61 protein-coding genes and 2 tRNA genes (2 of these 63 running past the window's edge) are annotated in these 54,399 nt (G+C 71.4%); 37 read left to right on the top strand and 26 right to left on the bottom strand.

Annotated elements, in window-relative coordinates:
* Both C7474_RS10055 and C7474_RS10050 read left to right on the top strand, forming a co-directional pair.
* Positions 1-522, top strand: the 3' portion of a protein-coding gene (locus tag C7474_RS10055; protein WP_121059629.1) for an isochorismatase family protein. Its footprint begins 63 nt before the window's first position; only the last 522 of its 585 coding nucleotides appear in the window; its start codon lies off the left edge, out of view; it ends in the stop codon at positions 520-522.
* Entirely contained in the window at positions 519-1,223 is a 705-nt protein-coding gene (locus C7474_RS10050) for a DUF2510 domain-containing protein (RefSeq protein WP_121059627.1), read from the top strand. Before C7474_RS10055 ends, C7474_RS10050 begins: the two co-directional genes overlap by 4 nt.
* Positions 1,224-1,348: 125 nt before the next feature.
* On the opposite strand, the gene C7474_RS10045 is transcribed toward C7474_RS10050, so the two are convergent.
* Positions 1,349-2,263 (bottom strand): zinc-ribbon domain-containing protein, encoded by a 915-nt coding sequence (locus C7474_RS10045; RefSeq protein WP_121059625.1) that lies wholly within the window; start codon positions 2,261-2,263, stop codon positions 1,349-1,351.
* Positions 2,264-2,352: 89 nt separating this feature from the next.
* Between C7474_RS10045 and dinB the strand changes: the two genes are divergently transcribed.
* Positions 2,353-3,549, top strand: a complete 1,197-nt coding sequence (dinB, locus tag C7474_RS10040) for a DNA polymerase IV (protein ID WP_121059623.1) — start codon at positions 2,353-2,355, stop codon at positions 3,547-3,549.
* A gap of 87 nt (positions 3,550-3,636) precedes the next feature.
* Here dinB and C7474_RS10035 read toward each other — a convergent pair whose 3' ends face one another.
* On the bottom strand, positions 3,637-3,891 hold the full coding sequence (locus tag C7474_RS10035; protein WP_199692424.1) for a Rossmann-fold NAD(P)-binding domain-containing protein: 255 nt from the start codon (positions 3,889-3,891) through the stop codon (positions 3,637-3,639).
* 77 nt (positions 3,892-3,968) lie between these two features.
* Here C7474_RS10035 and C7474_RS10030 point away from each other — a divergent pair, with 77 nt between their 5' ends.
* The 4 genes from C7474_RS10030 to C7474_RS10015 all read left to right on the top strand — a co-directional run bounded on the left by C7474_RS10030 (position 3,969) and on the right by C7474_RS10015 (position 5,867).
* Positions 3,969-4,406 (top strand): GNAT family N-acetyltransferase, encoded by a 438-nt coding sequence (locus C7474_RS10030; protein ID WP_121059621.1) that lies wholly within the window; start codon positions 3,969-3,971, stop codon positions 4,404-4,406.
* A 270-nt stretch (positions 4,407-4,676) separates the two neighbouring features.
* On the top strand, positions 4,677-4,862 hold the full coding sequence (locus tag C7474_RS10025) for a VOC family protein (RefSeq protein ID WP_121059619.1): 186 nt from the start codon (positions 4,677-4,679) through the stop codon (positions 4,860-4,862).
* On the top strand, positions 4,859-5,140 hold the full coding sequence (locus tag C7474_RS10020; RefSeq protein WP_121059617.1) for a winged helix-turn-helix transcriptional regulator: 282 nt from the start codon (positions 4,859-4,861) through the stop codon (positions 5,138-5,140). Before C7474_RS10025 ends, C7474_RS10020 begins: the two co-directional genes overlap by 4 nt.
* A 46-nt stretch (positions 5,141-5,186) precedes the next feature.
* Entirely contained in the window at positions 5,187-5,867 is a 681-nt protein-coding gene (locus C7474_RS10015) for an arginase family protein (RefSeq protein WP_241965204.1), read from the top strand.
* Positions 5,868-6,180: 313 nt separating this feature from the next.
* Here the strand turns inward: C7474_RS10015 and C7474_RS10010 are convergent, their stop codons facing one another.
* The 3 genes from C7474_RS10010 to C7474_RS10000 form a co-directional block, all read right to left on the bottom strand.
* The gene (locus tag C7474_RS10010; protein WP_121059615.1) at positions 6,181-6,960 is read right to left on the bottom strand and encodes a ScbR family autoregulator-binding transcription factor; all 780 of its coding nucleotides are present in this window, start codon (positions 6,958-6,960) and stop codon (positions 6,181-6,183) included.
* Positions 6,961-7,178: 218 nt separating this feature from the next.
* On the bottom strand, positions 7,179-7,463 hold the full coding sequence (locus tag C7474_RS10005; RefSeq protein ID WP_121059613.1) for a putative quinol monooxygenase: 285 nt from the start codon (positions 7,461-7,463) through the stop codon (positions 7,179-7,181).
* Positions 7,464-7,589: 126 nt separating this feature from the next.
* Complete coding sequence (locus C7474_RS10000) at positions 7,590-7,835, bottom strand: AIM24 family protein (RefSeq protein WP_241965203.1); 246 nt, start codon at positions 7,833-7,835, stop codon at positions 7,590-7,592.
* Between C7474_RS10000 and C7474_RS15160 the strand changes: the two genes are divergently transcribed.
* Positions 7,834-7,974, top strand: coding sequence for an NUDIX hydrolase (locus C7474_RS15160; RefSeq protein ID WP_199692470.1), 141 nt, complete (start codon positions 7,834-7,836; stop codon positions 7,972-7,974). The genes C7474_RS10000 and C7474_RS15160 overlap by 2 nt on opposite strands.
* A 91-nt stretch (positions 7,975-8,065) precedes the next feature.
* On the top strand, positions 8,066-8,617 hold the full coding sequence (locus tag C7474_RS09995) for a GNAT family N-acetyltransferase (protein ID WP_121059609.1): 552 nt from the start codon (positions 8,066-8,068) through the stop codon (positions 8,615-8,617).
* Between the two features lie 68 nt (positions 8,618-8,685).
* Here C7474_RS09995 and C7474_RS09990 read toward each other — a convergent pair.
* Positions 8,686-8,758 (bottom strand) — tRNA-Lys (locus tag C7474_RS09990).
* A 118-nt stretch (positions 8,759-8,876) separates the two neighbouring features.
* On the opposite strand from C7474_RS09990, the gene sigK reads away from it, so the two are divergent.
* Genes sigK through C7474_RS09975 form a run of 3 tightly spaced genes read left to right on the top strand, consistent with a single transcriptional unit; the run spans position 8,877 to position 10,986 of the window.
* Positions 8,877-9,464, top strand: coding sequence for an ECF RNA polymerase sigma factor SigK (sigK, locus tag C7474_RS09985; RefSeq protein ID WP_121059607.1), 588 nt, complete (start codon positions 8,877-8,879; stop codon positions 9,462-9,464).
* Positions 9,461-10,309: an anti-sigma factor gene (locus C7474_RS09980; protein ID WP_121059605.1), complete on the top strand. Its 849-nt coding sequence runs from the start codon at positions 9,461-9,463 to the stop codon at positions 10,307-10,309. The genes sigK and C7474_RS09980 overlap by 4 nt, the downstream gene beginning before the upstream one ends.
* Before the next feature lie 38 nt (positions 10,310-10,347).
* The gene (locus C7474_RS09975; RefSeq protein WP_121059603.1) at positions 10,348-10,986 is read left to right on the top strand and encodes a DNA-directed RNA polymerase subunit beta; all 639 of its coding nucleotides are present in this window, start codon (positions 10,348-10,350) and stop codon (positions 10,984-10,986) included.
* A gap of 33 nt (positions 10,987-11,019) precedes the next feature.
* On the opposite strand, the gene C7474_RS09970 is transcribed toward C7474_RS09975, so the two are convergent.
* Complete coding sequence (locus tag C7474_RS09970) at positions 11,020-11,250, bottom strand: DUF1272 domain-containing protein (protein ID WP_121059601.1); 231 nt, start codon at positions 11,248-11,250, stop codon at positions 11,020-11,022.
* 240 nt (positions 11,251-11,490) lie between these two features.
* Between C7474_RS09970 and C7474_RS09965 the strand changes: the two genes are divergently transcribed.
* The gene (locus C7474_RS09965) at positions 11,491-12,375 is read left to right on the top strand and encodes an aminodeoxychorismate lyase (RefSeq protein ID WP_121059599.1); all 885 of its coding nucleotides are present in this window, start codon (positions 11,491-11,493) and stop codon (positions 12,373-12,375) included.
* A gap of 118 nt (positions 12,376-12,493) precedes the next feature.
* Here the strand turns inward: C7474_RS09965 and C7474_RS09960 are convergent, their stop codons facing one another.
* From C7474_RS09960 to pstS, 5 genes are all read right to left on the bottom strand, one after another.
* On the bottom strand, positions 12,494-13,330 hold the full coding sequence (locus C7474_RS09960; protein WP_121059598.1) for a hypothetical protein: 837 nt from the start codon (positions 13,328-13,330) through the stop codon (positions 12,494-12,496).
* Positions 13,331-13,574: 244 nt separating this feature from the next.
* Complete coding sequence (pstB, locus tag C7474_RS09955; protein ID WP_121059596.1) at positions 13,575-14,354, bottom strand: phosphate ABC transporter ATP-binding protein PstB; 780 nt, start codon at positions 14,352-14,354, stop codon at positions 13,575-13,577.
* Between the two features lie 37 nt (positions 14,355-14,391).
* On the bottom strand, positions 14,392-15,486 hold the full coding sequence (pstA, locus tag C7474_RS09950) for a phosphate ABC transporter permease PstA (RefSeq protein WP_121059594.1): 1,095 nt from the start codon (positions 15,484-15,486) through the stop codon (positions 14,392-14,394).
* Positions 15,486-16,442, bottom strand: coding sequence for a phosphate ABC transporter permease subunit PstC (pstC, locus tag C7474_RS09945; protein ID WP_121059592.1), 957 nt, complete (start codon positions 16,440-16,442; stop codon positions 15,486-15,488). The genes pstA and pstC overlap by 1 nt, the downstream gene beginning before the upstream one ends.
* Before the next feature lie 106 nt (positions 16,443-16,548).
* Positions 16,549-17,646: a phosphate ABC transporter substrate-binding protein PstS gene (pstS, locus tag C7474_RS09940; protein WP_121059590.1), complete on the bottom strand. Its 1,098-nt coding sequence runs from the start codon at positions 17,644-17,646 to the stop codon at positions 16,549-16,551.
* 186 nt (positions 17,647-17,832) lie between these two features.
* On the opposite strand from pstS, the gene C7474_RS09935 reads away from it, so the two are divergent.
* From C7474_RS09935 to C7474_RS09925, 3 genes are read left to right on the top strand one after another with little or no spacing between them, the layout of a single operon-like run.
* Positions 17,833-18,453 carry a hypothetical protein gene (locus C7474_RS09935; protein WP_121059588.1) on the top strand — a complete coding sequence of 207 codons (621 nt, stop codon included), beginning with the start codon at positions 17,833-17,835 and terminating at the stop codon, positions 18,451-18,453.
* Between the two features lie 2 nt (positions 18,454-18,455).
* Positions 18,456-22,412 carry a Pls/PosA family non-ribosomal peptide synthetase gene (locus tag C7474_RS09930; RefSeq protein WP_422385792.1) on the top strand — a complete coding sequence of 1,319 codons (3,957 nt, stop codon included), beginning with the start codon at positions 18,456-18,458 and terminating at the stop codon, positions 22,410-22,412.
* Entirely contained in the window at positions 22,412-23,710 is a 1,299-nt protein-coding gene (locus tag C7474_RS09925) for a M1 family metallopeptidase (protein ID WP_121059586.1), read from the top strand. Before C7474_RS09930 ends, C7474_RS09925 begins: the two co-directional genes overlap by 1 nt.
* Here C7474_RS09925 and C7474_RS09920 read toward each other — a convergent pair.
* Genes C7474_RS09920 through C7474_RS09905 form a run of 4 tightly spaced genes read right to left on the bottom strand, consistent with a single transcriptional unit; the run spans position 23,655 to position 28,086 of the window.
* The gene (locus tag C7474_RS09920; protein WP_121059584.1) at positions 23,655-24,218 is read right to left on the bottom strand and encodes a 4'-phosphopantetheinyl transferase family protein; all 564 of its coding nucleotides are present in this window, start codon (positions 24,216-24,218) and stop codon (positions 23,655-23,657) included. The genes C7474_RS09925 and C7474_RS09920 overlap by 56 nt on opposite strands.
* Before the next feature lie 5 nt (positions 24,219-24,223).
* Positions 24,224-25,162: an NUDIX hydrolase gene (locus tag C7474_RS09915; RefSeq protein WP_121059582.1), complete on the bottom strand. Its 939-nt coding sequence runs from the start codon at positions 25,160-25,162 to the stop codon at positions 24,224-24,226.
* A complete protein-coding gene (locus tag C7474_RS09910; protein WP_121059580.1) occupies positions 25,159-27,327 on the bottom strand; it encodes an RNA degradosome polyphosphate kinase in 2,169 nt (722 codons plus the stop codon). The genes C7474_RS09915 and C7474_RS09910 overlap by 4 nt, the downstream gene beginning before the upstream one ends.
* Before the next feature lie 60 nt (positions 27,328-27,387).
* Positions 27,388-28,086, bottom strand: coding sequence for a response regulator transcription factor (locus C7474_RS09905; protein ID WP_121059578.1), 699 nt, complete (start codon positions 28,084-28,086; stop codon positions 27,388-27,390).
* Positions 28,087-28,212: 126 nt separating this feature from the next.
* On the opposite strand from C7474_RS09905, the gene C7474_RS09900 reads away from it, so the two are divergent.
* The 4 genes from C7474_RS09900 (at position 28,213) to C7474_RS09885 (ending at position 31,463) form a co-directional block, all read left to right on the top strand.
* On the top strand, positions 28,213-28,509 hold the full coding sequence (locus C7474_RS09900) for a hypothetical protein (protein WP_121059576.1): 297 nt from the start codon (positions 28,213-28,215) through the stop codon (positions 28,507-28,509).
* A gap of 143 nt (positions 28,510-28,652) precedes the next feature.
* Positions 28,653-29,258, top strand: coding sequence for a nitrobindin family protein (locus C7474_RS09895; RefSeq protein ID WP_121059574.1), 606 nt, complete (start codon positions 28,653-28,655; stop codon positions 29,256-29,258).
* Entirely contained in the window at positions 29,258-30,346 is a 1,089-nt protein-coding gene (gene ygfZ, locus C7474_RS09890) for a CAF17-like 4Fe-4S cluster assembly/insertion protein YgfZ (protein WP_121059572.1), read from the top strand. The genes C7474_RS09895 and ygfZ overlap by 1 nt, the downstream gene beginning before the upstream one ends.
* Before the next feature lie 16 nt (positions 30,347-30,362).
* Positions 30,363-31,463 carry an FUSC family protein gene (locus C7474_RS09885; protein ID WP_241965202.1) on the top strand — a complete coding sequence of 367 codons (1,101 nt, stop codon included), beginning with the start codon at positions 30,363-30,365 and terminating at the stop codon, positions 31,461-31,463.
* Positions 31,464-31,509: 46 nt separating this feature from the next.
* Here the strand turns inward: C7474_RS09885 and C7474_RS09880 are convergent, their stop codons facing one another.
* Positions 31,510-32,343, bottom strand: a complete 834-nt coding sequence (locus tag C7474_RS09880) for a class I SAM-dependent methyltransferase (protein WP_121059570.1) — start codon at positions 32,341-32,343, stop codon at positions 31,510-31,512.
* A gap of 40 nt (positions 32,344-32,383) precedes the next feature.
* Here C7474_RS09880 and C7474_RS09875 point away from each other — a divergent pair, with 40 nt between their 5' ends.
* The gene (locus C7474_RS09875; protein ID WP_121059568.1) at positions 32,384-33,133 is read left to right on the top strand and encodes a phosphoglyceromutase; all 750 of its coding nucleotides are present in this window, start codon (positions 32,384-32,386) and stop codon (positions 33,131-33,133) included.
* Between the two features lie 67 nt (positions 33,134-33,200).
* Here C7474_RS09875 and phoU read toward each other — a convergent pair whose 3' ends face one another.
* A complete protein-coding gene (gene phoU, locus C7474_RS09870) occupies positions 33,201-33,890 on the bottom strand; it encodes a phosphate signaling complex protein PhoU (RefSeq protein ID WP_121059566.1) in 690 nt (229 codons plus the stop codon).
* Between the two features lie 162 nt (positions 33,891-34,052).
* Here phoU and C7474_RS09865 point away from each other — a divergent pair, with 162 nt between their 5' ends.
* The gene (locus tag C7474_RS09865; RefSeq protein WP_241965201.1) at positions 34,053-35,297 is read left to right on the top strand and encodes a sensor histidine kinase; all 1,245 of its coding nucleotides are present in this window, start codon (positions 34,053-34,055) and stop codon (positions 35,295-35,297) included.
* On the top strand, positions 35,297-35,980 hold the full coding sequence (locus tag C7474_RS09860) for a response regulator transcription factor (RefSeq protein ID WP_121059564.1): 684 nt from the start codon (positions 35,297-35,299) through the stop codon (positions 35,978-35,980). The genes C7474_RS09865 and C7474_RS09860 overlap by 1 nt, the downstream gene beginning before the upstream one ends.
* Before the next feature lie 62 nt (positions 35,981-36,042).
* Here the strand turns inward: C7474_RS09860 and C7474_RS09855 are convergent, their stop codons facing one another.
* The gene (locus C7474_RS09855) at positions 36,043-36,504 is read right to left on the bottom strand and encodes a DNA modification methylase (protein WP_121059562.1); all 462 of its coding nucleotides are present in this window, start codon (positions 36,502-36,504) and stop codon (positions 36,043-36,045) included.
* Between the two features lie 143 nt (positions 36,505-36,647).
* Between C7474_RS09855 and C7474_RS09850 the strand changes: the two genes are divergently transcribed.
* The 5 genes from C7474_RS09850 to C7474_RS09830 are packed head-to-tail and all read left to right on the top strand — an operon-like array spanning position 36,648 to position 41,404.
* On the top strand, positions 36,648-37,130 hold the full coding sequence (locus C7474_RS09850; RefSeq protein WP_121059560.1) for a CarD family transcriptional regulator: 483 nt from the start codon (positions 36,648-36,650) through the stop codon (positions 37,128-37,130).
* 22 nt (positions 37,131-37,152) lie between these two features.
* Positions 37,153-38,325 (top strand): 2-C-methyl-D-erythritol 4-phosphate cytidylyltransferase, encoded by a 1,173-nt coding sequence (gene ispD / locus C7474_RS09845; protein ID WP_121059558.1) that lies wholly within the window; start codon positions 37,153-37,155, stop codon positions 38,323-38,325.
* A 28-nt stretch (positions 38,326-38,353) separates the two neighbouring features.
* A complete protein-coding gene (cysS, locus tag C7474_RS09840; RefSeq protein WP_121059556.1) occupies positions 38,354-39,763 on the top strand; it encodes a cysteine--tRNA ligase in 1,410 nt (469 codons plus the stop codon).
* Positions 39,756-40,742 carry a 23S rRNA (guanosine(2251)-2'-O)-methyltransferase RlmB gene (rlmB, locus tag C7474_RS09835; protein ID WP_121059554.1) on the top strand — a complete coding sequence of 329 codons (987 nt, stop codon included), beginning with the start codon at positions 39,756-39,758 and terminating at the stop codon, positions 40,740-40,742. The genes cysS and rlmB overlap by 8 nt, the downstream gene beginning before the upstream one ends.
* A 23-nt stretch (positions 40,743-40,765) precedes the next feature.
* Entirely contained in the window at positions 40,766-41,404 is a 639-nt protein-coding gene (locus C7474_RS09830; protein ID WP_121059552.1) for an NAD(P)-dependent oxidoreductase, read from the top strand.
* Between the two features lie 33 nt (positions 41,405-41,437).
* On the opposite strand, the gene C7474_RS09825 is transcribed toward C7474_RS09830, so the two are convergent.
* On the bottom strand, positions 41,438-42,757 hold the full coding sequence (locus C7474_RS09825) for a DUF4032 domain-containing protein (protein WP_121060670.1): 1,320 nt from the start codon (positions 42,755-42,757) through the stop codon (positions 41,438-41,440).
* Between the two features lie 91 nt (positions 42,758-42,848).
* Positions 42,849-43,952, bottom strand: coding sequence for an ABC transporter ATP-binding protein (locus tag C7474_RS09820; RefSeq protein WP_121059550.1), 1,104 nt, complete (start codon positions 43,950-43,952; stop codon positions 42,849-42,851).
* Positions 43,953-44,212: 260 nt separating this feature from the next.
* Between C7474_RS09820 and C7474_RS09815 the strand changes: the two genes are divergently transcribed.
* The 3 genes from C7474_RS09815 to C7474_RS09805 all read left to right on the top strand — a co-directional run bounded on the left by C7474_RS09815 (position 44,213) and on the right by C7474_RS09805 (position 46,239).
* On the top strand, positions 44,213-45,163 hold the full coding sequence (locus tag C7474_RS09815; protein WP_121059548.1) for a DsbA family protein: 951 nt from the start codon (positions 44,213-44,215) through the stop codon (positions 45,161-45,163).
* 54 nt (positions 45,164-45,217) lie between these two features.
* Positions 45,218-45,290, top strand: a tRNA-Thr gene (locus tag C7474_RS09810).
* A 28-nt stretch (positions 45,291-45,318) separates the two neighbouring features.
* Positions 45,319-46,239: a DMT family transporter gene (locus C7474_RS09805; RefSeq protein ID WP_121059546.1), complete on the top strand. Its 921-nt coding sequence runs from the start codon at positions 45,319-45,321 to the stop codon at positions 46,237-46,239.
* Positions 46,240-46,277: 38 nt separating this feature from the next.
* Here the strand turns inward: C7474_RS09805 and C7474_RS09800 are convergent, their stop codons facing one another.
* Together C7474_RS09800 and msrB are read right to left on the bottom strand one after the other, a co-directional pair.
* Complete coding sequence (locus C7474_RS09800; RefSeq protein WP_121059544.1) at positions 46,278-46,844, bottom strand: nitroreductase family protein; 567 nt, start codon at positions 46,842-46,844, stop codon at positions 46,278-46,280.
* Positions 46,841-47,248, bottom strand: a complete 408-nt coding sequence (gene msrB, locus C7474_RS09795; RefSeq protein ID WP_121059542.1) for a peptide-methionine (R)-S-oxide reductase MsrB — start codon at positions 47,246-47,248, stop codon at positions 46,841-46,843. Before msrB ends, C7474_RS09800 begins: the two co-directional genes overlap by 4 nt.
* An 86-nt stretch (positions 47,249-47,334) precedes the next feature.
* Between msrB and C7474_RS09790 the strand changes: the two genes are divergently transcribed.
* From C7474_RS09790 to groL, 5 genes are all read left to right on the top strand, one after another.
* Positions 47,335-48,333 (top strand): DUF2332 domain-containing protein, encoded by a 999-nt coding sequence (locus C7474_RS09790; RefSeq protein ID WP_121059540.1) that lies wholly within the window; start codon positions 47,335-47,337, stop codon positions 48,331-48,333.
* A 9-nt stretch (positions 48,334-48,342) separates the two neighbouring features.
* Positions 48,343-48,603, top strand: coding sequence for a DUF3263 domain-containing protein (locus C7474_RS09785; RefSeq protein WP_121059538.1), 261 nt, complete (start codon positions 48,343-48,345; stop codon positions 48,601-48,603).
* 25 nt (positions 48,604-48,628) lie between these two features.
* Positions 48,629-49,228, top strand: coding sequence for a LytR C-terminal domain-containing protein (locus tag C7474_RS09780; RefSeq protein WP_241965200.1), 600 nt, complete (start codon positions 48,629-48,631; stop codon positions 49,226-49,228).
* Positions 49,229-49,385: 157 nt separating this feature from the next.
* Positions 49,386-49,586, top strand: coding sequence for a cold-shock protein (locus tag C7474_RS09775; RefSeq protein ID WP_121059536.1), 201 nt, complete (start codon positions 49,386-49,388; stop codon positions 49,584-49,586).
* A gap of 148 nt (positions 49,587-49,734) precedes the next feature.
* A complete protein-coding gene (groL, locus tag C7474_RS09770; protein WP_121059534.1) occupies positions 49,735-51,354 on the top strand; it encodes a chaperonin GroEL in 1,620 nt (539 codons plus the stop codon).
* 71 nt (positions 51,355-51,425) lie between these two features.
* Here groL and C7474_RS09765 read toward each other — a convergent pair whose 3' ends face one another.
* From C7474_RS09765 to C7474_RS09755, 3 genes are all read right to left on the bottom strand, one after another.
* Positions 51,426-51,713, bottom strand: coding sequence for a WXG100 family type VII secretion target (locus C7474_RS09765; protein WP_121059531.1), 288 nt, complete (start codon positions 51,711-51,713; stop codon positions 51,426-51,428).
* 120 nt (positions 51,714-51,833) lie between these two features.
* Complete coding sequence (locus C7474_RS09760; RefSeq protein WP_121059529.1) at positions 51,834-53,516, bottom strand: sensor histidine kinase; 1,683 nt, start codon at positions 53,514-53,516, stop codon at positions 51,834-51,836.
* A 92-nt stretch (positions 53,517-53,608) separates the two neighbouring features.
* Positions 53,609-54,301: a response regulator transcription factor gene (locus C7474_RS09755; protein WP_121059527.1), complete on the bottom strand. Its 693-nt coding sequence runs from the start codon at positions 54,299-54,301 to the stop codon at positions 53,609-53,611.
* Positions 54,302-54,390: 89 nt separating this feature from the next.
* Between C7474_RS09755 and C7474_RS09750 the strand changes: the two genes are divergently transcribed.
* A protein-coding gene (locus C7474_RS09750; protein WP_121059525.1) for a CPBP family intramembrane glutamic endopeptidase crosses the window boundary here: on the top strand, positions 54,391-54,399 show its start. 987 nt of this gene lie beyond the right edge of the window; the window shows 9 of its 996 coding nt (coding positions 1-9); the start codon lies at positions 54,391-54,393; the stop codon falls past the right edge of the window.

Here is a 54,399-nt window from a genome sequence, read left to right as displayed (position 1 = left end):
GTGGACGGGGGCGACGCGGTCGCGTCCGCCATCAGTGCATATCTCCAGCGGAATGCGGCCGACTACGCGCTGATCATCGCGTCGCGCGACTGGCACGACGGCGACGGCGACAACGGCGGCCACTTCGCCACCGGCGAGCCCGACTTCGTCGACACCTGGCCCGTGCACTGCGTGGCGGGGACCCCCGGAGCCGACTACGACCCCGGGTTGGACACGAGCGCCGTGACCCACCACGTGCGCAAGGGCCAGGGCGCTCCCGCCTACTCGCTGTTCGAGGGTGTGACCGATGACGGCCGCACCGTGGCCGAGCTGCTGAGCGCACACGGGGTCGTCGACGTCGACATCACCGGTATCGCGACCGACTACTGCGTGCGGGCGTCGGCGCTCGACGCGCTGGAGCATGGTCGTCACGTGCGGATTCTGACCGATCTCGTCGCGGGCGTGGCGCCCGAGACGAGCGAGGCCGCCCTGGCCGAACTCGCCCACGCGGGCGCCGATCTCGAGGAGAGTAAGAGCAGATGAGCACGCCCACCCCCGCCGGCTGGTACCCCGACCCCGCCGACCCGTCGCGCACCCGCTGGTGGGACGGCGCACAGTGGACGGAGAACGTGTCGGGAGGGCAGCCGCCCGCGGCCCCCGCCGCGCCGGCCGCTCCCGCGTACGGCGCGTCGTCCGCTGCCGGGTACCCGGCCTACCCGTCTGCCCCCGCGTATGCGACGGCGGCGACGGGTCCGTCCGCGCCGGGGGTGTCGACCGACACGGTGTGGGCGTACCTCGCGATCCTCGTCTCCTTCCTTCCCGTGCTGAGCGTCTTCTTCATCGACTGGAACGGGATGCTGGTCGCCTCGATGGCTCCGGTCTACTCGGAGTCCGAGGTGATGAGTGCGATGGGCGGGTTCGTGGCCCAGTCGCTGCTGATCAGCGTGTTCGGCTACGCGATGCTCGCACTGTCGATCGTGTTCTCGTGGCTCGACTGGCGGGAGCTGAAGCGCCGCGGCGTGGCGCGGCCGTTCCACTGGGCGTACTCGTTCTTCGCCCTGCTGGTGTCGATCACGGTCTACATCATCGGGCGCACCGTCGTCGTCAAGCGCGAGACCGGCAAGGGTCTGACGGTGCTGTGGGTCTGGATCGCCAGCGTCGTCCTCGCGATCGTGATCACCGTCATCTGGAGCGTCAACTTCTTCAACCAGATGATGCTCTACATGCAGTACATGTCCTACTGACCCGCTCTCCCGGTCGTTGAGCGAGGAGCGCAGCGACGAGTCGAAACGCCCCGAGCCCGGCATCGGCGGTGGGTGCACGGGTTTCGATACGCCGGCTGCGCCGGCTACTCAACCACCGGCGGTACTCACATCGCGTACGCGTCCACGATCAGCGGACCTCGGATGTCGCGGAGCGCATCCAGCAGCCGCGCGACGGTGCGCTTGCTCGTCGTCGCCTCCGTGACGTCGTGGGGGCCCAGTGCCCGGAGCGGACTCGCGCGCAGACGGATCACTTCCCACCCCGCCTCCCGCAGCAGACGGTCCTTCCGCCGGTCCGACTCCTCACGCGGCCCCACGTGCTCGAGCCCGAATCGGCCGGTCGTGTCGTACTCGACCGCAACCCGGAGCTCGGGCAGCAGGATGTCGGGCCACACCTCGACGTGCTCGAAGAACGGCCGCGCCACCCGCACCGCGTTCATCCCCGGCGTGACGGCGAGGGAGGCGAAGACCGCGGCGCGGAGGCTGTCCTCGGCCGCGGACGCCGGTCTCGGCGCGCATTCGCTGTGGAACGCGGTGCCCGTGTCGAGGTGAGGCGTCTTCGCGCAGAGGCGACGGGACGCGCCGGATCGTTGCGCTCCGGCGTTGCCGCCGCTCGACGCGGATCTCGGAAGCGTCGGGTTCCGAGTGGTCGGCGAAGCGGCCGCATCCGCCGCATCCGCCGCCACAGCTGCACGCGGTCGTGCGACGATCCGTGGCGGCACGGCACCCGCGGCGCAGTCCGGGCACCACGCGGAGCGACGTCGTCGTCCACCGGGCCGGCTCCGCTGCTCGGTCGGTGTGGCCACGAAGAGGTGGCCGGCCTCGCACTGCCACAGCAGCAGCACGTCTGCCGCCGGCGGGATCTGCGAGAGGGCGATCCCCGCATTGAGTTCCGGGTGGTACTGGCGCACGAGCATCGGGAAGGCGCGCCAGGCGTCCCGGTAGGTCCCCACGTCGTAGGGGATGTCGCGATCGCGCGAGAACCGCCGCCGCGCCCACCAGTCTTCGATGCGTTCCGCCACGTGTCGAACGCTACGAGGAGCCTCCGACGTCGCGGATGTCCGAGGATGCTGCCACCATCTGTCGAACAGAGATTCGATGCGAGGCGGGGATGAGAAACGAAGCCACAGTGCTGCACGCCGACCTCGATGCATTCTACGCGTCGGTCGAGCAGCGCGATGCTCCGGAGCTGCGAGGGCGGCCGGTGATCGTCGGCGGGGGAGTCGTGCTCGCGGCGAGCTACGAGGCGAAAGCACGAGGCGTCCGTACGGCGATGGGCGGACGGCAGGCTCGTGAGGTGTGCCCGGATGCCGTCGTCGTCCCGCCCCGGATGGACGCGTACGTCGAGGCCAGCCGCGCCGTGTTCGGGATCTTCCGCGACACGACGCCGCTGGTGGAAGGTCTGTCGATCGACGAGGCCTTCCTCGAGGTGGGCGGGCTGCGGCGTCTGGTCGGCTCACCGGAACTCATCGCAGCGCGGCTGCGCGAGCGTGTGCGCACCGAAGTCGGGCTTCCGATCTCGGTGGGGGTGGCGCGCACGAAGTTCCTGGCGAAGGTCGCCAGCGCGGTGAGCAAGCCCGACGGGCTGCTGGTCGTCGACCCGGACGGCGAGGAGGACTTCCTGCTGCCGCTGCCGGTGGAGCGGCTGTGGGGGGTCGGCCCGGTCACGGCGGAGGAGTTGCACCGGCTCGGCATCCGTACGGTCGGTCAGCTTGCGGAGCTCGAGGCGTCTTCGGCGGAGCGCCTGCTCGGCAGGGCGGCGGGAGCGCACCTCCATGCCCTCGCGCGGCTGCGGGACCCTCGTCCCGTCGTCACGACGGCGCGGCGCGGATCGATCGGCTCGCAGCGGGCGCTCGGCTCGCGCCCGCGCTCGATGACCGAGCTCGATGTCATGCTCATACAGATCGTCGACCGGCTCGCCCGGCGATTGCGCGATCGGGGGCGCGGATGCCGCACTGTCGTGCTCCGGCTGCGGTTCGGCGACTTCTCGCGGGCGACGAGATCGCGATCGCTCCGCCTGCCGACCGACCGTACAGCGGTGCTGCTGGCGGCGGCGCGGGGGCTGCTGGTCGCCGCGCGGTCGGAGATCGAGTCGCGCGGCATCACGCTCATCGGCCTGTCGTTCGCCCAGCTGGCGCGAGGGGAGGAGGTGCCGGAGGAGCTGCCCATCGACTGGGGGGATGGGGCTCGGATCGACACGGTCTTCGACGCCGTCCGCGACCGATTCGGCGCCGACGCGCTCGCACGCGCGACGCATCTCGGGCGGGATCCGGGGTGGTCGGCTCCGCAGTTGCCGGAGCACGAATGACGGCGAGTGCGGGTGCCTCAGTAGCGCGCCGAGACCAGTGCGGCGATGTCGCGCGGCGTGCCGAGTCGGCCGGCGGATGCATCTCCCTCAGGGAATCGCGGGTGCCGGCGTCGACTCGACGTCGTGGGCATGGCACAGCACGAGCGCATCGAGCCGTCCACGGTCGGCGATCACCCGCCGAACCAGCTCGCCCGGTCCCTCCGGAGTCGACAGGTCGCAGGCGTAGTCGCATCCGTCGAGGTCGCTCGTGACCACATCCCACCCGTCAGCGGCCAACCGCGGGACGATCCCCGCAGCGATGCTGTCGGCGCGTGCCGCGCCCGTGATCAATGCAACGCTCATCCTGTCGAGGCCGCGGCAGTCCACAGATGTCGCCGTGGACCGCCGATCCGCGGCCGCCGCGGTGGTTGGATCGTCGCATGGGATCCGACCTCGTCTTCTCCGCCGACACCGCCGCGATGGATGTCGCGCGCGTGCACCGCTGGCTGTCGGAGGAGTCGTATTGGGCCCGGGGGCGCAGTCGCGAGGCGCAGGAGGCGGCGATGGCCGGATCGCGCAACTACGGCGTGTTCGACGAGGGCGACGGTCGGCAGCTCGCCTACGCGCGCGCGATCACCGACGCGGCGACGTTCGCCTGGATCGCGGATGTCTTCGTCGATCCCGGCGCGCGCGGCCGCGGGGTCGGCAAGCGCATCATGGCGGGCATCGTCGATGATCTCGAGCCGCTCGGCCTGAAACGGATCGCGCTGTTCACGGCGGACGCGCACGGCCTGTACGAGCAGTTCGGCTTCCAGCAGCTCACCGCCCCGGAGTCCTGGATGCTGCGGTGGGGCCGGGGCTACGGCCCTCAGGCGTGACGACCCAGGCGCGTCGTCGAACTGAGGTCGGGCCATGATCGTGCCGCGGTCGAGCAGGTGGGCGGTGGGGCGCCGCGGCTTCGGGGAGCGGGCTGATGTGCTCGACCCGAAGCCTGTCCCGGCGGCCGACCCGAACCGGCTGGCGGGCTGAGGTCCACGATATGCGGCGCAACGGGATTTCCGTCGAGGCTTGACTTCGACGCTCTCGAGACGCTAACCGACGCAGCGCCGCAGCCTTGACGTGGCACTTGCTTTTGCCGGCATCTGCCCATGAGTCTGTTCATCACCTGCCCAGTCCAGAGCGTCGAACGCGCCACCGCCTTCTACAGGGCGCTGGGGTGGTCGCTGAACGCGGAGATGTCGGATCAGAACGTGTCGTGCTTCGCCATCGACGACCCCGACGGGTACCACTACTCCCCGTTCTGGATGAAACCGGAACCCGACCCCGCCGCGTGAGTGCGCTGGCTTCGGCCCTCGAGGTGGTCGGGGCCCGGTGGTCGCTGCTGATCGTGGAGCGGTTGCTCGATGGGCCGCAGCGCTACGGTGACCTCCACCCCGACCTCGGTGTACCGACGAACATCCTCGCCACGCGGCTGCGCGAACTGGAGGCCGCAGGCGTGCTGGCACGCCTCCCGCTACATCACAACACGCGCGCCTACGCCCTGACCGTGCGGGGGCTGGCGCTGCGTGCAGCGATCGAGGCGCTGAGCCGACGGGCCGCGACCGACGGCTGACCCGCGCGCAGCGGGGAATGTCCGTGGCCGCTGACAGGCTGTCGCCGTGATCGCACCGCTGTCGGTTCCGAGCAACCTCGGTCGCCGCCCTCCGCAGCCGGGAGGGATGCCCGGCGCGGGGAAGGCGCCGGAAGCGCTGCGGCAAGCGGGACTCCACCGTCGGCTTCACGAGCGGCGCGCCGTCGACGCGGGCGTCGTGCTCGCAGGGCGGTACGTCGACGACGACGACGGGGTGCGGCCGTCCGGTCGTGTCCGCAACGAGACCGAGCTCGTCGGGCATGCACGACGGCTCGCCGACCGACGGCAGGATGTGCTCGAGTCGGGCCACGCCCCGTTGGTCATCGGAGGCGACTGCAGCGTTCTCATCGGGATCGGCGTGGCGCTGTCGCGGCGAGGACGTACGTCGGCAGAGATCCGTGCGGGTGCGACGGGCATTGCGGATGCCGCGCGGCGGGTGGCGGGCCCGGACTACTGGGTGCAGGTCGATGTCGATGTGTTGGATCCGCGCGTCATGCCGGCCGTCGACAGCCCGAGTCCGGGAGGGGGCGACCTCGAGCGCCTGATCACGCTGCTGCAGTGCCTGTCGCCGGGTGCCGTGGGTGCCTCCGTCACCGTCTTCGACCCCGATCTCGACCCCGACGGACGTCACGCAGCGACGGTCAGCGATCTCGTGGTGGACGGATTGGCCGCTCTCGGCACAGGTGCACGAGCCGGCAGCAGCAAGTGAGTCCCGGACGACTGCCCCCGATTCCGCGGGTCAGGAGGTGGGCGGTCAGCTCGACGTCGTGCCTCCGCGGAGAAAACCCTGTTGGGCGTGGTCGACGGTCCCTCCACCGGAAGCCATCGGGGAGGGACCGTCGTGTTCCGAGGACCCGCGCTCCGCGCCCCCGCGACGAGCGCCCGGAATCGGCGTTGCTCCGCGATCGCGCTGTAGGAACTCTGGCGGGCTCCCGGCGCGCGACGATCGAGCGGACGCTCCCCAAAACGTAGCAACTACTATGTAAAGCTGCAAGCTCCTGGACACCGCATCGCGGCGGCCATCAACTCGGGATTCCGGCGTCCATCCCGGTGGACGCGCCCGCGCGGACGAGTTCGGATGCCCGGGCGACCGCGGGATGTCCCGGATCTCCGGCCATGCCCCCCAGCAGCACCGGCCACAGGCGCTCGAGTCGCTCCAGCAGATCCGCACTGCCCGACAGGGCCGCCGAGACGAACTGTGTGCCGGTGAACGCCGAGATCACCAGCTCTGCGGCTGCTTCCAGGTTCAGGCCGGGACGAAGGTCGCCTTCGGTGTCGGCCCGGCGCAACAGTTCGTGCGCCATCTCGATCCAGTCCCGATAGGGAGCTGCGGCGCCGGGCAGGTCTTCCGCGGACTCCGTGCCCAGGCGCAGGCCGGCGCGCACGATCGGTTCGGTGAGGATCTGCGCGGCGAGCGCGCCGGACAGCCGGACAATGCTGACGAGACCGCCGTCGCCGGACTGCAGGAACGACGCGCCCAGCGCGTTCGACAGTTCGTGCTGACGGCGGAGGATCTCCTCCGCGATGCCGACCTTCGACTTGAAGTGGAAGTAGAGGGCGCCCTGCGTCAGGTTTGTCGAGCCCAGGATGTCGTTGAGCGTCGTCGCACGGTAGCCCTGTCGGCCGAACACCTCCGCAGCCGCGCTGAGCAGCTGCTCCTTGGTCTCGATCGCCCGCTGCTGCTGTTGGACCATTCGCTCTCCATCCCCGCCAGTTAGCGTACTGCCCGCGCGGAGAGGTCTGGTCGTGAGGGGTGTGCCGACGATTCTCTTCAGCCGCGGTTCGACCGGGTCACGGCTCATCTTCGTGTCATGGAGGATCGAGGGCGACGAGGGATGCAGGTGCTCCGCGCGATCGGGCGGGCGCTCTTCCGGGCGGTCGCCTTCATCGGCGCCGTCGGGAAGCCACCCGAGCAGATGAACGGAGACCTCGTTTTCCCGCCCACGGCGACCCGTTCCCGGCCGGAGGACTATCGGCCGTAGCAGCGTGATGAGATGTGCATCGCGCGGAGGTTCGGTGATCAGCTCGTGAGGCCGGTGACGGTGTAGCGGCGCTCGATCCCTGCGGTTTCGCGTCCCCACGCGCTCAGCGCGCCCCGCGACTGGTGAGCCCGGAACGACTCTTCGCTGTTGAAGCGCTCCTGGACCTCCCACATCAGGGAGTCCGGTCGGCGCGTCACCTCGAAGGACGCGCAGCCGGGTTCCGCGCGGGTGAGGGCCACGTGGTCGGGGAGGAGCCGCTCCACGAGCTCAGCCTCCTCTCTCGTGGAGCACACCAGCAGTCCCGTGAGGAAGACGTCGCCCATCCCACCACGCTAGCCCCCTGGCACGGCGGCGAAGAGCAGCGCGCGGAGGGCGCGTCTTCCGCGTTCAGGCCGCGGGGACGGTTCGGTGCCGCGGCTCGGGATCGGCGGTGAAATGCAGTGTGCCGATCAGCTGCTCTTGATGCCCTTGATAGACGTGAACTCGAGTTGCATCGAAGCGTCGAAGAGGGCGAGGTGTCCGGGGTGGATGAGCAGGGACTGCCCGGCGGGCAGGTCGTACTCGGTGATCTCGCCGGCGAGCTGCACCCAGGCGGTGCCGTTGCCGGTGAGCTTCTGTTCGGTTTCGCGCCGCCCGAACACTCGATCCGGCTGGTTCTTCACCGCCCACCACTGGATCGGTGAGCCAGAGATCATGGAGCCCCGCAAGTGCGCACGGATCGCGTGGTTCGTCCTTTCCGATCTGCCCGCCGACATCCCCGACTACGAACGAGTCGTCCTCGAGGGCATCGGCGCCGGACGGATAGACCTCATCACCAGCGTCGGCTTCGACTGACGCGGACTCCTAGCAGGGAGATTCTTACGCGCCGATTCTTGTCCGAGCGGGTGCGTCATGGCGCAAGCTCACGGGGTTGCGAGAATGGGCTGTGCTCGATCGCTTGGTTCTTCCCCAGTCCGTGGCCGCGGCGGCTGGTGATGTCGCCGTCCGGCGGGCGCGAAGTGATGACCTTCGAGCACTCATCCGGCTCTTGGCGGACGATCCGATCAGCGCCGGCCGCGGCGATGTCGCGAATGAAGAGGACGAGCCGGCATACGCAGCCGCGCTCGATCGAATCATCGGTGATCCCAGTAATGAGCTCATTGTCGCCGTCGACCCCGCCGGGGCGATCGTCGCAACATTGCAGCTGACGGTGATTCCCGGGATGTCCCGTCGTGGCACCACACGGCTACTGGTCGAGGCGGTACGAGTGGCGCGTGACCAGCGCTCCGCCGGCATCGGGGGAGCGCTGATGCGCTGGGTAGTCGAGCGGGCGGCGATCGAGCTGGGTGCTTCCCTCGTGCAACTCACCTCCGATGCTGCGCGAGCCGACGCGCACCGCTTCTACCGCCGCCTCGGGTTCGTCGACTCCCACGTGGGCTTCAAGTTCCAGGTCGCCGCATCCGACGCGTCGGATCGCAGCGCTCCGCACACCCTATGACGACGATGAGACACACGCGGCGACCGCGATCTCAGTGGTTTCCCGGGGATCGAGGCGGAATAGAAGGGTGGGCCCCGTGGGGCTCGAACCCACGACCCGCGGATTAAAAGTCCGATGCTCTACCGACTGAGCTAGAGGCCCTCACCGTCCAGCCTACTGGCTCGTCGGCCTCGGGCCGCTCCGGGTGAGAGCGGGTGGCATCCGCATCCGCTCTCGTCCGGTCGCGGGAATCCGCTCCCGATAGGGCATGCTTGACGGGATGGTCATCGACGGCATGGACGTACCCGACGACGGGTCGTCGATCGACGCCGTCGGCACCCTGCTCGCGCGCACCGCCGACGGGGACCAGGCCGCCTTCGCCGCCCTCTACGACCTGCTGTCGCCGCGCGTGTTCGGCCTGCTCGTGCGGGTCATCGTCAACCGCGCACAGGCCGAGGAAGTGCTCCAGGAGGTCTTCCTCGAGATCTGGCAATCCGCCGGGGCGTTCGCTCCGAACAAAGGTCAGGGACGATCCTGGATCCTGACGATCGCGCATCGTCGGGCCGTGGATCGGGTGCGGTCGTCGCAATCGGCGGCCGATCGCGACGTGGCGGCGGGGATGCGGGAGCTGAACACGCCGTCCGAGAGAGTGGACGAGAGGGTGGAGACGGCGATCGAAGCGGAGAAGGTGGTGCGGGCGCTGTCCGCGCTGCCTGAGCCGCAACAGGAAGCCCTCACCCTCTCGTATTACGGTGGCTACTCGCAGAGCGAGATCGCCGCTCTCGTGGGCGCTCCGCTCGGGACGATCAAGACACGGATGCGCGACGGACTGTCGCGTCTGCGCACGGAGATGGGGGTGACATCGTGAACCTCGACGAGTTCCTCGAACTCTCGGCGGGCCACGCGCTGCACGCGCTGTCGCCCTCCGATGAGCGTGCGTTCCTCGATGCGCTCGACGCGCACCCGGAGTGGGCGGCGATCGCGTCGGCGGATGCCGCCACGGCGGCGTCTCTGGCGGACGTCCCCGCCGAACTCGCCCCGCCGCGCGATCTGCGCGCACGCCTGCTCGCGCAGATCGCCGACCCGACGGAGGCCGAGGCGTCTGCGGCGCCCGACACTCCCGCAGCGGCTGCGGAAGACATCGCGGCGGCTGCGGTATCGCGCGACGACGCTCCCGCAGACGAGAACGACGCGCCCCCGCCGAGCGCGGAGCCGGCACCGTCGACCGAGATGATGCAGACGGTGCAGCGCCGCAACTGGACGCGTGCGATCTTCGGACTGGCCGCATCCATGGTGCTGCTGGTCGGCCTCGGCTGGGGGGTGGGCGCGCTCTCGAACCTGTGGCAGACGCCGGCCGACGTGCAGGCGCTGCACCGCATCGAGGAGGCTCCCGACGCGCAGAGCGCCTCCGCCGATCTCAGCGACGGCACGGTCGCGACGCTGCACTGGTCGGAGTCCGTCGGCTCGGTCGTGATGGTCATGGACGACCTCGCGGCGCTGCCGGCCGACCAGACCTACGAACTCTGGTTCGTCCGCGGCGACGCGCCGGTTTCCGCCGGCACCTTCGAGGCGTCCGGTGCGAGGACGACGACCGAGCTGAGCGGAGCGATGCAGCCCGGCGACGTGGTCGCCGTCACGGTGGAACCCGCCGGCGGATCGCCGAGCGGCGCACCCACGAGCGACCCGATCGTCGCCATCCCGACCACCACCTGACGCGTCCGTGCCCGGGTGTCGCGGGTAGCCTGGAGCGGATGAGCGACGACTCCCGCGAGTTCCACAAGCCGGTGCGCCGGCCCGGCGAGGTCTTCGACCGCGCCTACTCCGGAACCGACCCCGCCGAGGTGTCCCGCGCCGCGCACGCGACCGCGAACGCGCTCGTCTCCCGCGTGCGCGACGACCCCTCCGGCGGCGTCGTCGACCGGCTGATCGGGTTCACCGACGCGCACGGCATCGACACCATCGCCGAGCTCTGGTCGCGCTCGCCCGCGCGCTCGCTCCCGGGCGCGTTGTGGCGCATCTACCTGCTGCAGCTGATGGTGCACGACGACGCGCGCACCGCCGCCCTCCAGTACGAGCGGGGACGTCACGCGCTCGCCTCTCCCGACGACGTCGTGGCGGGCGCACCCACGCCGGCGGGACCCGATGAGCTCGTCGCGCTCTCCGACGCGATCCTGCGCGGAGTGTTCACGGGCGACTTCGGAGTCGCTCTCGACCGCGCCGCATCCTTCTGCCGGGTGGAGGCGGCCGGGGCGGCCGACCTCGCCGACGACGCGGATGCGGTCGACTCGGCGCGAGCGAGTGGATTCACCGCGCGTGCCCTGCGCCTGGCGACCTACGCCGAGGAGCTCACTGCCGCCGCGGTGCTGTGGCGCCGCGACGCCCTCACCTGACCGGAGCGCGTCGGGAGGGGTCGAAGGCCCCGATCACGACGTCGAGGCGAGCACGCGCCGAGTGCCGGCGGGATGCCGCCGCAACGCGTCGCCGGAACGCCCCGGACGCCGTTGCACGTCGCCGCCGCAGTTCGGGCATCCGTCCGCGCCGAAGCCCTTCGCGCAGGTCGCGCACCACGTGCACTCGAAGGAGCAGATGTAGGCCTCGGCGTGCGGGGGCAGATCGCGGTCGTAGCGTTCGCAATTCGGGCGAAGTTCGAGCAAGCTCGCACGCTACGCCCCGGCGCCGATCGGCGACATACGCGGGAGCGCCACGCGACGGCATCCGCCTGCCATCATCACGAGGCGAGACCGGGCGGGAAAGAAAGTGCCGGACCGCAGAAACGCCTCTCGGCGCAAGGCCGCTCGAAGCGGCAGAAGATGGAGCCCGGGGTTTGCTGCGGCCCGGCTGTAAGAGTCTAACCGAGCCCCGGCGGCGGGCATTCCCGACGTAGGCTCGATGCCATGGCCTGGCGCTTTGCCCTCATGATCGACCCCGCGGCATCCGACGACGCCCGCACCGACTTCGACGCGACGTTCACGGAGGTCGATCCCTCGGCGCCCGCGCTGACGGTGGGGGAGCTCAGCACCCAGCGCGGCGACGGCATCTTCGAGTCCATCGGCGTCGTGGACGGCCACGCGCAGGAGGTCACGGCCCACCTCGAACGCCTCGCGCACTCGGCGCGGCTGTGCGACCTGCCCGCTCCGCACCTGCCGCAATGGCGCGCGGCCGTGGGCCGTGCCGCCGCGCACGCCGGCGCGGGGGAGTCGGTCATCAAGCTCATCCTCAGTCGCGGTGTCGAGCACGGGCCCACCCCCACCGCGTGGGTGACCGTGGCCGACGCCGGCGACTTCACCGCGGCGCGCACCGACGGCATCCGCGTGGTCACGCTCGACCGCGGCTACCGCCTCGACACGCCCGCGCAGGCGCCGTGGCTGCTGCTGGGCGCAAAGACGCTGTCGTACGCCGTGAACATGGCCGCCATCCGCGAGGCCAAGCGGCGCGGCGCCGACGACGCCGTCTTCACGACGAGCGACGGCTACGTGCTCGAAGCACCCACCGCGTCGCTCATTCTCCGCCGCGGCGACCGCTTCACGACGCCCGCGCCGAACGCCGGCATCCTGCACGGGACGACCCAGCTGAGCCTGTTCGAGCATCTCGAGGCGCAGGGCCACGAGGTCGGCTACGACACGATCCCGGCATCCGACCTCGCCACCGCGGATGCCGCGTGGCTCGTCTCCAGCGTGCGCCTCGCCGCCCCCGTCACCGCCGTCGACGGCGCCCCGCTGCCCGTCGATCGGGATCTGACGGCGGCGATGAACGCGTACCTGCTGAGCCCGCGCGACTGACGCGCGGCGCGCGCGGACCTGCTCGGCGGCCGCTCGCAACTGCAAGGGATGGTGGGCGACACGCCGCTGCATCAGCCCGGGCAACGGCGTGTCGCGCGCACGGCCTTGCATGTCGCGCTCAGCGCGAAGCGGGTAGGCCATCGAGAGCTCGCAACGCGCCGAGGATCGCCGCCTCGACGAGGTCCCAGTCGTGCACGAACATCGCATAGTCGAAGCGCAGGGTGAACAGCCCCCACATGGCCGCGTGCGCGTCTCGCACGAGATCCTTGTGGCGATGGGGCGAATCGCCGTGACCGGCGACCCCGTCGGTCTCGACGAGGAGCCGGTCACCGATCAGCGCGTCGACGACGCCGACGCTCGCGACTCGGCGCTGCGTGCGCACGCGCAGGCGATGCCGTCGCAGGCGCCACCGCAGCAGCGACTCCAACCCGCTGTCGGCATCCGCTCGCGCATGCGCCAGCGCCTCCCGCATCCGGGCGTTCGAGCGCTGTCGCAGCCACCGCAGTCCCGCCCTGTCGATGCGTCCCGACCGCAGCGCCGACTCGAGGACGACGAAGAGTTCCTCCGCATCGAAGCATCGGAAGATCTGCGCGAGGATGCGGGGCACCGACGGCAGCGCGGCGGGCGATCCGGCGGGGCCGTCATCCCAGTGCTCGACGCACCGGCACGAACCACGGGAGTGATAGGTGCGCTGGCCGTCGCGCAGCCAGACGTGTGTGCGTGCGTCGTCGGAGAGCACCCACAGCCCGAGGTGTCGCGCGGCGGTGATGCACGCGGCCCGGCCGCCGTGGGCGGCGACGTCCTGAAGCGCGGCACACGTCCCCCGCGTCGTGTAGACACCGCGCCGCGCGCGGATCAGGATGCCGGCGGCCACGTCGATGCGCAGCTGCCGGCCCGAGCAGCCGGCGGCGGCCAGCGCGGCGGTCGTGAGGATCGAGCCCAGGGCGTCGCACATCGCTCCACGATGCAGGGCCGCGAGTCCGCGCGGAGACGCGCCTCGCCCGATCCGGGACAGTCACCCCCACCGGCGGCACGGGGGGGAACAGTTGGACGGGACCGAAGTGCAAGGCATCAGCCCGGACGCGCCGCCGCTCCGGGCCGCTCGGACGGCGTGTCCGGGCTGCGGCCTTGCAGTTGCGCAAACGCGGATGCCGCGAGCACAGCGCCCGCGGCATCCGCGTGTCAGAGCGACGGGGTGGTCACCCGAAGCGGCCGGAGACGTAGTCCTCGGTGGCCTGCACCGACGGCGTCGTGAAGATCGTCGTGGTGTCGTTGTACTCGATGAGCTTGCCGGGCTTGCCGGTGCCGGCGATGTTGAAGAACGCCGTCTTGTCCGACACGCGCGAGGCCTGCTGCATGTTGTGGGTCACGATGACGATCGTGTACTCGTTCTTGAGCTCGCCGATCAGCTCCTCGATCGCGTAGGTCGAGATCGGGTCGAGGGCCGAGCAGGGCTCGTCCATGAGCAGCACGTCGGGGGCGACGGCGATCGCACGCGCGATGCACAGACGCTGCTGCTGGCCGCCCGACAGACCCGAGCCGGGCTTGTCGAGACGGTCCTTGACCTCGTTCCACAGGTTCGCGCCCTGCAGCGACTTCTCGACGAGCGCGTCCGCGTCGCTCTTGGAGATGCGCTTGTTGTTGAGCTTGACGCCCGCCAGCACGTTCTCGCGGATCGACATCGTGGGGAACGGGTTGGGGCGCTGGAAGACCATGCCCACCTGGCGGCGCACGAGCACGGGGTCGACGCCCTGGCCGTACAGGTCGTCGCCGTCGAGCAGCACCTGACCCTCGACGCGGGCGCCGGGGATCACCTCGTGCATGCGGTTGAGGGTGCGCAGGAACGTGGACTTGCCGCAGCCGGACGGGCCGATGAACGCGGTGACGCTGCGCGGCTGGATGTCGAGGGCGACACCCTCGACGGCGAGGAAGTCGCCGTAGTAGACGTTGAGGTCGTTGACTTCGATGCTCTTGGACACGTGTCGATTTCTCTCTGGTTCTGTCTGGGGCGCCGGGTCAGCGGCCGAACTTGGGGGCGAACTTCTTCGCGATGAAACGGGCGACGAGGTTGAGCACCATGACGATGAGGATCAGTGTCAGGGCGCCCGCCCAGGCGCGGCCGAGGGCGGCGTCGATGTTGGTGCCCGGGTTCTGGAACTGCGTGTAGACGAAGACCGGGAGGGTCATCATCGGCTGGTTCGTCAGGTCGAGGTTCAGCGAGGTCGTGAACCCGGCGGTCAGCAGCAGCGGCGCGGTCTCGCCGATGACGCGGGAGATGGCGAGCATGATGCCCGTCGTGATGCCGGCGATCGCGGTGGGCAGCACGACCTTCGCGATCGTGAGCCACTTCGGCACGCCGAGGGCGTACGAGGCTTCGCGCAGCTCGTTGGGGACCAGGCGCAGCATCTCCTCGCTGGAGCGGACGACGACCGGGATCATGAGCACCGTGAGCGACAGCGCGCCCATGAGGCCCATGTACTTTCCGGGTCCGATGATCATCGAGAACAGCGCGACGATGAACAGACCGGCGACGATCGACGGGATGCCGGTCATGACGTCGACGAAGAAGGTGATCGCCTTCGCGAGCCGGCCGCGGCCGTACTCGACGAGGTAGATCGAGGTGAGCAGACCGATCGGCACCGAGATGACGGCGGCGAGCAGCGTGATCAGCAGCGTGCCGTAGATCGCGTGCAGCGCGCCGCCGCCCTCGCCGACGACGTTGCGCATCGTCCACGAGAAGAAGGACGCGTCGAAGCGGCCGATGCCGTTGAGGATCACGGTGTACATCAGCGAGATCAGCGGCAGCAGGGCGATCGTGAACGCGATCGACACCAGCACTGTCGCGAGGCGGTCGACGGCGCGGCGCCGGGACTCGACGACGGCGGAGAGCACGACGAGCCCGATGGAGAACAGGACGACGGCGATCAGCACCGCGGCGACGATGTTGAAGGCGGCGGCGTCACCGCCGGCGAGGATCGCGAAGACGGCGCACGAGAGCACGAGGGCGATGCCGAGCAGCGTCCACGGCAGCCACTTCGGGAGCTGACCGGCGGTGAGGCTGTTGGAGGTCTTCGGCGCGGCCGGCGCGGGCGCGGTGGTCGTGGTGGCCATCAGTTGGCTCCCGAGAACTCGGCGCGGCGGCTGACGATCCAGCGGGCCAGCGCGTTGACGGCGAAGGTGACGATGAACAGGACAAGGCCGGTCGCGATCAGCGCGTTGACGCCGGTGCCGTGGGCCTCGCCGAACTTGAGGGCGATGTTGGCGGGGATGGGCGTCGGGTTGGTCGAGGTGAGCACCTGGAAGGTGACCACGCCGGATGCCGAGAGCACCATCGTGACGGCCATGGTCTCGCCGAGGGCGCGACCGAGGGCGAGCATCGCGGCGGAGACCATGCCGCCGCGGGCGAACGGGAAGACCGACATCCGTACCATCTCCCAGCGGGTCGACCCGAGGGCGAGCGCGGCCTCCTCGTGGAGCTTCGGGGTCTGCAGGAAGACCTCGCGGCAGATGGCGGTCATGATCGGGAGGATCATGACGGCGAGCACGATGGCCGCGGTGAGGATCGTGCGGCCGGTGGCCGAGGCGTCGCCGGAGAACAGCGGGAACCAGCCGACGTTCTGGGTGAGCCAGACGTAGAAGGGCTGCACCCAGCCGGCGAGCACGAGCGCGCCCCACAGGCCGAAGACGACCGACGGGATGGCGGCGAGCAGGTCGATGATGTAGCCGAGCACGGCCGCGATGCGGCGCGGTGCGTAGTGCGAGATGAACAGCGCGATGCCGATCGCCAGCGGTGCGGCGAAGATGAGCGCGAGCGCGGCCGCCCAGATCGTGCCGAAGACGAGCGGCCCGACGTACTCCAGGAAGCTCTGGCCGCGCAGGATCGAGTTGTCGGCGGGGTCTTCGGTCAGCGCGGGGATCGACTGCGCGATGAGGAAGACGGTGACGGCGACGAGGATCAGCAGGATCAGGATGCCCGCGCCCAGCGCGGTGCCGGAGAACACCGCATCGCCCAGGCGGCGCTTGGCCGGAATGGTCTGCGGTCGTGCCGGCGGTGTGGCGGTGGTCATGTTCTCCTCGAACCTGGTTCCGGGTCAGTGGGTTCTCAGCGAGAGGGTGGTTTCCCGGCGGATGCCCCGGCCTGGAAGAGACCGGGGCATCCGCGTGCGGGAATGATCAGCCGATGAGGGCGATCGCGCCGTTGATCTGCTCGCGGAGCGTGTCCGAGAGCGGGGCGGAGCCGGCGGCCTCGTGGGCGACGTCCTGGCCCTCGGCCGAGACGACGAACTCGAAGTAGGCGCGCACGAGCTCGGCGGTGGCCTCGTCCTCGTACGCCTCGCAGCCGATGAGGTAGCTCACCAGGGCGATCGGGTACGAGCCGGCGGGAGCGGCGGCGGGGTCGACGTCGAAGACGAGGTCGCCCTCGCCGCGGCCCTCGACCAGCGGCGAGGCCTCGACGAGCTTGGCTGCGGCCTCCGAGGAGAACGGCACGAACTCGTCGCCGACCTGGATCGCGGCGGTGCCGAGGTCGCCGGCCTGCGAGGCGTCGGCGTAGCCGATGGTGCCCGTGCCGCCCTTGACGGCGGCGACGACACCGGCGGTGCCCTGCGCGGCCTCGCCCGACGACAGCGGCCACTCGTCCGAGGCCTCGTGCGGCCACGCCTCGGGCGCGACCGACTCGAGGTAGCCGGTGAAGATATCGCTCGTGCCCGAAGGGTCGGAGCGGTGCACCGGCGAGATGGCGGTGTCGGGCAGGTCGACGCCGTCGTTGAGGGCGGCGATGGCCGGGTCGTTCCACGTGGTGATGTCGCCGTTGAAGATCTTGCCGATGGTGGCGGCGTCGAGGTTCAGCGAGTCGATGCCGTCGAGGTTGAAGATGACGGCGACGGGCGAGATGTACGCGGGGACCTCGACGATGGCGTCGCTCGTGCAGGAGGCGAAGCCGCCGGCGGCGATCTCCTCCTCGTTGAACGCGCGGTCGGAGCCGATGTACGACTGGCCGCCGGCGATGAAGTTGTCGCGGCCGACGCCCGAACCCGTCGCCTGGTAGTTGATGGTCACGCCGGGGTTGGCGATCTGGAAGGCCGCGACCCACGCCTGCTGCGCGGCATCCTGCGACGAGGCGCCGGTGGCGTTGAGCGTGCCCTCGAGGGTCGACGCGGAGGCGTCACCCGAGGGAGCGGCGGCGTTGCCCTCGTTGGCGGCGCAGCCGGCCAGTGCGAGAGCGGCGACGGCGCCGAGGGCGCCGATCTGGGCGAAACGGGAAAGCTTCACGGGGTGATTCCTTCGGGTGTCAGGTGAGGCCCTGCGGGTCAGGGCGAGGACGGCCCTGGTGCAGGGCACGTCCGAGACGGTAGACACCGACTCTTACGAGAGTGCGCTGTGGCGGTGAACGGAAGGTGAACGACTCGCGCGGACACAGGGCGGGACCGTTCACCCGCGGGCACTACCCTCGGCGGCATGAGCAAGCAGACGAAGGCCGAGCGCGCGGCCCGCGAGGCCACCGCGGCCGCGGCGACGGCCGCCGCCCGCGCCACCAAGACCGCCCGCACCCTCGGCAAGAAGATCGCGAGCGATCTCGACGACTACATCGAAGACGCCCGTGACGCCGCCGAGGTATCGAAGAAGAAGCTGAAGGCCAAGCCCAAGAAGGTCGCCGCGCGGGCCGAACGCGCCGCCCGCCGCCTGGAGCGCGCCGTCGCGAAGGCCGTCGCCAAGGCGGAGCGGAAGTCGCGCCTTCGTGCCGAGGCGAAGCGCGCCGCCGAGGATGCCGCCCGCGCCGAAGCGGAGGCCGCCGCCCGAGCGGCCGAGGCGAAGGCGTTGAAGAAGGCGGCCCGCAAAGCAGAGAAGGCCGCCGCGCGCGCCGAACTGGAGTCGGCCGCCGCGGCCGAAGAGCTCGCCGTGGCCCTCACCGAGCCGGAGGAGGGCGTCGAGCCGGAGCCCGCGCCCGAACCCGAAGCGGCTGACGCTGTCGACCTCTCCGCGCTCACCGTCGCCGACCTGCGCGCCCGCGCGAAGGCCGAGGGGCGCACCGCATACTCGCGGCTGTCGAAGGCGCAGCTGATCGACCTGCTCTCCTGACCGTGGCCGAGATCGTCGCCCCCGCCGCGTCCGAGGGCGTCCAGCAGGTGCTCGACCGGTCGTCGCTCGCACCCGCCGAGCGCACGCTCCTGGACATCCTGCGGGACACCGCGGCGCGGCATCCGCAGGAGTCCGCCCTCGACGACGGCTCCGGCGCACTGAGCTACGTCGAGCTGATGCGGCGGGTGGGCCGCACGGCGGCGATGCTGCAGACCGCCGGCGTCCGCCGCGGCGACCGGGTCGGCATCCGCATGCCGTCGGGCTCGAAGGAGCTGTACATCGGCATCCTGGGTGCCATCGCGGCCGGGGCCGCCTACGTGCCGGTCGACGCCGACGATCCCGAGGAGCGGGCACGGCTGGTCTTCGGCGAGGCGGCGGTGGCCGGCGTCATCGAGGGGTCGGGCGTGTTCCGCCCGACCGGCGACCACGCGGATGCGGCGCCGGCGGCGCTGTTCGACGGGGGCGCCCCGCAGCCCACGACGGAGGCGATCCGGGCCGTGCCGCAGCCCACACCCGACGACGACGCGTGGGTGATCTTCACCTCCGGGTCGACGGGTGTGCCCAAGGGCGTCGCCGTGAGCCATCGCTCGGCCGCCGCGTTCGTCGACGCGGAGGCGCGGCTGTTCCTGCAGGACGCCCCGATCGGCCCGGGCGACCGGGTGCTCGCGGGGCTGTCGGTCGCGTTCGACGCCTCCTGCGAGGAGATGTGGCTCGCGTGGCGCCACGGGGCATGCCTCGTGCCGGCGCCGCGCTCGCTCGTGCGCTCGGGTGAAGATCTCGCGCCGTGGCTGCTGCGCCAGGGCATCACGGTGGTCTCGACCGTGCCGACCCTCGCCGCGATGTGGCCGGGCGATGCGATCGAGAACGTCCGGCTGCTCATCTTCGGCGGCGAGGCATGTCCGCCCGAGCTCGCCGCGCGGCTGACCGCGGAGGGCCGCGAGGTCTGGAACACGTACGGGCCGACCGAGGCCACCGTCGTCGCCTGCGCCGCGCCGCTCGGCGGCGACGGCCCGGTGCGCATCGGCCTGCCGCTGGACGGCTGGGCGCTCGCCGTCGTCGACGCCGACGGAGCGCGCGTCGAGGCCGGCGGCATCGGCGAGCTCATCATCGGCGGCGTGGGTCTCGCGCGCTATCTCGATCCGGCGAAGGACGCCGAGAAGTACGCGGGGATGCCGAGCCTCGGCTGGGAGCGCGCCTACCGCTCCGGCGACCTCGTGCGCTTCGAGGCCGAGGGTCTCATCTTCCAGGGGCGCGCCGACGACCAGGTCAAGGTCGGCGGACGCCGCATCGAGTTGGGTGAGGTCGAATCCGCCCTGCAGGACCTTCCCGGCGTGACCGGGGCCGCCGCGGCCGTGCGCACCACCGAGGCGGGCGTGCCGGTGCTGGTGGGCTACCTCGCAGCCCCGGCCGATTTCGACCGCGCCGCCGCGCGCGCCGACCTCGCCGCCCGCCTCCCGGCGCCCATGGTGCCGCTGCTGGCCGTCGTCGACGACCTGCCGGTGCGCACGTCGGGCAAGGTCGACCGCGCCGCCCTGCCCTGGCCGCTGCCGGGCGTCGAGCTCGCCGCGACCGACTTCACCCCGGGGGAGGCGTGGCTCGCCGAGCAGTGGCAGGCGGTGCTGGGACTTCCCGTCACGGGCCGCAAGGCCGACTTCTTCGACCTCGGCGGCGGGTCGCTCGCGGCGGCCCAGCTCGTCTCGCGCATCCGCGCGCGCGTGCCGGAGTTCTCGGTCGCCGACATCTACGACGTGCCGCGGCTGGGGGCCATGGCCAAAGCGCTCGGCACCGCGCTGAGCGACGAGACCCCGTCCGCCTACCGCAGCCCCGCGCCCACGCCGCGACGGATGCAGTGGCTGCAGTCGCTGCTGGCCGCGCCGTTGTTCGTGCTCACCGGCATCCGCTGGATGCTCTACCTGCTGACCGCGTCGGCGATCCTGCACACCGTGCCCGGGTTCGAGGTGCTGCCGCAGGTTCCGCTGTGGGGGCTGCTGCTGGGCCTGCTCGTGTTCGCGACCCCGTTCGGACGCATGGCGATCGCGGTCGTCGCCGCACGCATCCTGCTGGTGGGGCTGCGGCCGGGAGACTACCCGCGCGGGGGATGGGTGCACGTGCGGCTGTGGCTCGCCGAGCAGATCGCCGACCAGGTCGACGCGGTGGGCCTCGCCGGCGCCCCGTGGGTCAGTTACTACGCCCGCGCGCTCGGCGCGAAGATCGGACGCGGCGTCGACCTGCACGCGCTCCCGCCCATCACCGGGATGCTGGAGATCGGCGACGGCGCGGCCGTCGAGCCGGAGGTCGACCTCACCGGATACTGGATCGACGGCGACGTCGTGCGCATCGGCGGCATCCGCATCGGCGCCGACGCGTCGGTGGGCGCGCGCAGCACCCTCGCCCCCGGTGCCCGCATCGGCCGCCGCGCCGAGATCGCGCCCGGTTCGGCGGTCTTCGGCCGCGTCCGCGCCGACCAGACGTGGGCGGGATCTCCCGCCGTGCGCGTCGGCGGCGTGTCGGGCCAGTGGCCGCAGGACCGCGCGCCCGCCCCGCATCGTTGGCTGTGGGCGTATGCCGCGTCGGCCGTCGGGCTCGCGCTGCTGCCGCTGGTCGCCTTCGCCGCCGGCGGACTCGTCGTCGCTCAGGGGATCCGCGGTGCCGACACGCTCACGCAGGCGCTCGGGGGAGCGCTCGCCTGGCTCGTCCCGGGCGTGCTCGTGGCGGGAGTCGTGTTCGCCGGCGCCGTCGTGATCTCGGTGCGGCTGCTGTCGATCCGCCTCGACGAGGGCGTGCATCCGGTGCGCAGCCGTGTCGGCTGGCAGGCGTGGACCACCGAGCGTCTGCTCGACTCCGCGCGCACCCTTCTCTTCCCGCTCTACTCCAGCCTGTTCACCCCGGTCTGGCTGCGGATGCTGGGAGCGCAGGTCGGGCGCGACGTCGAGGCCTCGACGGTGCTGCTCGTGCCGTCGCTGACGCGCATCGAAGACGGCGCCTTCCTCGCCGACGACACGATGGTCGGCTCCTACGAACTGCACCGCGGCTGGCTGCGTCTGGGTGAGGTGCGCATCGGCAAGCGGGCGTTCCTCGGCAACTCCGGCATGGCGGCGCCGGGCCACCGCGTCCCGAAGAACGGCCTGGTCGCCGTGCTGTCGTCGGCACCGGCCAAGGCGAAGGCCGGCTCGTCGTGGCTCGGGTCGCCGGCCGTGCGCCTGCGCCGCATCACCGCCGAGGGCGACCAGGAGCGCACCTACCGCCCCGCCGCCCATCTGCGACTGGCCCGCGCGCTCTGGGAGCTGTGCCGGATCGTCCCGGTGTTCGTCACGTGCGCACTGGGTGTGTGCGTGCTGTTCGCGCTCGCCGCGCTCGAGGCCGCGCTCGGCCTCGGCTGGGCCGTGGTCCTCTCGGGCGTCGTGATCCTCGCCGCCGGCGCGGGCGCTGCCGCCGTCTCCACAGCGGCCAAGTGGCTCATCGTCGGCCCCATCCGTGCCGGCGAGCAGCCGCTGTGGTCGAGTTTCGTGTGGCGCACGGAGGTGTCCGACACCTTCACCGAGATGCTCGCGGCGCCGTGGTTCGCCCGCGCGGCGGCCGGCACACCGGCCCTGGCCGTGTGGCTGCGCTCGCTCGGGGCGCGGATCGGCCGGGGAGTGTGGTGCGACTCGTACTGGCTGCCCGAGCCCGACCTCGTCACGCTGGGCGACGGATCGACGGTCAACCGCGGGTGCGTCGTGCAGACCCACCTGTTCCATGATCGAATCATGAGCATGGACACCGTCGAACTGGAAGCCGGCGCCACGCTCGGCCCGCACAGTGTCATCCTCCCCGCCGCCGCGATCGGCGCCGACGCCACCGTAGGACCCGCCTCGCTCGTCATGCGCGGCGAATCGGTCCCCGTGGGCTCGCGGTGGAGCGGCAACCCGATCGGCCCCTGGCGTGCCGTCACCGTGCGCGCCTACCAGTCGACCGACTGATGGCGAGGCACGACCGGTACGCCCCCGAGAGCGGCGACACGTCCTTCGACGTCGACAGCTACGACCTCACCCTCGACTACACCGTGCGCACCAACCGGCTCGAGGGGCGGGCGATCATCAACGCCACCGCCGCGACCGACCTCACGGCGCTGAGCCTCGACCTCGTGGGGCTGCGGGCCACGAAGGTGCGCGTCGACGGCGAGCGGCGCACCGCCTTCCGGCAGGGACCGCGCAAGCTCCGCGTCACCCCGACCCGGCCGATCGCGGCGGGGGAGAGGTTCTCGATCGACGTCTCCTACGCCGGGGCGCCGGCACCCCGACGCTCGCGCTGGGGCACGATCGGGTGGGAGGAGCTGGAGGACGGCGTGCTCGTCGCCTCCCAGCCCACCGGGGCGCCGACGTGGTTCCCCTGCAACGACCGTCCCGACGACCGCGCCGCGATGCGCCTCAGCGTGACCACCGAGTCCGAGTACACCGCCGTGCCGACGGGTCGGCCGGTCTCCGCCGCGACCGCCCGCGGCCGCACCACGGTCGTCGCCGAATCTCTCGTCCCCGTCGCGACCTACCTCGCCGCGGTGCACGTCGGCCGCTATCGGGCGTCGACGCTGCCGGGCGACCCTCGCGTGCGCGTGTTCGCGCCGGCAGCACTCCGCGCCGAGGTGGAGGCCGGGTTCGCGCGCGTCCCCGAGATGATGGCGCTGTTCGAGCAGTCGTTCGGGCCGTACCCGCAGGAGGACTGCGCACTCGTGGTCACCCCCGACGAGCTCGAGATCCCGCTCGAAGCGCAGGGGATGGCGGTCTTCGGTGCGAACCACCTCGACCCCGACTCGCAGCGCCTCATCGCGCACGAGCTCGCCCACCAGTGGTTCGGCAACAGCGTCGGCGTCGGCCGCTGGCAGGACATCTGGCTCAACGAAGGCTTCGCGTGCTTCGCGGAGTGGCTGTGGTCGGAGCGCTCCGGCGGTCCGAGCGTCGCGCAGAAGGCGGCGCGCCACCACACCCGGCTGCGGGCGCTCCCCGCCGACCTCGTCGTCGCCGATCCCGGCCCCGACCTGATGTTCGACGACCGCGTCTACAAACGCGGTGCCCTCGCGCTGTACGCGCTGCGCTGCGCCGTCGGGGACGAGACGTTCGGCGAGATCCTGCGCACCTGGGCGGCGTCCCGCCGGCACGCCCTCGCGACGACCGACGAGTTCCGGGCATGCGTCTCGCAGATCGCCGGCGACGGCGCGGATGCCGTGCTCACCCCGTGGCTCGACGAGACGACGCTCCCGCCGCTTCCCGCACCGCGACGCTGACGAGCACGCCCGGCGGGCCGTCCGGCTCCCAACCGTGGAAGCGCTCGCCGACCCCGGGCACGCGCGCCGTCCAGCCGCCCGCCTCCGTGGTGATCTCCACCGCGTGCGGGGGCACGGCGACCCCGCGCCCGTCGGCTTTGAGCGTCGCCTCCACGCGCACCCACTGCGCGAGCCCGCCAGCGACGACGCCGCGCAGTCCCGCGGCGTCGCGCACCGCGTCGATGCGGGGCTCGGCATCCAGACCGAGCGCGTCGACGCCTGCCGCCCGGGGGAGGAGGGCGACGACGGCGAGCGGTCCCGCATAGCTCGTCGAGACGAGCCACGGCGCATCGGACAAGCGCAGCGGACCGTGCGTGCGGGCACCGCATCGATCGCAGCGCTGCACGATCACGGCGTCCTCGGCGCCGACCTCGGCCAGCAGCCCGTGCAGCATCCGCCGCGACACCTCGCGGCGCCTGCCGCGGTCGGGCGCTGCCGCCCACGCCAGCCGCAGCGCCGCGCGGTCCACCGCCGTCAGACCTTGGGCTCGTGCGTCTCGATCATCACGATGCCCGACCCGGGGTTGGATGCCGACAGGTGCACGACCGAGAACGCGCCCACCTCGAGCGCCGACGCGCTTCCGAGGTACGAGCCGCGCATCGTTCCCGTCGCGAGGGCGAGCTCGGTGAGGATGTCGGGGAGCACCGGTCCGTGACTGCAGAGCACCGCCGGTTTGCCGGAGCGCACCCGCTTGCCGACCACCGCGCGCACCTCGCCCGCGCCCTCCTCCCACGCGACCTGGCTGAGCCCGGGCTCGCGGGTGATGCGCTTGCCGAGGGCGGCGGCGAGCGGGGTGACGGTCGCGACGCAGCGCACCGCGTCGCTGGAGACGACCTTGCGCACGCCGAACGCCCGCAGCGGACCGACGAGCGCCGCCGCCTGCCGCACGCCGCGGTCGGTGAGCGGGCGCATCCCGTCCGAGCCCTTCCAGGCGTCGCGGGAGAGTGCCTTCGCGTGGCGCAGCACCACGATCGGGAACGTGGAGAGCACACCGTCGCCGACGAGCTTCAGGAAGTTCTGCAGGATCTCGACGTCGACGGGGTAGCTCAGGCGCGACAGCGCCTTGCGTGCGCTGACCCATTCGAGGCCGGCGATCTCCTTGTTCGGCACGAACGCCGAGCCGCGGATGGCGTCGTCTGTCGCCTCGGCCGCCCAGTAGTGCACGATCTTCTGCCGCTTGTTCGGCATCCGGTACCGCGAGACGCCGACCGGGACGCCGAGGGCGACGCGGATGCCGGTCTCCTCGAAGATCTCGCGCACGGCCGTCTCGGCGAGCATCTCGCCCGGGTCGACCTTGCCTTTGGGCAGGGTGACGTCGACGTAGGCCGTGCGGTGGATGAGCAGCACCATGAGGCGGCCTTCCACCCGGCGCCACACGACGCCGCCCGCCGCGTAGACGGCGGTGTCGCTCATCGCACCGCCCGCGAGCGCCGTCGGCGCTGCACCTGCGCCATCGTCTTGTCCTGCAGGTCGACGAGTGCCTTCCCGTCCTCGCCCACGGCGTGACGGGTCCATGTGCCCTCGCCGCCGAGGTGCCACGAGCTGGTGATGTCGGCCATCGCGACGTCGAACAGGTCGGTGAGCTCGGCGATCTGCGCCGGCTCCACGACGCGCACGAGGGCCTCGACGCGGCGGTCGAGGTTGCGGTGCATCATGTCGGCGCTGCCGATGTACACCTGCGGGTCGCCGTCGTTCGCGAACGCGAAGATGCGGGAGTGCTCGAGGTAGCGTCCGAGGATCGAGCGCACCGTGATGTTGTCGCTGACGCCGGGCAGATCGGTGCGCAGCGAGCAGATGCCGCGCACCCACACGTCGACCTTCACGCCCGCTTGGCTCGCCCGGTAGAGCGCGTCGATGATCTGCTCGTCGACCATCGAGTTGACCTTGATGCGGATGTGCGCCTTCTTGCCGTCCTGCGCGTTGCGCCGCTCGTGGTCGATGTGCCGCAGCAGACCCTTGCGCAGGTGCAGCGGGGCGACGAGGAGCCGCTTGAACTTCTTCTCGATCGCGTACCCGCTGAGCTCGTTGAACAGACGCGTGAGGTCGCGACCGACCTGCTCGTTGCAGGTGAACAGGCCGAAGTCCTCGTACAGGCGGCTCGTCTTCGGGTTGTAGTTGCCGGTGCCGATGTGGCTGTAGCTGCGCAGCATCCCGTCCTCCTCGCGGATGACGTGGAGCAGCTTGCAATGGGTCTTCAGGCCCACGAGGCCGTACACGACGTGCACACCGGCCTTCTCGAGCTTGCGCGCCCAGACGATGTTCGCGGCCTCGTCGAAGCGCGCCTTCACCTCGACGAGCGCCAGCACCTGCTTGCCGTTCTGCGCAGCGTCGATGAGGGCCTCGACGATCGGACTGTCTCCGGAGGTGCGGTACAGCGTCTGCTTGATCGCGAGCACGTGCGGGTCGCGGGCCGCCTGCTCGAGGAAGGCGACGACGCTCGTCGTGAACGATTCGTAGGGGTGGTGCACGAGCACGTCGCCCTTGCGGATCGCGGCGAACAGGTCGGCGCGGCCGTTCTGCTCGGCCGGCTGGAACGCCGGCGCGGTCTTGGGCACGTGCGGCGCGTAGTGCAGTTCCGGACGGTCGATGCGGGTGAGGTCGAACAGGCCCCGCAGATCGAGCGGGCCGGGGAGGCGGTAGACCTCCTGCTCGGTGATGTCGAGCTCGCTGATGAGCAGCTCGAGGGTCACCTCGTCCATCTTCTCGGTGACCTCGAGGCGGATCGGCGGGCCGAAGCGGCGCCGCAGCAGTTCGGCCTCGAGCGCCTGGATGAGGTTCTCGGTCTCGTCCTCCTCGATGACGACGTCCTCGTTGCGCGTGAGCCGGAAGCTGTGGTGCTCGAGGATCTCCATGCCGGGGAACAGGTCGCCGAGGTTCTGGGAGATGAGGTCCTCGAGGGGGAGGTACCGTGCGGCGCCGCGCTCGGAGGGGACCTCGACGAAGCGGGGGAGCATCGGCGGCACCTTCAATCGCGCGAACTCCTGCCGTCCGGTCTTCGCGTTGCGGATGCGCACGGCGAGGTTCAGCGACAGGCCCGAGATGTAGGGGAACGGGTGGGCGGGGTCGACGGCCAGTGGCATGAGCACGGGGAAGACCTGCGCCTGGAAATAGTCGTACATCCGCGCCCGGTCGTCGGCGTCGAGGTCGTCCCAGTGGAGCACCTCGATGCCGGCCTCGGCCATCGCGGGGCGCACCTGCTCGCGCCACGCCAGCGCGTGACGCGTCTGCAGGGCGTGGGCGGCGGCCGAGATGTCGGCGAGCACGTCCTGCGGTGCGGTCCCGACGTTCGTCGGCACGGCCAGGCCGGTGACGATGCGGCGCTTGAGGCCCGCGACGCGCACCATGAAGAACTCGTCGAGGTTGCTCGCGAAGATCGCCAGGAAGTTGGCCCGCTCCAGCACCGGCAGGGACGCGTCCTCGGCCAGTTCGAGCACGCGCTGGTTGAACGCCAGCCAGCTCAGCTCGCGGTCGGTGTAGCGGTGTTCGGGCAGCTGCGAGTCGAAGACCTCGACGACCCCGTCGAAGTCGTCGTCGTCGGCGTCGCCCAGTCCGGAGTCGAGAACCTCGGTGTCGATCATCCCTTCATCATGGCAGGGACAGATGACGGGGTCGTGAACGGCGGGCGACCTGGGCGCGGGTCAGGCCTCGCCACGTCCGCGGGAGGCGCTCACCTGGTCGTCGTCGTAGACGTTGAACCGGTAGCCGACGTTGCGCACCGTGCCGATGAGCTGCTCGAGGTCGCCGAGCTTGGCCCGCAGGCGCCGCACGTGCACGTCGACGGTGCGGGTGCCGCCGAAGTAGTCGTAGCCCCACACCTCGCTCAGCAGCTGCTCGCGCGTGAACACCCGCGAGGGGTGGGTCGCGAAGAAGTGCAGCAGCTGGAACTCCTTGTACGTGAGATCCAGCGGCTTGCCGTGCACCTTCGCCGAATAGGAGGACTCGTCGATCGAGATGCCGGAGGTCTGGATGCGGGAGGAGACCGGGTCTTTCGTCATCCGTCCGATCGCGAGCCGGATGCGGGCGTCGACCTCGGCGGGGCCGGCGGTGACGAGGATGACGTCGTCCACGCCCCAGTCGGTCGATACGGCAGTGAGGCCGCCCTCGGTGACCACGAGCACGAGCGGCGCGTCGAGCCCGGTCGTGTTGAGGATCTTGCACAGCGACTTGGCGCCGACCAGGTCGATGCGCGCGTCGACGAAGATGACGTCGGCGCTGGGCGCGTTGACGAGCTGGGCGGGTTCGGCCGGGATCTGCCGCACGCGGTGGCTCAGCAGCTCGAGCGCGGGCAGCACGGCACCACCGCCGTGCGCGGAACTCAAGACGAGGAGCTGTGCCAAGGGGGATCCTCCCGGTGGATACGCCGGAGACGTGCCCCCATCTTAGGACCACGACGGGGGCCTCCTCCGACGCCCGGCTCATCCACCCGCATGCACGTCGCGCGGTCGGTGGGTCACAATGGAGGCGTGACCCTGCCCGAACTCGCCCCGCGCCGCACCTACGGCGCCGTGATCGCGACGTGGGTCGTCGCCGCCGTCCTCGCCGTCGTCGTCGGCGCGCTCGCGCCCACCGAGGCACGCGCCGAGTGGATGGCGGTGGCGATGGGGCTCGCCTTCATCGTGGCGTTCGCCCTCAACCTCGCCACCGGACGCTCGCAGGGCTTCGTGCCGCGCATGGCGGCGAGCGTGCTGGGCGCGCTCGTGGTGATGGGTCTCATCGGTGCGGGGCTGGGCCTGGCGACCCTGGTCGGCGCAGCCGTCTGAGTCACCGTCGGCATAGACTGGGCGCATGGACCTCGTCGCACTCGAACTGTTCTTCGTGGGGCTGCTCGGGCTCGCCTCGCTCGCCATCGTCTTCGTGTCGGGCGTCGTGCTCAAGAACCTCTACCGCGGTCAGCGCTGACCTCGTGATCGACCTCCCCACCGACCTGCCGGCGGACCTCGTTCCGCTGTCGTGGCTGCTCGGGGTGTGGGAGGGCACCGGCGTCATCGACTACGACACCGGCGACCACCACTACACCGGCGAGTTCGCCCATCGGGTGAGCTTCAGCCACGACGGCGGCGACCACCTCAACTACTCGGCGTCGGCGTGGATCGTCGGCGACGACGACACCCGCACGCCGCTCGTGTCGGAGATCGGCTACTGGCGTCTCGCGCGCCCCGCCGGCGACGAGGATGCCGGACCCGGACTGCTGCCGGCCCGCGCCACCCGCTCGGCGCCGCGCACGGCCGACGACGTCGAGACCCTGCGCACCGCCGAGGGCGGATTCGAGATCGAGGTCTCGATCGTCCACTCCGACGGCATCAGCGAGCTGTACCTCGGCCAGGTGAAGGGTCCGCGCATCGACATCGCCACCGACGCCGTCGTGCGCCCGGCCGGCGCGAAGGAGTACGGTGCGGCGACCCGGCTCTACGGGCTCGTCGACGCCCACCTGCTGTGGGCGTGGGACATCGCCGCCGTCGGCGGTGAGCTCTCCTCGCACGCCTCGGCCCGACTCGCCCGGGAGCAGTGATGGGCGACGCGCAGGCCGTGTTCGCCGACGTCGCGGGCGCCGTGCTCGACGACGGTGCCCTGACGCATCTGGGTGCTCCCCTTCGCGAGCAGCGACTCCTCGCCGAAGGCCGCGCGGTGGCGCCGCTCGGCGACCGCACCGTGCTCACTGTCGACGGTGCCGACCGGCTCACCTGGCTCGATTCGCTGACGTCGCAGGCGCTCGCCGCCCTCGCGCCGGGGGAGAGCACCGAGCTGCTCGTGCTCGACCCGCACGGCCACGTCGAGTACGCGGCATCCGTCGTCGACGACGGTGAGCGCACCTGGCTGATCGTCGACCGCGCCGCCGCGGCGGGCCTGCTCGCCTGGCTCACGCGCATGCGCTTCCGCCTGCGCGTCGACCCGCAGGATGCCGGCGCCACCCACGCCGTCGTCGGCGGCACCGCAGCCGCCGTCGCCGACCTGCCCGCCCTCGCCCTGTGGACCGACCCGTGGCCGGGCGTCAGCGCGGGAGGATGGGGCTACGCCGCCGCGGAGACGCACGCCGCCGTCGGGCGCGACTGGAGCGAGGTCGTCGTCCCGGCGGAGACCCTCGCTACCCTCGCCGCCCGTGCCGCCGAGCGCCCGCTCGCCGGGACCCTCGCCGCCGAGGCGCTGCGGGTCGCGGCGTGGCGTCCGCGTGCGGTCACCGAGGCCGACGGGCGCACGCTGCCGCACGAGGTCGACTGGATGCGCACGGCCGTGCATCTCGCGAAGGGGTGCTACCGCGGCCAGGAGACTGTCGCGAAGGTGCACAACCTGGGGCACCCGCCGCGGCGCCTCGTGCTGCTGCACCTCGACGGCAGCGACGCGCTGCTGCCGGCGCCCGGCGACGAGGTGCGCGCGGGGGAGAACGCCGTCGGCACCGTCACCTCCGCGGCGCGGCACTACGAGGACGGTCCGATCGCGCTCGCGCTGGTGCGGCGCGGGGTGCCGGCCGACGCGGCGCTGCAGGTCGTCACCGGCGACGGCGCGGTCAGTGCGACGGCGCAGGCGATCGTCCCCGCCGACGCCGGCGCCACCGCGAACGTGCCGCGGCTCCCGCGCCTCGGACGCCGCGCCTCGGCATGAGCACGGAGCGATCCCGGTGACCGAGGACGCCCCGATCACCTCCTCGGTGCCGACGCCTCCGCGCCGCGTCGATGTGCGGCGGGGCGCGCGGCGACTGCGCGAGTCGTGGGCGCCGATCACGCAGATCGTGGTCGCCGCGACGGCCGCGTACGCCTTCTCGGTGACGGTGCTCGGACACCCCGCGCCGCTGCTGACCACGACCGTCACGATCTCCAGCCTCGGTCTCGTGCGCGACGCGCGTCCGCGGCTGATCGCCGAGACCGTCGCGGGCATGGTGTTCGGCGTGCTCGTCGCCGAGGTGCTGCGGTTCGCGTTCGGCACGGGGTGGTGGCAGCTCGGCCTCGCCCTCGCGCTCACCCTCGGCGTCGCGCGATTCCTTTCCGCGCAGAACGGGTTCGCGATCGCGGCGGCGATCCAGTCCGGCATCGTCATCGTCATCCCCGGAAACGAACCGTTCGCCCGGCTCGCCGACGCGCTCGTCGGCGCGGTCGCGGCGCTGCTGGTCACGGCCCTGATCCCGCGTTCGGCGCGCAGCGTCGTCTCGCGCGACGGGCGGGAGCTGTTCGCGGCGTTCGACGCGGCCGCCGGCACGCTCGCCCAGGGTCTGCGGCGCGGCGACCCGCTGCGCGCCGCCCGCGGTCTCGAGAAGGCCCGGGCGACGACGGCGCGTGTCGATGCGTGGCGGGCGAGCCTGGATGCCGGACAGGAGATCGCGCGCATCTCGCCGTTCCTGTTCCGCGACCGCTCGGAGCTCGCGCGGCACGGCACGATCCTGGCGGCGATGGACCTCGCGACCCGCAACCTGCGCGTCGTCGCGCGTCGCGTCGTCTACGTCGTCGACGACGGGCAGGCTCGGCCGGTCGCCGCCGCGGTGCTCGGCGACCTGCAGCGCGGGGCGGCGCTCGTCGCAGGGTCGTTGGACGACATCTCGCTGCAGCCGGCCGCCCGTGAAGCGTTGCTCGCCGTCGCCCGCCGCCTCGACCCGGTCGCGCTGCTCCCGGGCGCCTCGCACACCGACCAGAACGTCGTGGCCGCGATGCGACCTCTCGCCGTCGACCTGCTGACGGCCACCGGGATGAGCCCGGTCGACGCCCGCGGGGCGCTTCCGCGCGTGTGATCCCGGGGCGCGTCGGCACCCGCGGGGTGTCGGTGCCCACGGGGTGTCAGCGCGGAGCGACGCGCTCCCACGGCACGGTGAGCTCACCGAGCCGCCAGCGGCCGCGCGAGCGGATCGGCCAGCCCGCATCCGACAGCGCGCCCAGCGCGGCCTGCCAGCGCTGCTGCGGGCCGAACGCGGACGCGGCGACGGCCCGTGTCCACTCCGCATCCAGCGCGGCGAGCAGCGCGTGCACGCCCTCACCCGGCACGTTGCGGTGGATGAGCGCCTTCGGCAGGCGCTCGGCCGCGATCGACGGCGTCTCGAGATCCGTGAGACGCAGCGAGATCGACAGGGTGCGCGGCACGGCGTCCGCGCCCACCTCGATCCAGGTCGAGACACGACCCAGCTCGTCGCACGTGCCCTCGACGAGGATGCCGTCCGGCTGCAGCCGTGCGCACATGAGTTCCCAGGCTCCGGCGACGTCGCCTTCGTCGTACTGGCGCAGCACGTTGAACGCCCGGACGACAGCGGGCCGTCGGCCGCCGGGGGCCGGCACCTCGAAGCCGCCGCGGGCGAAGGCGACGCGCGCATCGGGGGAGAAGTCGGTCGCTCCGGCGTGCACCTGCGCCAATTGCGCGCGGGCGTGGGTGACGCGCTGCGGGTCGATCTCGAGTCCGAGCACATCGACGTCGGGGCGGACCGGGCGCAGGCGCGCCTCCAGTTCGAGCGCGGTCACACCGCTCGCGCCGTAGCCGAGATCGACGACGAACGGGTCGTCCGCGCGCCGCAGCACGGGGTGCCGAGCGATCCACCGGTCGACCCGTCGCAGCCGGTTGGTCCCGGTCGTGCCGCGCGTGATCTGACCGATCGCCCGCGCGCGGGGTTTGTCCGGCGCCATCCCTCCATGATGGCAGGGCCGCCCCGCTAGGCTGGCGAGCATGACTGCGCCGTACACGCTCATCCTCCTCCGCCACGGGCAGAGCGAGTGGAACAAGACCAACCAGTTCACCGGATGGGTGGACGTCCGCCTCACCGACCAGGGCAAGGCCGAGGCCGCCCGCGGCGGCGAGCTCCTCAAGGAGTCCGGGATCCTGCCGGACGTGCTGCACACCTCGGTGCTCAGCCGTGCCATCCAGACCGCGAACATCGCGCTCGATTCGGCCGACCGCCTGTGGATCCCCGTCAAGCGCTCGTGGCGGCTCAACGAGCGCCACTACGGCGCTCTGCAGGGCAAGGACAAGGCACAGACGCTCGAGGAGTTCGGCAACGAGCAGTTCATGCTGTGGCGCCGTTCGTTCGATGTGCCGCCGCCCCCGCTGCCGGCCGACGACGAGTACAGCCAGCAGGGCGACCCGCGCTATGTCGGGATCGACGGCGAGGTGCCCGACACCGAGTCGCTGAAGATCGTCATCGACCGGATGCTGCCCTACTGGGAGTCCGACATCAAGCCCGACCTCGCGGCCGGCAAGACCGTCCTCGTCACGGCGCACGGCAACTCGCTGCGCGGTCTCGTCAAGCACCTCGACGGCATCAGCGACGCCGACATCGCCGAGCTCAACATCCCGACCGGCATCCCGCTCGTCTACAAGCTGGGCGAGGACTTCACCCCGCTCGGCCCCGGCGAGTACCTCGACCCCGAAGCCGCCGCCGCCGGCGCCGCCGCGGTCGCGGCGCAGGGCAAGAAGTAAGCGCACGGCATGCAGAAGCGCCCCGGTCCCTCACGGGCCGGGGCGCTTCCGCGTGTGCGCGGGTGGTTCAGTCGCGCGTGATCGCCGGCGTGATCACGGGGATCTCGTCGGTGGCGGTCGACCATTCGCCGGTGGCGAGGTAGGCGACCTTCTTGGCGACCGAGACGGCGTGGTCGGCGAAGCGCTCGAGGTAGCGGCTGGCGAGGGTCGCGTCGACCGTCGCGGCGGCCTCGCCCTGCCAGTTCTCGCTGAGCACCTTCTCGAAGACCGAGATGTGCAGGTCGTCGAGCTGCTCCTCGAGGGCGCGCAGCTCCTCGACGAGGGACAGGTCCTCGGTGCGCAGCAGCTCGGTGAGCTTGCGCGCCGCCTCGACATCGAGCTCGCCCATCTTCGTGAAGGTGCTCTTCAAGCCCTTCGGGATGGCGCGCTCGGGGAAGCGCATGCGCGTGAACTGCGCGATGTGCTCGGCGATGTCGCCCATGCGCTCCAGCGATGCGCTCACCCGGAGGGCGGCCACGACGATGCGCAGGTCCCGGGCGACGGGCTGCTGGCGGGCGAGGATCTGGATCGCGAGCTCGTCGATCTCGGCGGCCTTGGTGTCGATGACGGCGTCGGCCTCGATGATCTCCTCGGCGAGGGCCACGTCGCTCGTGCCGAAGGCGCGGGTCGCGCCCTCCATGGCGACGGTGACGAGTTCGGCGATCTCGACGAGGCGCGCCTGCACGTCCTCGAGAGACTGGTGGAACACTTCGCGCATCGGAAACCTCTCATTGGCGGAAGGGCGGCGCGGACGGCGCCGCGGGCGATCCTCCCCCGCGAAGGTTAACGGTTGGTGCCGTCGGCGTGAACACTGCTCGGGCGGCCGTGCCACGGGCCGAATCGGCGGGGGAGTGCCCGATGAGCACTCTACGCTGGAGGGGTGAACGGGACGCTTCTGGCGCTCGCCATCCTCGCCGTCGGCATGATCCTCGGTGCCGCGGTGGCCGCCCTCGTCGTCTTCGCGATCGCCGCGCGCCGGGATGCCCGCGTGCAGAGCTCGACGACCGTCCCCGAGGGCGCACAGGCGGTGCTGCAGGGCATGGACGAGGTCGCCGTCGTCGTCGACAACTCGCTGTCTATCGTCGCGGCGTCCGCGCCGGCCGCCCTGTTCGGGATGCAGGAGGGCGGCGTGCTGCCCGACGACCATCTGCGTCACCTCGTGCGGGAGGCCCGGCGCGTGGACCGCACCGAGGCGTCGAACCTGCGCCTGCGGCGCGGCATCGAGCCGCGTCTGGTGACGGCGCGGGCGAGCGTCATCACCCCGAGGCTGACCCTCGTCGTCATCCGGGACATCACCGAGGCGGAGCGTGTCGAGGAGATGCGACGCGACTTCGTGGCCAACACCAGCCACGAGCTGAAGACGCCGGTGGGCGCGGTGAGCCTGCTCGCCGAGGCGGTGGCCTCGGCCGCCGACGACCCCGACCAGGTGCGCCACTTCGCCGCGCGGCTCGGCGCCGAGGCGACGCGGCTCGCGCAGCTCACCTCGCGCATCATGAACCTCTCGCGGCTGCAGGCCGCCGACGACCTCACCGACCTGCGCGACGTCTCGGTCGACGAGGTCGTCGCGGCGGCGATCGAGTCCCAGGCGCTCGCGGCGGAGTCCGCCGGCATCGAGATCGTCCGCGGCGGCAGCCGCGGCTCCTACGTGCGCGGCGACGTGCAGGTGCTCACAGAGGCGCTGTCGAACCTCGTCGCCAACGCCGTCTCGTACTCTCCCGCCGGCGCGCAGGTGGGCGTCGGGGTGAAGGTTGAGGACAACGTCGTCGACATCGCCGTCACTGACCGCGGCATCGGCATCCCGGAGGCCGAGCAGCACCGCGTCTTCGAGCGCTTCTACCGCGCCGACCAGGCCCGCTCGCGCCGCACCGGGGGAACCGGGCTCGGCCTGTCGATCGTGAAGTACGCCGTGCAGCGCCACGGCGGCGAGGTCGTGCTGTGGTCGCGCCCCGGGCGCGGATCCACCTTCACCGTGCGCCTGCCCGCCGTCGAAGGCCCCGAAGGGCTCGACGACGTGAAGAAGAAGCGCAAGAAGCGCAAGAAGCCCGAGAAGACCAAGCAGTCCAAGAAGAAGCTCGCCGGCGCGCTGGCGCCCGCGGAGCCTTCGCCAGCCGAAGGAGCACCCTGATGACCCGCGTCCTGATCGTCGAGGACGAGCCCGATCTCGCCGACCCGCTCGCCTACCTGCTCCGCCGCGAGGGGTTCGATCCGGAGATCGCCGAGGACGGCCCGGCCGCGCTCGACGCGTTCGCCGCGCGCGGCGCCGACATCATCCTGCTCGACCTGATGCTGCCCGGCATGCCGGGCACCGAGGTCTGCCGCGTCGTGCGCACGACCTCCAAGGTGCCGATCATCATGCTGACGGCGAAGGACTCCGAAGTCGACATCGTCGTCGGGCTCGAGCTCGGCGCCGACGACTACGTCACCAAGCCCTACTCCTCCCGTGAGCTGCTCGCGCGGATGCGGGCGGTGCTGCGCCGCTCCGAGACCGAGGACGTCGAGGTCGAGGAGCGTGTGCTCGAGGGCGGGCGGGTGCGCATCGACCTCGACCGCCACACCGTCGAGGTCGGCGGCTCGGAGATCGCCATGCCGCTGAAGGAATTCGAGCTGCTCGAGGTGCTCATGCGCAACTCGGGCCGCGTTCTCACGCGCGGGCAGCTCATCGACCGCGTGTGGGGCAGCGACTACTTCGGCGACACGAAGACGCTCGACGTGCACATCAAGCGCATCCGCTCGCGTATCGAGGCCAACCCGGGGGAGCCCGCGATGCTCCTCACGGTGCGGGGGCTCGGCTACCGCTTCGAAGGCTGAGCGCCGACGCGCGGACATGACGAAGGGGCCGGGATGATTCCCGGCCCCCTTCGTCATGCGTCTTACGGGACGAACTCCGCGTACTGCGGCAGCGTGCCGTCCAGCACGGGGATCGCGGTGGCGACGCCCTCGCCGTCACCGGACTGGAATGAGATCTCCACGTCGGTGCCGGGCTTGCTGTCCAGGCCCTCGAACAGGAGGGGGTCGACGCCGTCCACACCGAGGCTCACCGTCGTGCGGGCCGGCACGCGCACCGTCTGGTGGTCGGCGCCCACGCCGATGTGCAGCGTCGCGGCGTCGTCGGTGTCGTTGATGATCGCGGCGAGGAAGTTGCCCTGCTCGCCGTCCTCGTCGGCGATGACGAGGGCGTTGCGCACGATGAGGGGTCCGGAGTCGGCGACGTTCACGCCGTCGGAGGGGGAGTAGGCGATCGTCGTCGCCTGCGGCGAGACCATGCTGCAGCCGGCGACTCCGAAGGTGAGGGCGAGGCCGAGGGCCAGGGGCGCGATCAGACGCGTTTTCACGGATCCTCCAGGGTGACGGTGCGTGACGCTCCCCATTCTAGGGTCACTGCAGGCCGACTGAAGGTCGGTGCGTGTCCTGGGGCCGCACACCCTAGCGTATGACCGCTGTGGTATCCTTGAGGTTGCCGAAAGGACATAACTGCATGCTTTTTGAGGTTGGCGAGACCGTCGTCTATCCGCACCACGGCGCCGCGACGATCATCGAGGTCAAAGACCGGATCATCAAGGGCGAGACGAAGAAGTATCTGAAGCTCAACGTCACGCAGGGCGACCTGATCATCGAGGTTCCGGCGGACAACGTCGACCTCGTCGGGGTTCGCGACGTGATCGGCAAGGACGGCCTCGAGCGCGTCTTCGACGTGTTGCGCGCGCCGTTCACCGAGGAGCCCACGAACTGGTCGCGCCGGTACAAGGCGAACCTCGAGAAGCTCGCCTCGGGTGACGTGATCAAGGTCAGCGAGGTCGTGCGCGACCTGTGGCGCCGGGATCAGGACCGCGGGCTGTCGGCGGGCGAGAAGCGGATGCTGGCCAAGGCCCGGCAGATCCTCGTCTCCGAGATCGCCCTCGCGCTGAAGACCGACGAGGAGAAGGCGTCCGGCGTCCTCGACGAGGTCCTCGCCTCCTGACCCGGCCGGTACGCTCGCTGACGTGAGCGCTCCGATCCTGCCCGTCCCGCGCGTCGCGGTCATCGTCGTCGCCGCCGGTTCCGGTACCCGCCTGGGTGTCGGAGCTCCGAAGGCGTTCGTCGGCATCGACGGCGGCAGCATCCTGCGGCACGCGCTGGACGGCGTCTTCCGGGCGCCGGCGGCGCAGGTGGTCGTCGTCGCCCCCGCCGACCGCGTCGGCGACGCGCTCACGCAGGCGCACGACGCCGCGGGGGACCGGCGCGACCTCGTCACGGTCGTCGCGGGAGGTGAGACCCGCCAGGCGTCCGTCGCCGCCGGTCTCGCGGCCGTCTGGGGCGACGTCGAGCTCGTGCTCGTGCACGACGCCGCGCGCGCCCTGACCCCGCCCGACGTGTTCGCCCGCGTCGTCGCCGCCCTCGACGGCGGAGCGGATGCGGCGCTGCCGGTGATGCCGGTCGTCGACACGCTCAAGCGGGTCGACGGAGACCGCGTCGTGGAGGCCGTCGACCGGGCGACGCTGACGGCCGCGCAGACCCCCCAGGGCTTCCGTCGGACGGTGCTCGCGCAGGCGTACGCCGCCGCGACGGGGGAGTTCACCGACGACGCCGCGCTCGTGCAGGCGGCCGGTCGCGCCGTGACGACCGTGCCCGGTGATGCGCTCGCGTTCAAGATCACGACGGCCGCCGACCTCGACCGTGCCCGTTCGCTGCTCGCCCCGCGCGTCATCGCTCCGCGCGTGGGGATCGGCACCGATGTGCATGCGTTCGGCGGGGACGGCGACCTCTGGCTCGCCGGGCTGCCGTGGCCGGGCGAGCCCGCCCTGTCGGGGCATTCCGACGGCGACGCGGTCGCACACGCGATCGTCGACGCCGTGCTGTCGGCGGCGGGACTCGGCGACATCGGCACGCACTTCGGCGTGGACCGACCGGAGTTCGCCGGTGCCCACGCTCCCGTCTTCCTCGCGCGCACCCGCGACCTCCTCACCCAGGCGGGGTGGCGGGTCGGCAACGTGTCGGTGCAGGTGCAGGCCCGTCGTCCGCGCTTCGCGCCGCGGCGCGCCGAGGCCGAAGCGGTGCTGACGGCGGCGCTCGGCGCACCGGTGAGCGTCGCGGCCACGACCACCGACGGTCTCGGCTTCACCGGACGCGGCGACGGCGTGCAGGCGTTCGCGGTCGCCGTCGTGCTCCCCGCGTGAGGTGCGGCGCCGCCGGTAGGCTTGTCGGGTGACGATCCGGCTCTACGACACCCAGGCGCAGTCGCTCCGCGACTTCGTGCCCGGCGACCCCGCGAACGTCACCGTCTACGTCTGCGGGCCGACCGTGCAGTCCGGCCCCCACATCGGCCACGTCCGGGCCGCTCTCGGGTTCGACCTGCTGCGCCGCTGGCTGCAGTATCGCTTCGGCCGCGTCACGTTCGTGCGCAACGTCACCGACATCGACGACAAGGTGCTCGCGAACGCGTCCGAAGACGAGCCGTGGTGGGCCCTCGCCTATCGCATGGAGCAGGAGTTCTCCGCGGCGTATGCCGCCGTCGGCATCCTGCCGCCGACGTACGAGCCGCGCGCGACGGCGTCGATCCCGCAGATGCAGGAGCTCATCGCCCGGCTCATCGACGCCGGCCACGCCTACGCGGCCGCCGGCGACGTGTACTTCGACGTGCGCTCGTGGCCCGGCTACGGCTCCCTCACGCACCAGTCGCTCGACGCCATGGAGCCCGCAGCCGACGCCGACCCGCGCGGCAAGAACGACCCCCGCGACTTCGCGCTGTGGAAGGGTGCCAAGGAGGGCGAGCCGGCGGATGCCGTCTGGGAGTCGCCGTGGGGGCGTGGGCGCCCCGGCTGGCACATCGAGTGCTCCGCGATGAGCCGCCGCTACCTGGGCCCCGAGTTCGACATCCACGGCGGCGGTCTCGACCTGCGCTTCCCGCACCACGAGAACGAGCTCGCGCAGTCGACGGCGGCCGGCGACGCCTTCGCGCGCTACTGGGTGCACAACGGCCTCGTCACGGTCGGCGACCAGAAGATGTCGAAGTCGCTCGGCAACTTCCTCCTCGCCGCCGACGTGCTCGCGCAGCATCCGGCGCTCGTCGTGCGCTACGCCCTCGGCGCGGCGCACTACCGTTCGAGCCTGGACATCACCGCGTCCTCCTTCGACGAGGCGGCGGCGGCGCTCGAGCGCATCCGCACCTTCCTGGAGCGCGCCGTCCGCGCGCTCGGCGGGGGAGGCGGCGAGGTCACGTGGGTCGCCTACGGCGTGCCCGACGCGTTCGCCGCGGCCATGGACGACGACCTCGGCGTCCCGCAGGCCCTCGCCGTGCTGCACGAGACGGTGCGCGCCGGCAACGCGGCGCTCGACGCCGGAGACCTCGACGCCGTGCGGGCGCGACTGGGCGACGTCTCGGTCATGACCTCGGTGCTCGGCATCAACCCCCTCGACGCACGCTGGGCGACGGGAGGCGGCGCCGAGGCCGTCGCTCTCGACGCCCTCGTGCGCACCATGATCACCCAGCGCGCCGACGCGCGCGCACAGAAGGACTGGGCGGCGGCCGACCGCATCCGCGACGCGATCGCGGCGGCCGGCATCGCCCTCGAAGACGGTCCCGACGGGACCCATTGGAGTGTGAACCGTGGCTAAGCCAGGAAACCCGTCCGCCGGACGCGGCAAGAAGAAGGGCCCCACGAAGGGCTCCGGCGGCAAGAACAGGCGTTCGCTGGAGGGTCGTGGACCGACCCCCAAGGCGGAGGATCGTGCCTGGCACCCGGCGGGCAAGCGCAAGGCCGCCCAGGAGCGGTTCATCGCCGCCGGCGGCAAGCCGCGTTCCTCGTCGGGCGGCGGCAACCGTGCGCCGAAGGCGAAGGCGGGCGACGACACCGAGACGGTGACCGGCCGCAACTCGGTGCTCGAGGCGCTGCGCGCGAAGATCCCGGCGACGGCGTTCTACATCGCCCAGCGCGTGGAGATGGACGACCGCGTCAAGGAGATGCTGTCCATCGCAACGCACCGCGGCATCCCCGTGCTCGAGGTGACGCGGCAGGAACTCGACCGCATGGCCGGGTTCGACGGCGTGCACCAGGGCGTCGCCCTCAAGGTGCCGCCGTACGAGTACGGGCACCCGCAGGACCTGCTCGAGCAGATCATCGAGCGCGGCCAGGCGCCGCTGCTGGTCGCCCTCGACGGCGTCACCGATCCGCGCAACCTCGGTGCCATCATCCGCTCCACGGCTGCCTTCGGCGGACAGGGCATCATCATCCCGCAGCGCCGGTCGGCGGGGGTCAACTCCGCCGCCTGGAAGACGAGCGCGGGCGCCGCGGCGCGCCTGCCCGTCGTCATCGCACCGAACCTGACGACCACGCTCAAGGAGTTCAAGAAGCAGGGCGTCTTCGTGCTCGGTCTCGACGGCGGCGGCGACATCTCGCTGCCCGCGCTCGACCTCGCCGACCGCCCGATCGTGGTCGTCGTGGGTTCGGAGGGCAAAGGCCTGTCGCGCCTCGTGACCGAGACCTGCGACCAGATCGTCTCGATCCCCATCTCCGCGGCCACCGAGTCGCTCAACGCCGGCATCGCGGCATCGGTCGCGCTGTACCAGGTCGCCACGCTGCGCGCGCAGCGCTGAGGCCGCCGAACCGAGAGGACACCATGGCCCGCATCGCCGTCATCGGAGGATCCGGCTACGCCGGACGCCACATCGTCGCCGAGGCCGTCTCGCGCGGTCACACCGTGCTGTCGGTCGCGCGGCGCATCCCGTCCGAGCGCCAGCAGGGCGCCCTGTACATCGAGGGGTCGCTGGCCGACGTGCCGTCGCTGCTGGCGGAGCTCGTCGGGGTGGATGTCGTCGTCTCGGCCGTCGCCCCGCGCGGCGACATGGAAGGCCTCGTGCGTCCGAACCTCGCGGCGCTCGCGGCGACCCTGCCCGAAGACGTGCGGCTCGGGGTCATCGGCGGCGCCGGCGGCAGCCTCGTCGCCCCGGGCGGCCCGCGGCTGGTCGATTCCGGCTTCCCCGATGAGTTCAAGACCGAGGCGCTCGAGATGATCGGCGTGCTCGAGGACCTGCAGGCCGAGGTGTCGGACCGCGACTGGTTCTTCATCCACCCGGCCGGCGGATTCGGCGCCTACAACCCGGGCGAGCGCACCGGCGCGTACCGCGACGGCGGCGACGTGCTCGTGACGGATGCCGCGGGCGAGTCGTTCATCTCGGGCGAGGACTTCGCGATCGCCGTGGTCGACGAGATCGAGCAGCCCCGGCACGTGCGCGGGCGCTTCACCGTCGGCTACTGACCCGGGCGAGGCCCTGAGCCCACACGCCGCCGCTCAGACGAGGTCGCGCCAGTTCAGCGCCGCCGTCCGCGCCGACGGCTCCGGCAGGTCGTCCTCGTCGATGTCGCCGACGACGTCGATCGCGGTGGTGTCGGTGGGCGGTCCCATGACCGTCGCCTCGTCCCGGCGGTGGCGCAGGACGTCGTCGACATAGCTCGACAGCGCCTCCGCGATCGGCACCGAGCGGCCGCGTGCCTGCGAGGCGTACCAGCGGTGCTCGAGGAGCTGGTGGAACACCTCGGCGGGCTCGAGCTTGGCGCGCAGATCGAACGGGATCGCCTTCACGACCGGCTCGAACACGCGGGTCAGCCACTCGTGGGCGACCATCTCCTCGTCCGAGCCCAGGCGTGAGACGCGCGCGCTGAACTGGTCCATGTCGTTGAGCAGACGGCGTGCCTGGTTCTCCTCGACGTCGAGTCCGGTCAGGCGCAGCAGGCGACGCTGGTGGTGCCCGGCATCCACGACCTTCGGCTGGATCGACACGCGCGCGCCGTCGGGGGTCGCGTTGATCGACATCTCGCCGATGTCGAAGCCGAGGTCGTTGAGGCGTCGCACGCGTTCGGTGATGTGCCAGGCCTCGTCGGCGGCGAAGGATTCCTCGTCCTTCAGCGCGCCCCACAGCGAGTGGTAGGACTCGACGATGCCGTCGGCGATGGCGACGGCATCCATGGAGTCCTCGAGCCGGCCGCCCGCCTCCAGATCCATGATCTCGCCGGCGATGTTGACGCGGGCGATGTCGAGGTCGTGCGCGCGCTGCCCGGGGGTGAGGCCGCCGTCGTGCAGTTCGCCGGTCTCGGCGTCCACGAGGTAGGCCGCGAACGCGCCGGCGTCGCGGCGGAACAGCGTGTTCGACAGCGACACGTCGCCCCAGAAGAAGCCGATGTTGTGCAGTCGCACGAGCAGCACGGCGAGGGCGTCGACCAGGCGCGTCGCGGTGTGGGGCTTGAGCTTCTGGGTGAACAGGGCGCGGTACGGCAGCGAGAAGCGCAGGTGCGCCGTGACGAGGGCGGCGGGGAGTTCCTCGCCCTTCGCGGTGCGGCGGCCCTCGATGACGGCGACGCGCTCGACGCACGGCACGTCGAGCCGGGCGAGCTGGCCCAGCATCTCGTACTCGCGGCGGGCCATCGTCGAGGTCGTCTCCTTGACGGCGATCGTCTTGCCGGAGAGGTTCGCGAAGCGCACGAGGTGGCGGGAGATGCCCTTCGGGAGCGACACGATCGCCTCGTTCGGCCACTCCGCCAGCGGCGTCGACCAGGGCAAGGAGAGCAGCCCGGCGTCGATGCTGGAAGCGGTGATGGTCAGCGACGAGGGCATGTCGCTCCTCTCGTTCGAATGACGGATGCCGGAATGCGCCGCGGCGCGGGACGTCGATGACATCCCGCGCCGCGCCGGTGGAGTTTCTCGATCAGGCCGAGGCGATGGCCTTGTCGGTGAGGCGCTCGCCCGACTCGATGTCGAAGACGTGCACGTGACCGGGGACAGGGGCCAGCACGACCTTGTCGCCCGCGTTGGGGTGACGGCGGCCGTCGACGCGCGCCACCACGTCGGTGCGCTTCCCGTTGATCTCGGTGTGACCGTAGAGGTAGCCATCCGCGCCGAGCTCCTCAACGAGGTCGACGTCGACCGAGAGGCCCTGGCCGTCCTCGGGGTTGACCACGATGTCCTCGGGGCGCACGCCCACGGTGACCTCGGAGCCGTGCGCCTTGCCGAGCACGTCGGCCTCGACACCCACGATCTTCGTCCCGAACTGCACGCCGCCTTCGGCGAGGTGCACCGGGAACAGGTTCATGGCCGGCGAGCCGATGAAGCCGGCGACGAACACGTTGCTGGGCTTCTCGTACAGGTCGCGCGGGGTGCCGACCTGCTGGAGCAGGCCGTCCTTGAGCACGGCGATCCGGTCGCCCATCGTGAGCGCCTCGGTCTGGTCGTGCGTGACGTAGACCGTGGTGACGCCCAGGCGACGCTGCAGCGACGCGATCTGGGTGCGCGTCTGGACGCGGAGCTTGGCGTCGAGGTTCGACAGCGGCTCGTCCATGAGGAACACCTGCGGCTGACGCACGATCGCGCGACCCATGGCGACACGCTGACGCTGACCGCCGGAGAGGGCCTTGGGCTTGCGGGTGAGGTACTGCTCGAGGTCGAGGAGCTTGGCCGCCTCTTCGACGCGCTTGGCGCGCTCCTCCTTGCCGACGCCGGCGATCTTGAGGGCGAAGCCCATGTTCTCGGCGACGGTCATGTGCGGGTAGAGCGCGTAGTTCTGGAACACCATCGCGATGTCGCGGTCCTTCGGCGGGATGTCGGTGACATCGCGGTCGCCGATGAGGATGCGGCCGGAGTTGACCTCTTCGAGGCCGGCGAGCATGCGCAGCGAGGTGGACTTACCGCAACCGGACGGACCGACCAGAACGAGGAACTCGCCGTCGGCGATCTCCAGGTTCAGCTTGTCGACCGCGGGGCGGGTTCCGCCGGGGTACAGGCGGGTGGCGTTGTCGAACGTGACAGATGCCATGTTTTCTTCTCCTTCACCGGCAGGTACGTGCCGGACGATCCGTAGTGATGGAATGAGCGGGGGCTTGTCCCGCACGTCCGTCGTTGGACGCATCGTCATTATCGCACGGCCCGCGGCTCACACGTCCCACCCCGCCGGCTCCCACGCCGCGCGGGGGCGCTGTCTGGGCATTTCCCAGCCTGCGTGATTAGCATCGTCCTCGGCGTGATACCCGCGCGCCCTGGCCGATTTCCCGGCCGTTGTCTGTGTCGAGAGGTCCCATGTCTGACGACGACTCCACGAACGAGCCGGAGCGCGACCGCCGCGAGGTGCTGCGCGAGAAGGCGCAGCTCGTGCACGTGAAGCAGTCGCGCGCGCGCCTGGCGCGCCGCTCCGCCCTCGTGCTGGCCGCCGTCGCCGCGGTCGCGGTCGTCGCCGTCGTCGTCACCTGGGTCGTCGGATCCGCGGCTTCGCGCCCGCAGCTCTCGCCCGAGAACACGAGCGAGGACGGGTTCGCGGTCTCGTCGATCAGCGGCGCCGTGCAGGGGATGAGCGCGCCCGACCCGGATGCCGCGGAGCCCGCGCCGACCGACGAGGCGCCGGCCGCGGAGGCCACCCCGACCGCCACCGCGACCGCGAAACCGCCCGTGGAGATCCGGGTCTACGTCGACTACCTCTCGCCGGCCGCACGCGAGTGGCAGATCGCCAACGTGCAGCAGCTCTCGTCGTGGGTCGGCCAGGGCGCCGTCACCCTCACGTACCACCCGGTCTCGATGCTGACGGCCAAGTCGAACGGCACGAAGTACTCGCTGCGCGCCGCCGGCGCGGCCGCGTGCGTCGCGACCTACTCGCCCGACACGTTCTTCGCCTACAACAACGAGCTGCTCTCCAAGCAACCGGCCGTCGACTCCGACGGGTTCACCGACAAGGAGCTCGCGAGCCTCGCGATCGCCTCGGGCGTCGAAGACCCCAAGAAGGTGCGCGCCTGCATCGAGGAGGAGTCGTTCTCCACCTGGGTGAAGTCGGCGACCGAGCGTGCGATCTCCGGCATCCCCGACACCGACGACATCGCCCTGACCGGTACTCCGACGGTGCTCGTCAACGGGCAGCAGTACGTAGGATCGCTGAGCGATCCGGCGGAGTTCTCGCAGTTCGTGCTCACCAGCGCCAGCGACGCGTTCTACAAGACGCAGACGGCCTCGCCGACGCCCACCGCGACCCCCACGCCCTGACGGCGACCCGCCGCGCAGAGCGGCGGCCGACGCCCCGGCTAGACTGGGTCGTCTGCCGGCTTGGCGCAATTGGTAGCGCACCGTACTTGTAATACGGGGGTTGCAGGTTCAAGTCCTGTAGCCGGCACGTGGTTTCCTCCGAGCCGTCCGCGCGGATGCCGGCCGGACTCGCGATCGGCGGTGCCGTGCTCGTCGGTGCCCTCACCGCCCTGCAGGCGCGCGTCAACGGCCAGCTGGGCGCGCGGCTGGACGACGGCTTCGTCGCCGCCGCCGTCTCGTTCGGTTCCGGGCTCGTGGTGCTGATCGTGCTCTCCGCCGTGCTGCCCACCGGCCGTCGCGGCTTCGCGGTTCTCGCGTCGGGTGTGCGCGGCGGGACGATCCCCTGGTGGATGCTGTGCGGCGGCGCCGCGGGCGCGCTCACCGTCGCCACCCAGGGGCTCGCGGTGGCCGTCATCGGCGTCGCGCTGTTCACGGTCGGCGTCGTCGCGGGGCAGACCCTCCACGGACTCGTGCTCGACCGCGTCGGCTACGGCCCCGCCGGGGTCGTCGCCGTCACCGTCCCGCGCGTGGTCGGGGGAGCCCTCGCACTCCTGGCGGTCGTCGTCTCGCTGCAGGGCGGCGTGCTCGAGCGCGTGTCGCTGTGGATGCTGGTGCTCCCGTTCGCGGCCGGCGCGGGCATCGCCTGGCAGCAGGCGACGAACGGTCGTCTGCGTCAGCGCGTCGGCACGCCTTTGGCGGCGACGCTCGTCAACTTCATCGGCGGCACCGCGATCCTTCTCGTCGCGGCGGCCGCGAGCGTCGCGGTGAACGGGTCGCCGTCGTCGCCGCCCGCCGAACCGTGGGTGTACACCGGCGGGGTGATCGGGGTGACGTACATCTTCCTGTCGGCCGCGCTCGTCGTGCACACCGGCGTGCTGCTCCTGGGGCTCGGGACGGTCGTCGGCCAGCTGCTGACCGCGTTCGCTCTCGACGCGCTGTGGCCCGCGCCGGCCTCGCCGGCGTGGTGGGTGCAGCTGATCACGATCGTCATCGCGCTCGGCTCGGTCGTCGTCGCGTCGGTGCCGCGCCGGCGCTGAGGCTCGGCGCGGACCGTCGCATCAGCGCAGTGGGACCGTCAGGCCTTGTGTGCGCGCGCCTTCTTCGGCTGCGGCATCCGGCTCAGATGCTTTGAGGCGTCGACGCTCTTGCGCCGGCTCGCCTTGGTGCGCACCGGCTTGCCGCCGACATAGAGCCAGCCCAGCAGCTCCTCGTCCTTCGTGAGGCCGTGCGCCTTCGCGACGGCCTTGGCGCGGGTCGCGGATCCGGTGCGCCAGAACACGCCCCAGCCGGCATCGTCCAGCAGCAGGCTGAGCATGTGGGCGACGCCGGAGGCGACGGCCTCCTGCTCCCACCGCGGCACCTTGCTCTTGCGGTAGCTGGCCACCACCGCGATCAGCAGCGGTGCGCGCAGCGGCTTGCTCGACGGCTTCTTGTCGCCCTCCGCCTTCGCGATCGCCACGGCCAGCCGCTCCCGATCGGCGCCGCGCAACTCGATGAGTCGCCACGGCCGCAGCGCCGAGTGGTCGGCCACGCGTCCCGCCGCCGACACGAACTCGGCGAGCTCGGCGTGCGTCGGGGCCTCGTCGGTCACCTTCGACCAGGAGCGGCGGGTGCGGACGGCTTCGAGGACGCCGCCCGTCACGCCTGGTCCTCGGGCGCGAACGACAGCGACAGCGAGTTCATGCAGTAGCGGTCGCCGGTCGGGGTGCCGAAGCCGTCGGGGAAGACGTGCCCCAGGTGCGAGCCGCAGTTCGCGCAGCGCACCTCGGTGCGCACCATGCCGTGGCTGCGGTCCTCGATCAGCTCCACCGCATCGGGGCGCACCGACTCGTAGAAGCTCGGCCAGCCGCAGTGCGAATCGAACTTCGTGCCCGAACGGAACAGCTCCGACCCGCAGGCCGCGCAGGTGTAGAGCCCGGCGCGGCTCTCGTCGAGCAGCTCGCCCGTCCAGGCGCGCTCGGTTCCGGCTTGGCGCAGCACCGCGTACTGCTGGGGCGACAGCTCGGCCCGCCACTGCTCGTCGGTCTTGGTTACACGGTAGGTCATGAGGACTCCTTACTCCTGCCCTATTCAACCCGAGCGAGGGCACGCGTGTTCCTGCGCATGCGCCGAGCGCCTGCGACGATGGTCGGATGGATGCCGACACCGCCGCCGTCGCCGAGCGCTACGCGCGGTTCGCCCGCGACGAGGCGCCGGGGCGCTCGGAGCTGTACGGCCGATGGGCGGCGGGGGTGGCATCCGACCCTGACGTGCAGCGCGTGCTCGCCGGGATCCCCGCGAACCGCCGGCAGCCGCCGCTCGTGTTCGCCGTCACCCGGCTGCTCGGTTCGGGGGAGCCCGACTTCCCGCGCTGGCGCGCCTGGCTGCTGGAGCACGCCGACGCGGTCGTCGCCGAAGCCTCGGCGCGATCGCTGCAGACCAACGAGCCGCAGCGCTGCGCCGCGCTCCTGCCCGCACTCAGCCGGATCGACGGGCCGATCGCGCTGCTGGAGATCGGCGCCAGCGCGGGCCTGTGCCTGTACCCCGACCGCTACTCCTATCGGTACCGCGGTGCCTCCGGCATCCTCGCGCTCGATCCCGCCGACGGGCCGTCTCCCGTCGTGCTGGAGTGCGCCGTGCGCGGCGAGCGGATGCCGACGGTGCACCTGCCGGAGATCGTCTGGCGCGCCGGCATCGACCTCACCCCGCTCGACCCCGCATCCGATCACACCGCCGCGTGGCTCACCGGCCTCGTGTGGCCGGGGGAGACCGGACGTGCGCAGCGCGTGCGTGAAGCCCTGCGGATCGCGGCGTCCGATCCGCCGACGCTCGAAGCCGGCGACGGCGAGGAGGGCCTCGCCGCTCTCGCCGCGACCGCGCCGCCCGACGCGACCCTCGTCGTGCAAACGCCGGGCGTGCTCGCGCACATCCCGTGGCCGGCGCGTCACCGCCTCATCGACGCCGCCCGGCGCGCCGGGAGGTGGGTGAGCCTGGACGCCCCGGCACTGCACGAGCGGTGGCGCGACCGGCCCGACCCCGACGCCTGGAGGGACGGCTTCGCCGTGAGCCTCGACGGCGACCTGATCGGCGCGGCCGACCCGCTCGGCGCCTGGTGGGAGTGGCGTCCCGGTGCCACGACGACCCGGGCGTAGCGTGGAGGAATGGCCCTCTCCGACCGCGACCGCGCCCTCCTCGACTTCGAGGCACGCTGGGATCGCCACGGGGCCGACAAGGAGGAGGCGGTGCGCACCGAGCTGCAGCTCGCGCCGGCGCGCTACTACCAACTGCTGACCCGGCTGCTCGACGACGCGGATGCGCTCGCCTACGACCCGATGCTCGTGCACCGGCTGCGCCGGCGGCGCGACGTGCGCCGCAGCGCCGTCGTCTCCGGCGTGGAGCGGACGCTCATCTCGGGGTACTGACACGCGGGGCCGATAGAATTCTGCGGTGCCCCCCACCGATGCTCCGACGGACCGCTTCGACGACCTGCCCGCCGGCTCCTCCCGCGTCGGGGCCCACCGTGCCGAGAACCCCCGCATGCGCGGCGGGATCGTCGTGCTGTGGTCGGTGGTCGCGATCATCGTCATCGTCGCCGTCGGCATCGTCGGGACGCTGCTGGCGACCGGCAAGATCGCCCTCTCGCCGGTCGAGACCGCCACGCCCACCCCGACCGAGTCGATCGAGCCCGTCGTCGACACGTCGTACCCGGTGCTCGTGCTGAACGCGACCGCGCAGGACGGACTCGGCGGGCAGGTGCGCGACCAGATCATCGCGGCGGGCTGGCCGGAGGAGTCGGTGAACTCCGGCGAGGCCGGCTCGCAGGACTTCCAGCACACGACCGTCTACTACGGCAACGCCGCCGACCTCCCGGCGGCGCTCGGGCTCGCGGAGAACGTGCTGGGGGGAGCGCGCACCGAGCTCAGCCAGGCCTATCAGCCCGCCGACGACCCGAACACCGCCGACGTCGACGAGAGCCAGGAGAAGCAGCTGGTCGTCGTCATCGGCGCCGACTGGGGTCCCGGAGGCGTCGCCACCCCGGCTCCCTGACCTCTCCGGAGAGGTCCGTCGAGGGCTGTCGCCGGGGCCGTGTTTCCTGCGTGTGAACACTTCGGTGCGCTCGTGTCAACACTTCCGGCATCCGCGGATCGGCCCGTGGAGCGCTGGTTAGCATTGCCACGTTCCACAGCAGCATCAGGAGATTCGCATGGCCCAGGGCACCGTCAAATGGTTCAACGCCGAGAAGGGGTACGGGTTCATCACCGTCTCCGACGGACAGGACGTCTTCGTCCACTACTCGAACATCGACATGTCGGGTTTCCGCGTGCTCGAAGAGGGTCAGAGCGTCGAGTTCACCGTCGGCACCGGGCAGAAGGGCCCGCAGGCCGAGTCGGTCCGCGTCGTCTGACGCCGTGACCCGACGGCGTCGATCACGCCGTGTGTCGTGCCCTTCCGGGCGGCTTGCACTCACCAGGGGTGAGTGCCAGAATGGCTTAGCACTCACTCTTGCTGAGTGCTAACGACCATCGCCTACGTCCGGGAGGGACGACACACACATGGCTAAGATCATCGCTTTCGACGAGGAGGCCCGTCGCGGTCTCGAGCGCGGCCTCAACATCCTGGCCGACGCCGTCAAGGTGACCCTGGGCCCCCGCGGCCGCAACGTCGTGCTCGAGAAGAAGTGGGGCGCCCCCACGATCACGAACGACGGCGTGTCGATCGCCAAGGAGATCGAGCTCGACGACCCGTACGAGAAGATCGGCGCGGAGCTCGTCAAGGAGGTCGCCAAGAAGACCGACGACGTCGCCGGTGACGGCACCACGACCGCCACGGTCCTGGCTCAGGCGCTCGTGCGCGAGGGCCTGCGCAACGTCGCGGCCGGCGCCGACCCCATCTCGCTCAAGAAGGGCATCGAGAAGGCCGTCACGGCCATCTCCGACGAGCTGCTCGCCTCCGCCAAGGAGGTCGAGACCAAGGAGGAGATCGCCGCGACCGCGTCCATCTCCGCCGCTGACGCCGAGATCGGCGCCCTCATCGCCGAGGCCATCGACAAGGTGGGCAAGGAAGGCGTCGTCACGGTCGAGGAGTCGAACACGTTCGGCACCGAGCTCGAGCTCACCGAGGGCATGCGCTTCGACAAGGGCTACCTGAACCCGTACTTCGTCACCGACCCGGAGCGCCAGGAGGCGGTCTTCGAGGACCCGTACATCCTCATCGCGAACCAGAAGATCTCCAACATCAAGGACCTTCTGCCGATCGTCGACAAGGTGATCCAGGACGGCAAGGAGCTCGTCATCATCGCCGAGGACGTCGAGGGCGAGGCTCTCGCGACGCTCGTGCTCAACAAGATCCGCGGCATCTTCAAGTCGGCCGCCGTCAAGGCCCCCGGCTTCGGCGACCGTCGCAAGGCGCAGCTGCAGGACATCGCGATCCTCACCGGCGGCCAGGTCATCACCGAGGAGGTCGGTCTCAAGCTCGAGAACGCCACCCTCGACCTGCTCGGCCGTGCGCGCAAGGTCATCATCACCAAGGACGAGACCACGATCGTCGAGGGTGCCGGCGACTCGGCGCAGATCGAGGGTCGCGTGACCCAGATCAAGCGCGAGATCGAGAACACCGACAGCGACTACGACCGCGAGAAGCTGCAGGAGCGCCTCGCCAAGCTCGCCGGCGGCGTCGCCGTCATCAAGGCGGGCGCGGCCACCGAGGTCGAGCTCAAGGAGCGCAAGCACCGCATCGAGGACGCCGTGCGCAACGCGAAGGCGGCCGTCGAGGAGGGCATCGTCGCCGGTGGTGGCGTCGCGCTCATCCAGGCCGGCAAGAAGGCCCTCGGCGGCCTCGAGCTCTCCGGTGACGAGTCGACCGGTGCGAACATCGTGCGTGTCGCGATCGAGGCGCCGCTCAAGCAGATCGCCCTCAACGCGGGTCTCGAGCCCGGTGTCGTCGCCAACAAGGTGTCGGAGCTTCCGGTCGGCCACGGCCTGAACGCCGCCACCGGCGAGTACGGCGACCTCTTCGCCCAGGGCATCATCGACCCGGCCAAGGTGACGCGCTCGGCGCTGCAGAACGCCGCGTCGATCGCCGGTCTGTTCCTCACGACCGAGGCCGTCGTCGCCGACAAGCCCGAGAAGGTCGCCGCTCCCGCCGGTGACCCCACGGGTGGCATGGACTTCTGAGTCCCGTCCACGACAGAAAGGCCCCTCCTCGGAGGGGCCTTTCCCCGTTTACGGGAGAGACGGTCCCGCGGTCAGCGGAACAGTCCGGCGGCGGCGTGCTCGGTCTGCGCGTACTGCGCGCCGACGTGCCCGAGGGCGGTGCCGATGTCGGCGAGGGCGGCGTCCAGTTCGCGCTGCGCCGCACGCCAGCGCTCGACGACGCCCTGGAAGGCGACCGACGCCGTGCCGGTCCAGCTGCCCTGCAGCTGGGTGAGCTGCGCGAGCATCGCGGCGGTGTCGGCCTGCAGCCGGTCGCCGGTCGCGCGGATGCCGGCGGTCGCGACCAGGACCTGGTCGCTGTCGACGGAGAAGACGGCCATGGGGGCTCCTTTCGATGGGACGCCCACGCTACGGCCGTCACCGCCGCCATGGGGCGCGGTGGGGCGCGGCGGACGCGGAATGGGGACAGCCCGTCGCCGTGTCGAGGTGGGGAGGGGAGCTCAGGCCTCGGGGCGGATCTTCGGCAGCGGCTGCGTCGCGATCCACAGGTGCTCCTGCGGATCGCGGGCCTCGGCCAGCGGGAAGGCGACACGGAAGGTCGCGCCGCCGCCGGCCGTCTCGGTCACGGCGATGGAGCCGTGCAGGGAGTCGACGATGGAGGCGACGATCGACAGCCCGAGGCCGGATCCGCCGGTCTCGCGGGTGCGCGACGTGTCGGCGCGCCAGAACCGCTGGAAGATCTTCTCGCGGATCTGCGGGGGGATGCCCTCCCCGTGGTCGACGACGGCGATCCAGCCCATGGCGGCGGTCTCGTCGACCCCGACGGCGATCTCCAGCGGAGATCCCGGCGGCGTGTAGCGTCGTGCGTTGGCGAGGAGGTTCGCGACAACCTGCCGGATGCGGTGCTCGTCGCCGAGCACGATCGGCACCGGGAAGGCGCCGGTGGGCACGGCTCCCGTGGTGGTGTCGGCATCCGCGCCCGTCTGCCGATCTGAGGCGCCGGACGCGTCGGAGTCGGGCCGGGGGCGACGGCGCAGCAGCGACCGGGTCGCGCCGGCCAGCGACCCGGAGCCGGGGCGACGACGCGCCGTCTTGGTGGGTGAGGTGACCGGCAGCGCCCCGGTGACCGGGGGCAGGACGGTCAGCATGCTCTCGTCGACGAACCTGATGGTGCGGTCGGGAGCGGTGACGCCCATGTCCATCGCCGCGTCGCGGCCGATCGGGCGAAGGTCGATCTCGGTCACGGCGATGTCACGGCGCTCGTCGAGTCGTGCGAGCGCGAGCAGGTCCTCGACGAGGGCGCCCATGCGCACGGCCTCCTTCTCGATGCGCTCCATCGACTGCGCGGTCTGCTCCTCGCCGCTGATCGCCCCCATCCGGTACAGCTCGGCGTAGCCGCGCACCGTCACGAGCGGGGTGCGCAGCTCATGGCTCGCGTCGCCGATGAAGCGGCGCATCTGCTGCACCGTGGCGTCGCGCTGGGCGAGCGCCTGGTCGACGCGGTCGAGCATCGCGTTGATCGCGTGTGTGAGCCGTCCGACCTCGGTCCCCGGCGAGATGTCGCCCATCCGCTGCGTGAAATCGCCGGCGGCGATCGACATCGCGGTGCGCTCCACCTGCCCGAGACTGCGGAAGGCGAGGGTGACGGCGCCGCGGGTCAGCAGCGCACCGCCCAGGATCGTCAGCAGGGCGAGGATCGTGTAGATGCCGATGTAGGTCGCGACCGTCTGGTTGACCGAGGTGAGCGGCAGGGCCACCATCTGCGTGTACTGGTTGTCGACGACCCCGTCGATCGGGGGGAGGAAGTCGACCGCGGCGTGGAAGGTCGCGCCGCCCTCCACCGCGTGCAGGTCGAACGTCGATCCCAGGCGCATGTAGGTCTTGTCGAGCGTGAAGGAGTCGGGGAAGTCGGGCTCGACGGCCGCGTTGCCGCCGGCAGCGGCGAGGAAGGTCCCGTCGGGGCCGTAGACCGCCACGAAGTACTGCGTCGCGGGCGCCGACTCGTCGGACTCGAACTGCGGCACCCCGTCGACGACGGTGACCGTCATGAGCGTGCTCGCCACGTCGGTCGGCGCCAGCTGCGACAGGTAGTCGTCGAGCGCGACGATCTGCGCGTTGCGCAGGAACACCATCGTGCCGACACCCGCCGCGACGAGGCCTACGGCGAGCACGCCGACGGTCACGCCGGTGATCTTCGCGCGCAGGCTGATGCCGCGCCACCACGACGTGAGGCGGTCGGTCTTGCGCGCCGTCCCGGTCAGGAAGGACCTCCGGTTCAGGCCGACTTGGCCGTCTTCAGCATGTAGCCGAACCCGCGCTTGGTCTGGATGAGCGGCTCGCTGGAGTGCGGGTCGATCTTGCGGCGCAGGTAGGAGATGTAACTCTCGACGATGCCGGCGTCGCCGTTGAAGTCGTACTCCCAGACGTGGTCGAGGATCTGCGCCTTGCTGAGCACCCGGTTCGGGTTGAGCATGAGGTAGCGCAGGAGCTTGAACTCGGTGGGCGACAGGTCGATCGGCACGTCGCCGACGAGCACGTCGTGGGTGTCCTGATCCATCGTGATCTCGCCCGCCTTGATGGTCGACTCCTCGTCGGCCTGCATCGTGCGGCGCAGGATCGCCTGGATGCGGGCGACGATCTCATCGAGCGAGAACGGCTTCGTGACGTAGTCGTCGCCGCCGGCGTTGAGCCCTTCGATCTTGTCCTCGATCTCGTCCTTGGCGGTGAGGAAGAGGATGGGGGCGGTGTAGCCGGCGCCGCGCAGACGCTTGGTGACGCTGAACCCGTTCATGTCGGGGAGCATGACGTCGAGGATGATGAGGTCGGGTTCCTCCTCGAGGACGGCCGAGATGGTCTGGGCGCCGTTGGCGACGGCCCGCACCTGGTATCCGGCGAACTTCAGGCTGGTCACCAGGAGGTCACGGATGTTCGGCTCGTCGTCCACGACGAGGATGCGCGCTGCAGTCATAGGTTCATACTGGCACCGGATGCCATGTGTGCGCTGGATATCGCGGTCGGCGCAATCGTGAGCCCCGTCACGTGCGACAGGATGGAGCGATGACGACA

The organism is Microbacterium telephonicum (assembly GCF_003651225.1).
Lineage (GTDB): Bacteria > Actinomycetota > Actinomycetes > Actinomycetales > Microbacteriaceae > Microbacterium > Microbacterium telephonicum.
This window is presented reverse-complemented; position numbering and strand designations above follow the sequence as displayed.

Excerpts from the sequence above, each read along its gene's own strand:
- C7474_RS10050 (WP_121059627.1), top strand. The coding sequence starts at position 519 with ATGAGCACGCCCACCCCCGCCGGCTGGTACCCCGACCCCGCCGACCCG.
- dinB (WP_121059623.1), top strand. The coding sequence starts at position 2,353 with ATGAGAAACGAAGCCACAGTGCTGCACGCCGACCTCGATGCATTCTAC.
- C7474_RS10035 (WP_199692424.1), bottom strand. The coding sequence starts at position 3,891 with ATGAGCGTTGCATTGATCACGGGCGCGGCACGCGCCGACAGCATCGCT.
- C7474_RS10030 (WP_121059621.1), top strand. The coding sequence starts at position 3,969 with ATGGGATCCGACCTCGTCTTCTCCGCCGACACCGCCGCGATGGATGTC.
- C7474_RS10025 (WP_121059619.1), top strand. The coding sequence starts at position 4,677 with ATGAGTCTGTTCATCACCTGCCCAGTCCAGAGCGTCGAACGCGCCACC.
- C7474_RS10010 (WP_121059615.1), bottom strand. The coding sequence starts at position 6,960 with ATGAGCCGTGACCCGGTCGAACCGCGGCTGAAGAGAATCGTCGGCACA.
- C7474_RS10005 (WP_121059613.1), bottom strand. The coding sequence starts at position 7,463 with ATGGGCGACGTCTTCCTCACGGGACTGCTGGTGTGCTCCACGAGAGAG.
- C7474_RS15160 (WP_199692470.1), top strand. The coding sequence starts at position 7,834 with ATGGAGCCCCGCAAGTGCGCACGGATCGCGTGGTTCGTCCTTTCCGAT.
- C7474_RS10000 (WP_241965203.1), bottom strand. The coding sequence starts at position 7,835 with ATGATCTCTGGCTCACCGATCCAGTGGTGGGCGGTGAAGAACCAGCCG.
- sigK (WP_121059607.1), top strand. The coding sequence starts at position 8,877 with ATGGTCATCGACGGCATGGACGTACCCGACGACGGGTCGTCGATCGAC.
- C7474_RS09975 (WP_121059603.1), top strand. The coding sequence starts at position 10,348 with ATGAGCGACGACTCCCGCGAGTTCCACAAGCCGGTGCGCCGGCCCGGC.
- C7474_RS09965 (WP_121059599.1), top strand. The coding sequence starts at position 11,491 with ATGGCCTGGCGCTTTGCCCTCATGATCGACCCCGCGGCATCCGACGAC.
- C7474_RS09960 (WP_121059598.1), bottom strand. The coding sequence starts at position 13,330 with ATGTGCGACGCCCTGGGCTCGATCCTCACGACCGCCGCGCTGGCCGCC.
- pstA (WP_121059594.1), bottom strand. The coding sequence starts at position 15,486 with ATGGCCACCACGACCACCGCGCCCGCGCCGGCCGCGCCGAAGACCTCC.
- pstC (WP_121059592.1), bottom strand. The coding sequence starts at position 16,442 with ATGACCACCGCCACACCGCCGGCACGACCGCAGACCATTCCGGCCAAG.
- C7474_RS09935 (WP_121059588.1), top strand. The coding sequence starts at position 17,833 with ATGAGCAAGCAGACGAAGGCCGAGCGCGCGGCCCGCGAGGCCACCGCG.
- C7474_RS09925 (WP_121059586.1), top strand. The coding sequence starts at position 22,412 with ATGGCGAGGCACGACCGGTACGCCCCCGAGAGCGGCGACACGTCCTTC.
- C7474_RS09915 (WP_121059582.1), bottom strand. The coding sequence starts at position 25,162 with ATGAGCGACACCGCCGTCTACGCGGCGGGCGGCGTCGTGTGGCGCCGG.
- C7474_RS09910 (WP_121059580.1), bottom strand. The coding sequence starts at position 27,327 with ATGATCGACACCGAGGTTCTCGACTCCGGACTGGGCGACGCCGACGAC.
- ygfZ (WP_121059572.1), top strand. The coding sequence starts at position 29,258 with ATGGGCGACGCGCAGGCCGTGTTCGCCGACGTCGCGGGCGCCGTGCTC.
- C7474_RS09880 (WP_121059570.1), bottom strand. The coding sequence starts at position 32,343 with ATGGCGCCGGACAAACCCCGCGCGCGGGCGATCGGTCAGATCACGCGC.
- C7474_RS09875 (WP_121059568.1), top strand. The coding sequence starts at position 32,384 with ATGACTGCGCCGTACACGCTCATCCTCCTCCGCCACGGGCAGAGCGAG.
- phoU (WP_121059566.1), bottom strand. The coding sequence starts at position 33,890 with ATGCGCGAAGTGTTCCACCAGTCTCTCGAGGACGTGCAGGCGCGCCTC.
- C7474_RS09860 (WP_121059564.1), top strand. The coding sequence starts at position 35,297 with ATGACCCGCGTCCTGATCGTCGAGGACGAGCCCGATCTCGCCGACCCG.
- C7474_RS09850 (WP_121059560.1), top strand. The coding sequence starts at position 36,648 with ATGCTTTTTGAGGTTGGCGAGACCGTCGTCTATCCGCACCACGGCGCC.
- C7474_RS09830 (WP_121059552.1), top strand. The coding sequence starts at position 40,766 with ATGGCCCGCATCGCCGTCATCGGAGGATCCGGCTACGCCGGACGCCAC.
- C7474_RS09825 (WP_121060670.1), bottom strand. The coding sequence starts at position 42,757 with ATGCCCTCGTCGCTGACCATCACCGCTTCCAGCATCGACGCCGGGCTG.
- C7474_RS09820 (WP_121059550.1), bottom strand. The coding sequence starts at position 43,952 with ATGGCATCTGTCACGTTCGACAACGCCACCCGCCTGTACCCCGGCGGA.
- C7474_RS09815 (WP_121059548.1), top strand. The coding sequence starts at position 44,213 with ATGTCTGACGACGACTCCACGAACGAGCCGGAGCGCGACCGCCGCGAG.
- C7474_RS09805 (WP_121059546.1), top strand. The coding sequence starts at position 45,319 with ATGCCGGCCGGACTCGCGATCGGCGGTGCCGTGCTCGTCGGTGCCCTC.
- msrB (WP_121059542.1), bottom strand. The coding sequence starts at position 47,248 with ATGACCTACCGTGTAACCAAGACCGACGAGCAGTGGCGGGCCGAGCTG.
- C7474_RS09790 (WP_121059540.1), top strand. The coding sequence starts at position 47,335 with ATGGATGCCGACACCGCCGCCGTCGCCGAGCGCTACGCGCGGTTCGCC.
- C7474_RS09785 (WP_121059538.1), top strand. The coding sequence starts at position 48,343 with ATGGCCCTCTCCGACCGCGACCGCGCCCTCCTCGACTTCGAGGCACGC.
- C7474_RS09775 (WP_121059536.1), top strand. The coding sequence starts at position 49,386 with ATGGCCCAGGGCACCGTCAAATGGTTCAACGCCGAGAAGGGGTACGGG.
- groL (WP_121059534.1), top strand. The coding sequence starts at position 49,735 with ATGGCTAAGATCATCGCTTTCGACGAGGAGGCCCGTCGCGGTCTCGAG.
- C7474_RS09765 (WP_121059531.1), bottom strand. The coding sequence starts at position 51,713 with ATGGCCGTCTTCTCCGTCGACAGCGACCAGGTCCTGGTCGCGACCGCC.
- C7474_RS09755 (WP_121059527.1), bottom strand. The coding sequence starts at position 54,301 with ATGACTGCAGCGCGCATCCTCGTCGTGGACGACGAGCCGAACATCCGT.